Annotated in this window: 54 protein-coding genes and 2 pseudogenes; 42 read left to right on the forward strand and 14 right to left on the reverse strand. The window is 55.1% G+C overall.

Annotated elements, in window-relative coordinates; genetic code table 11:
* Positions 1-262: 262 nt before the first annotated feature.
* From ABIE61_RS14760 to ssuD, 3 genes are all read right to left on the reverse strand, one after another.
* Complete coding sequence (locus ABIE61_RS14760) at positions 263-901, reverse strand: peroxiredoxin (protein WP_354410817.1); 639 nt, start codon at positions 899-901, stop codon at positions 263-265.
* Positions 902-993: 92 nt separating this feature from the next.
* Complete coding sequence (locus ABIE61_RS14765) at positions 994-1854, reverse strand: amidohydrolase family protein (RefSeq protein ID WP_354410819.1); 861 nt, start codon at positions 1852-1854, stop codon at positions 994-996.
* Positions 1851-3020 carry an FMNH2-dependent alkanesulfonate monooxygenase gene (gene ssuD / locus ABIE61_RS14770; RefSeq protein ID WP_354410822.1) on the reverse strand — a complete coding sequence of 390 codons (1170 nt, stop codon included), beginning with the start codon at positions 3018-3020 and terminating at the stop codon, positions 1851-1853. The genes ABIE61_RS14765 and ssuD overlap by 4 nt, the downstream gene beginning before the upstream one ends.
* 205 nt (positions 3021-3225) lie before the next feature.
* On the opposite strand from ssuD, the gene ABIE61_RS14775 reads away from it, so the two are divergent.
* The 12 genes from ABIE61_RS14775 to ABIE61_RS14830 all read left to right on the forward strand — a co-directional run bounded on the left by ABIE61_RS14775 (position 3226) and on the right by ABIE61_RS14830 (position 14374).
* Positions 3226-4587 (forward strand): LLM class flavin-dependent oxidoreductase, encoded by a 1362-nt coding sequence (locus ABIE61_RS14775; RefSeq protein WP_354410824.1) that lies wholly within the window; start codon positions 3226-3228, stop codon positions 4585-4587.
* Between the two features lie 38 nt (positions 4588-4625).
* A complete protein-coding gene (locus tag ABIE61_RS14780) occupies positions 4626-5498 on the forward strand; it encodes a MetQ/NlpA family ABC transporter substrate-binding protein (RefSeq protein ID WP_354410827.1) in 873 nt (290 codons plus the stop codon).
* On the forward strand, positions 5495-6403 hold the full coding sequence (locus ABIE61_RS14785; protein ID WP_354410830.1) for a methionine ABC transporter ATP-binding protein: 909 nt from the start codon (positions 5495-5497) through the stop codon (positions 6401-6403). Before ABIE61_RS14780 ends, ABIE61_RS14785 begins: the two co-directional genes overlap by 4 nt.
* Positions 6384-7037, forward strand: a complete 654-nt coding sequence (locus ABIE61_RS14790; protein WP_354410831.1) for a methionine ABC transporter permease — start codon at positions 6384-6386, stop codon at positions 7035-7037. Before ABIE61_RS14785 ends, ABIE61_RS14790 begins: the two co-directional genes overlap by 20 nt.
* Before the next feature lie 277 nt (positions 7038-7314).
* Entirely contained in the window at positions 7315-8196 is an 882-nt protein-coding gene (locus tag ABIE61_RS14795; RefSeq protein WP_354410833.1) for a hypothetical protein, read from the forward strand.
* Positions 8197-8297: 101 nt separating this feature from the next.
* Positions 8298-9314 carry a sulfate ABC transporter substrate-binding protein gene (locus tag ABIE61_RS14800; RefSeq protein WP_354410835.1) on the forward strand — a complete coding sequence of 339 codons (1017 nt, stop codon included), beginning with the start codon at positions 8298-8300 and terminating at the stop codon, positions 9312-9314.
* Positions 9314-10153, forward strand: a complete 840-nt coding sequence (gene cysT, locus ABIE61_RS14805; RefSeq protein ID WP_354410837.1) for a sulfate ABC transporter permease subunit CysT — start codon at positions 9314-9316, stop codon at positions 10151-10153. Before ABIE61_RS14800 ends, cysT begins: the two co-directional genes overlap by 1 nt.
* The gene (cysW, locus tag ABIE61_RS14810) at positions 10153-11046 is read left to right on the forward strand and encodes a sulfate ABC transporter permease subunit CysW (protein WP_354410839.1); all 894 of its coding nucleotides are present in this window, start codon (positions 10153-10155) and stop codon (positions 11044-11046) included. Before cysT ends, cysW begins: the two co-directional genes overlap by 1 nt.
* A gap of 12 nt (positions 11047-11058) precedes the next feature.
* Positions 11059-12144 carry a sulfate/molybdate ABC transporter ATP-binding protein gene (locus ABIE61_RS14815; RefSeq protein WP_354410842.1) on the forward strand — a complete coding sequence of 362 codons (1086 nt, stop codon included), beginning with the start codon at positions 11059-11061 and terminating at the stop codon, positions 12142-12144.
* Positions 12145-12156: 12 nt separating this feature from the next.
* Positions 12157-13077 (forward strand): CysB family HTH-type transcriptional regulator, encoded by a 921-nt coding sequence (locus ABIE61_RS14820; RefSeq protein WP_354410844.1) that lies wholly within the window; start codon positions 12157-12159, stop codon positions 13075-13077.
* A 144-nt stretch (positions 13078-13221) separates the two neighbouring features.
* Entirely contained in the window at positions 13222-13761 is a 540-nt protein-coding gene (locus tag ABIE61_RS14825) for a carboxymuconolactone decarboxylase family protein (RefSeq protein ID WP_354410847.1), read from the forward strand.
* Positions 13762-13807: 46 nt separating this feature from the next.
* Positions 13808-14374 (forward strand): TetR/AcrR family transcriptional regulator, encoded by a 567-nt coding sequence (locus tag ABIE61_RS14830; RefSeq protein ID WP_354410849.1) that lies wholly within the window; start codon positions 13808-13810, stop codon positions 14372-14374.
* Here ABIE61_RS14830 and ABIE61_RS14835 read toward each other — a convergent pair.
* The 7 genes from ABIE61_RS14835 to ABIE61_RS14865 form a co-directional block, all read right to left on the reverse strand.
* Positions 14366-14581, reverse strand: coding sequence for a zf-HC2 domain-containing protein (locus tag ABIE61_RS14835; RefSeq protein WP_354410852.1), 216 nt, complete (start codon positions 14579-14581; stop codon positions 14366-14368). The two genes, ABIE61_RS14830 and ABIE61_RS14835, sit on opposite strands and share 9 nt — an antisense overlap.
* The gene (locus ABIE61_RS14840) at positions 14581-15186 is read right to left on the reverse strand and encodes an RNA polymerase factor sigma-70 (protein ID WP_354410854.1); all 606 of its coding nucleotides are present in this window, start codon (positions 15184-15186) and stop codon (positions 14581-14583) included. The genes ABIE61_RS14835 and ABIE61_RS14840 overlap by 1 nt, the downstream gene beginning before the upstream one ends.
* Positions 15187-15228: 42 nt before the next feature.
* Complete coding sequence (locus ABIE61_RS14845; RefSeq protein ID WP_354410856.1) at positions 15229-15714, reverse strand: DoxX family protein; 486 nt, start codon at positions 15712-15714, stop codon at positions 15229-15231.
* Positions 15707-16483, reverse strand: a complete 777-nt coding sequence (locus ABIE61_RS14850; RefSeq protein WP_354410859.1) for an HvfC/BufC family peptide modification chaperone — start codon at positions 16481-16483, stop codon at positions 15707-15709. The genes ABIE61_RS14845 and ABIE61_RS14850 overlap by 8 nt, the downstream gene beginning before the upstream one ends.
* Positions 16476-17372, reverse strand: a complete 897-nt coding sequence (gene bufB, locus ABIE61_RS14855; RefSeq protein ID WP_354410862.1) for an MNIO family bufferin maturase — start codon at positions 17370-17372, stop codon at positions 16476-16478. The genes ABIE61_RS14850 and bufB overlap by 8 nt, the downstream gene beginning before the upstream one ends.
* A 26-nt stretch (positions 17373-17398) precedes the next feature.
* Positions 17399-17701 carry a BufA1 family periplasmic bufferin-type metallophore gene (locus tag ABIE61_RS14860; protein ID WP_354410865.1) on the reverse strand — a complete coding sequence of 101 codons (303 nt, stop codon included), beginning with the start codon at positions 17699-17701 and terminating at the stop codon, positions 17399-17401.
* A 129-nt stretch (positions 17702-17830) separates the two neighbouring features.
* The gene (locus ABIE61_RS14865) at positions 17831-18223 is read right to left on the reverse strand and encodes a hypothetical protein (protein WP_354410867.1); all 393 of its coding nucleotides are present in this window, start codon (positions 18221-18223) and stop codon (positions 17831-17833) included.
* A gap of 236 nt (positions 18224-18459) precedes the next feature.
* On the opposite strand from ABIE61_RS14865, the gene ABIE61_RS14870 reads away from it, so the two are divergent.
* The gene (locus tag ABIE61_RS14870) at positions 18460-20067 is read left to right on the forward strand and encodes a methyl-accepting chemotaxis protein (RefSeq protein WP_354410870.1); all 1608 of its coding nucleotides are present in this window, start codon (positions 18460-18462) and stop codon (positions 20065-20067) included.
* Positions 20068-20101: 34 nt separating this feature from the next.
* A complete protein-coding gene (locus tag ABIE61_RS14875; protein WP_354410873.1) occupies positions 20102-22189 on the forward strand; it encodes a putative bifunctional diguanylate cyclase/phosphodiesterase in 2088 nt (695 codons plus the stop codon).
* A gap of 57 nt (positions 22190-22246) precedes the next feature.
* On the opposite strand, the gene ABIE61_RS14880 is transcribed toward ABIE61_RS14875, so the two are convergent.
* Together ABIE61_RS14880 and ABIE61_RS14885 are read right to left on the reverse strand one after the other, a co-directional pair.
* Positions 22247-22918, reverse strand: a complete 672-nt coding sequence (locus ABIE61_RS14880) for a haloacid dehalogenase type II (protein WP_354410876.1) — start codon at positions 22916-22918, stop codon at positions 22247-22249.
* Positions 22919-23002: 84 nt separating this feature from the next.
* Positions 23003-23296 (reverse strand): hypothetical protein, encoded by a 294-nt coding sequence (locus ABIE61_RS14885; RefSeq protein ID WP_354410879.1) that lies wholly within the window; start codon positions 23294-23296, stop codon positions 23003-23005.
* Between the two features lie 602 nt (positions 23297-23898).
* On the opposite strand from ABIE61_RS14885, the gene trkA reads away from it, so the two are divergent.
* From trkA to ABIE61_RS15020, 27 genes and pseudogenes are all read left to right on the forward strand, one after another.
* Positions 23899-25275: a Trk system potassium transporter TrkA gene (gene trkA / locus ABIE61_RS14890; RefSeq protein WP_354410881.1), complete on the forward strand. Its 1377-nt coding sequence runs from the start codon at positions 23899-23901 to the stop codon at positions 25273-25275.
* 12 nt (positions 25276-25287) lie between these two features.
* A complete protein-coding gene (locus ABIE61_RS14895; protein ID WP_354410884.1) occupies positions 25288-26733 on the forward strand; it encodes a TrkH family potassium uptake protein in 1446 nt (481 codons plus the stop codon).
* Positions 26734-26736: 3 nt separating this feature from the next.
* The gene (locus tag ABIE61_RS14900) at positions 26737-28185 is read left to right on the forward strand and encodes a sensor histidine kinase (RefSeq protein WP_354410887.1); all 1449 of its coding nucleotides are present in this window, start codon (positions 26737-26739) and stop codon (positions 28183-28185) included.
* Positions 28182-28898 carry a response regulator gene (locus tag ABIE61_RS14905; protein ID WP_354410890.1) on the forward strand — a complete coding sequence of 239 codons (717 nt, stop codon included), beginning with the start codon at positions 28182-28184 and terminating at the stop codon, positions 28896-28898. The genes ABIE61_RS14900 and ABIE61_RS14905 overlap by 4 nt, the downstream gene beginning before the upstream one ends.
* Entirely contained in the window at positions 28891-29094 is a 204-nt protein-coding gene (locus ABIE61_RS14910) for a hypothetical protein (RefSeq protein WP_354410892.1), read from the forward strand. The genes ABIE61_RS14905 and ABIE61_RS14910 overlap by 8 nt, the downstream gene beginning before the upstream one ends.
* A gap of 118 nt (positions 29095-29212) precedes the next feature.
* Positions 29213-30355: pseudogene (locus ABIE61_RS14915) on the forward strand (IS3 family transposase).
* 286 nt (positions 30356-30641) lie between these two features.
* Complete coding sequence (locus ABIE61_RS14920; protein WP_354410895.1) at positions 30642-30881, forward strand: hypothetical protein; 240 nt, start codon at positions 30642-30644, stop codon at positions 30879-30881.
* 158 nt (positions 30882-31039) lie between these two features.
* Positions 31040-31930 (forward strand): annotated as a pseudogene (locus tag ABIE61_RS14925) (IS5 family transposase).
* 414 nt (positions 31931-32344) lie between these two features.
* Positions 32345-32797, forward strand: a complete 453-nt coding sequence (gene mraZ / locus ABIE61_RS14930; protein ID WP_354410898.1) for a division/cell wall cluster transcriptional repressor MraZ — start codon at positions 32345-32347, stop codon at positions 32795-32797.
* Positions 32798-32821: 24 nt separating this feature from the next.
* Positions 32822-33760 (forward strand): 16S rRNA (cytosine(1402)-N(4))-methyltransferase RsmH, encoded by a 939-nt coding sequence (rsmH, locus tag ABIE61_RS14935; RefSeq protein ID WP_354410901.1) that lies wholly within the window; start codon positions 32822-32824, stop codon positions 33758-33760.
* Positions 33757-34170, forward strand: a complete 414-nt coding sequence (gene ftsL / locus ABIE61_RS14940) for a cell division protein FtsL (protein WP_091827416.1) — start codon at positions 33757-33759, stop codon at positions 34168-34170. The genes rsmH and ftsL overlap by 4 nt, the downstream gene beginning before the upstream one ends.
* Positions 34157-35875 (forward strand): peptidoglycan D,D-transpeptidase FtsI family protein, encoded by a 1719-nt coding sequence (locus ABIE61_RS14945; protein WP_354410904.1) that lies wholly within the window; start codon positions 34157-34159, stop codon positions 35873-35875. Before ftsL ends, ABIE61_RS14945 begins: the two co-directional genes overlap by 14 nt.
* A complete protein-coding gene (locus tag ABIE61_RS14950; protein WP_354410907.1) occupies positions 35872-37386 on the forward strand; it encodes a UDP-N-acetylmuramoyl-L-alanyl-D-glutamate--2,6-diaminopimelate ligase in 1515 nt (504 codons plus the stop codon). Before ABIE61_RS14945 ends, ABIE61_RS14950 begins: the two co-directional genes overlap by 4 nt.
* A complete protein-coding gene (locus ABIE61_RS14955) occupies positions 37386-38756 on the forward strand; it encodes a UDP-N-acetylmuramoyl-tripeptide--D-alanyl-D-alanine ligase (RefSeq protein WP_354410909.1) in 1371 nt (456 codons plus the stop codon). The genes ABIE61_RS14950 and ABIE61_RS14955 overlap by 1 nt, the downstream gene beginning before the upstream one ends.
* Before the next feature lie 4 nt (positions 38757-38760).
* Entirely contained in the window at positions 38761-39843 is a 1083-nt protein-coding gene (gene mraY, locus ABIE61_RS14960; protein WP_354410911.1) for a phospho-N-acetylmuramoyl-pentapeptide-transferase, read from the forward strand.
* A gap of 25 nt (positions 39844-39868) precedes the next feature.
* The gene (gene murD / locus ABIE61_RS14965; protein ID WP_354410914.1) at positions 39869-41218 is read left to right on the forward strand and encodes a UDP-N-acetylmuramoyl-L-alanine--D-glutamate ligase; all 1350 of its coding nucleotides are present in this window, start codon (positions 39869-39871) and stop codon (positions 41216-41218) included.
* Positions 41215-42441 (forward strand): putative lipid II flippase FtsW, encoded by a 1227-nt coding sequence (gene ftsW / locus ABIE61_RS14970; RefSeq protein WP_354410917.1) that lies wholly within the window; start codon positions 41215-41217, stop codon positions 42439-42441. Before murD ends, ftsW begins: the two co-directional genes overlap by 4 nt.
* Entirely contained in the window at positions 42438-43520 is a 1083-nt protein-coding gene (gene murG / locus ABIE61_RS14975; RefSeq protein ID WP_354410920.1) for an undecaprenyldiphospho-muramoylpentapeptide beta-N-acetylglucosaminyltransferase, read from the forward strand. The genes ftsW and murG overlap by 4 nt, the downstream gene beginning before the upstream one ends.
* A gap of 41 nt (positions 43521-43561) precedes the next feature.
* Positions 43562-44971, forward strand: coding sequence for a UDP-N-acetylmuramate--L-alanine ligase (gene murC / locus ABIE61_RS14980; RefSeq protein WP_354410942.1), 1410 nt, complete (start codon positions 43562-43564; stop codon positions 44969-44971).
* A complete protein-coding gene (locus tag ABIE61_RS14985) occupies positions 44968-45921 on the forward strand; it encodes a D-alanine--D-alanine ligase (RefSeq protein WP_354410923.1) in 954 nt (317 codons plus the stop codon). Before murC ends, ABIE61_RS14985 begins: the two co-directional genes overlap by 4 nt.
* A gap of 4 nt (positions 45922-45925) precedes the next feature.
* On the forward strand, positions 45926-46684 hold the full coding sequence (locus tag ABIE61_RS14990; RefSeq protein WP_354410926.1) for a cell division protein FtsQ/DivIB: 759 nt from the start codon (positions 45926-45928) through the stop codon (positions 46682-46684).
* A complete protein-coding gene (ftsA, locus tag ABIE61_RS14995; protein ID WP_242530140.1) occupies positions 46674-47966 on the forward strand; it encodes a cell division protein FtsA in 1293 nt (430 codons plus the stop codon). Before ABIE61_RS14990 ends, ftsA begins: the two co-directional genes overlap by 11 nt.
* 71 nt (positions 47967-48037) lie before the next feature.
* Positions 48038-49219, forward strand: coding sequence for a cell division protein FtsZ (gene ftsZ, locus ABIE61_RS15000; protein WP_206840700.1), 1182 nt, complete (start codon positions 48038-48040; stop codon positions 49217-49219).
* Positions 49220-49314: 95 nt separating this feature from the next.
* Positions 49315-50229 (forward strand): UDP-3-O-acyl-N-acetylglucosamine deacetylase, encoded by a 915-nt coding sequence (lpxC, locus tag ABIE61_RS15005; RefSeq protein ID WP_091827404.1) that lies wholly within the window; start codon positions 49315-49317, stop codon positions 50227-50229.
* Between the two features lie 214 nt (positions 50230-50443).
* Positions 50444-53200, forward strand: a complete 2757-nt coding sequence (gene secA, locus ABIE61_RS15010; protein ID WP_354410930.1) for a preprotein translocase subunit SecA — start codon at positions 50444-50446, stop codon at positions 53198-53200.
* A gap of 20 nt (positions 53201-53220) precedes the next feature.
* The gene (gene argJ / locus ABIE61_RS15015) at positions 53221-54438 is read left to right on the forward strand and encodes a bifunctional glutamate N-acetyltransferase/amino-acid acetyltransferase ArgJ (protein ID WP_354410932.1); all 1218 of its coding nucleotides are present in this window, start codon (positions 53221-53223) and stop codon (positions 54436-54438) included.
* 12 nt (positions 54439-54450) lie between these two features.
* A complete protein-coding gene (locus tag ABIE61_RS15020; RefSeq protein ID WP_354410935.1) occupies positions 54451-55386 on the forward strand; it encodes a Nudix family hydrolase in 936 nt (311 codons plus the stop codon).
* 11 nt (positions 55387-55397) lie between these two features.
* Here ABIE61_RS15020 and ABIE61_RS15025 read toward each other — a convergent pair whose 3' ends face one another.
* The gene (locus ABIE61_RS15025; RefSeq protein WP_354410937.1) at positions 55398-56048 is read right to left on the reverse strand and encodes a 4'-phosphopantetheinyl transferase family protein; all 651 of its coding nucleotides are present in this window, start codon (positions 56046-56048) and stop codon (positions 55398-55400) included.
* A gap of 43 nt (positions 56049-56091) precedes the next feature.
* A complete protein-coding gene (locus tag ABIE61_RS15030) occupies positions 56092-56532 on the reverse strand; it encodes an excinuclease ATPase subunit (RefSeq protein WP_354410939.1) in 441 nt (146 codons plus the stop codon).
* Between the two features lie 196 nt (positions 56533-56728).
* Here ABIE61_RS15030 and ABIE61_RS15035 point away from each other — a divergent pair, with 196 nt between their 5' ends.
* Positions 56729-57277, forward strand: coding sequence for a beta-ketoacyl synthase chain length factor (locus tag ABIE61_RS15035; RefSeq protein WP_354410940.1), 549 nt, complete (start codon positions 56729-56731; stop codon positions 57275-57277).
* Positions 57278-57356: the final 79 nt, after the last annotated feature.

The following is a 57356-nucleotide window of genomic DNA, read 5'->3' on the forward strand; positions in this document are numbered from 1 at the left end:
GCCGGCGGATTCCGGCAGAGTAATGGCCCACAGGCCTGAGTGGGAAAACTGTTGTACTTCGTCTGTCGGTAACCGGCGCTGCAGGTCGCGCTCGGATGCCTGTTTTGAAAATTGTGCAGCAAGCAGTCGTGCGCTTGCCAGGGCCTCATCATGAGAGGTGGGAATCTGTATGGTCATAGTGATCTGTCCAAAAAAAAACGGTGTTGACCCTGAACAAGTCGAACACCGGAAAAGACCCGCAACGAGAGAGCAGACAATCGGATTAGGCGTTGGGTTGGGCCGTCAGGCGCAGGTAGGGGCGTACAGCTTTGTAACCGCCCGGAAAGCGCTGACGAATCTCTTCTTCATCCTGCAGTGAAGGAACGATGACCACGTCATCCCCCTGTTTCCAGTTGCCCGGTGTGGCCACCTTGTGCTGGTCAGTCAGTTGTAGGGAGTCGATCACACGCAGGATTTCATCAAAATTGCGTCCGGTGCTGGCGGGGTAGGTAATGATCAGACGCACCTTTTTCTGCGGATCAATGACGAACAGCGAGCGTACGGTCAGAGTGTCATTGGCGTTGGGGTGGATCAGATCGTATAGATCCGATACCTTGCGATCCGCATCGGCAATGATCGGGAAATTGACCTCGGTATTCTGAGTGTCGTTAATATCCTCGATCCATTTCAGATGAGAGTCGACCGGGTCAACAGACAGGGCGATTGCCTTTACATTGCGCTTGCTGAACTCTTCCTTAAGCTTGGCGGTCAGCCCCAGCTCCGTGGTGCAGACCGGGGTAAAATCCGCCGGGTGGGAAAAGAGTACCGCCCAGGAGTCACCGATCCAGTCATGAAAGCGGATGGTGCCCTGACTGGAGGCCTGTTCAAAATCGGGCGCGATATCGCCCAGTTTGATACTCATAATGTCATCTCCTGAATTCGATGTTGTGACTCTATATTCAATGAAAATATCGCCATGGATAACCAAGAAAAAACGCTAAGCTTTTCAGTATCTTATTGGATATTCAGTACCCGCTTGGCATTTGTGTACAACACCTTCTCATTCACGGCGTCAGGCAAGCCGAAGGAGAGAAAATCCTCAATGCTCTGCCTGATGGGCCTGAAGGTATAGGACGATCCAAACAGCAGTTGATCCGACAAAAAGCTGTTGGCGGCCTCGATATAAAGCTGACTGCCCGGCTGGAACAGGTACATGTCGGGTACCAGATGGACATTCTCATATCGGAAGGCGATGCCGATCGCCTGAGCCACATTGGGCCAATAGCCGTGATAGGCGATCAGTGGCAGGCTCGGGAACGCCTGCGCCACCCGCGCCAGTCTGCTGGGATCATTGAAGCGCGGATCCGGTGTGGTGGGGCCGCTCATCAATGAGACCGGTACACCCAGGGCAGCACAGTGCTCGTAGATCGGGAAGTAGAGTGCATCATCCGGGTGGCGGGACGGTTCTGCAAAGCCCGGCTCCAGGTTGATGGCGCTCAGTCCCAACTCCCTGATTGCCCGATCAATCTCGGCAATGGCGCCATCCACTCCCTGCAGGGCCGGATCCACGGCGCCTATGCCGACCAGCTCCGAGTGCGGCGCAACAATCTGATGAATACGGTCGTTGGGCAGGTGCTGGCTCGGGGTGTGGCGACCGACTACGACCGCCTTGCTCAGTCCTGCCTCGCGCACTTCGGCCAGAAAACCTTCATCGGTCAGCGAACGGGTGAAATGCTGGTCATCGCCCCGGGTACCGACGCGACGGTTCAGCCAGCGTGCCGTTTCAAATGCGTCAGTGCCCGGCGTGGCACCAAAAAAGTCGTGCAGATAGGCCGGGCGACAGCGCATGTCGATCACGTTACCCTGGTGGCTCATGCGGCAGCCTCGTCACGGGCCTTGTCTTCTGCCGAACGCCCCTGAGCACCGTGGGTGGCGCGTACATCAAAGGCTCCGCCGGTAAAGACGCCGTCTGTAGTGGTTTTGGATTTACCTTCCAGCAGCGGGAACACCAGTTCGGCAAAACGGATCGACTCTTCCAGATGCGGATAGCCTGACAGCACGAAGGTATCCACGCCCAGATCCTGATACTCCTTCAGGCGTGCGGCAACGGTTTCAGGGTCGCCGACCAGCGCAGTACCGGCACCGCCTCGCACCAGGCCCACACCCGCCCAAAGATCGGGGCTGATCTCCAGCTTGTCGCGATCGCCGCCATGCAGCTCGGCCATGCGGCGCTGACCAACCGAATCCATGCGGGCAAAGTTTTCCTGTGCCTTCTGGATGGTTTCGTCATCCAGGTTTTCGATCAGTCGATTGGCAGCAGCCCAGGCTTCTTCACGGGTTTCGCGCACGATGACATGCAGACGTACACCAAACTTCACTTCGCGGCCATGTTTGGCTGCCTTTTGTTTAACATCGGCAATCTTTTCAGCTACTGCGGCAGGCGGCTCACCCCAGGTCAGGTAGGCATCAACATGCTTGCCGGCCAGTTCATGGGCGGCGTCTGAAGAACCGCCGAAATAGAGCGGAGGATAGGGCTTTTGTACCGGTGGGAAGAAGTTCTGAGCCCCTTTGATCTTGTGGAACTGGCCATCCAGGTCCACGGTTTCACCCTGCAGGACACGGCGCCAGACCGTGAGGAACTCATCCGCCGAGGCGTAGCGCTCGTCGTGGTCCAGATACACGCCTTCAGCGGCCAGTTCGGCGGCATCGCCACCGGGGACGACGTTCAACAGCAGACGACCGCCCAGGGCCTGATCCAGCGTGGCGGCCTGTCGTGCGGAAGCCGTCGGCCCCGAGATGGAGGTGCGCAGTGCCACCAGCAGTTTGATCTTGTGGGTAACCGGCACCAGTGATGAGGCCACAACCCAGGGGTCCAGGCAGCTGGCGCCGGTAGGAATCAGCAGGCCATCGTATCCCAGGTCTTCTGCGGTGGTGGCGATCTGTCGCAGGTAGGTGTTGGTTGCCGGTCGGCCGGTATTGGTGTTGCCGAGATAGCGGGTGTCGCCGGAAGTAGGTAAAAACCAGAATATTTCGAGGCTCATGATAAACAGGCTCCAGTCAGTGTTCGGATCGTGAGCACAAGCATGAAGCCCAAGGCGCAGTCGGCACAAATAATGGATTAAGCAATGCTTTCCATAAAACAAGATATCTGAAAAACCAATAAGAACCGCGTTTTTTCTTGGTTATCCAGGGCGGTTTAAATTGATAGTTTGCGTTCAAAGTTAACCGAAAGGGATACTGACTTAAATGCCGGTAAAAAAACAGATTTCAGTCAATGCATTTAATATGAACTGCATTGGGCATATTAACCATGGCCTCTGGACTCATCCGCGTGATCGCTCCACCGAGTTCAATACGCTGGGTTATTGGACCGATTTGGCCAGGACACTCGAAAAGGGGCTGTTTGACGCGATTTTTATTGCCGATATTACCGGCGTATATGATGTCTATCAGCAGGGTGTCGATCTTACGCTTAAGGAGAGCGTTCAGTTGCCGGTGAATGATCCGGCGATCATCATCTCGGCCATGGCCGCAGTCACCCAGCATCTGGGCTTTGGTGTAACGGCCAACCTGACCTACGAGCCGCCCTACCTGCTGGCTCGTCGATTCTCGACGCTTGATCATCTTACCGGTGGCCGTGTCGGCTGGAATATCGTCACGGGCTATCTGGAAAGCGCAGCCAAGGCGATCGGGCTGGACAATCAGGTACCCCATGACCGTCGATACGATCAGGCCGAAGAATATCTGCAGCTGATGTACAAGTTGTGGGAGGGCAGCTGGGAGCCGGGCAGTGTCGTCAAGGACAGGGAGCGGCGGATCTATGCCGATCCGAGCAAGGTTCACAAGATCCGGCATGCGGGTGAGTTCTACCGTTCAGAAGGCTACCACCTGTGTGAGCCATCGCCCCAGCGCACGCCGCTGCTGTTTCAGGCGGGGACGTCCGACAAGGGGATCGCATTTGCCGGGCGGCACGCGGAGTGCTCGTTCATCAGTGGTGGCACGCCTGACAAGACCCGCGAGCAGGTGAATCGTTTGCGCCAGGCGGCGGTTGATGCCGGTCGGCAGCCTGATGATATTCGCCTCTATGTCGGGGTGAACGTGGTGGTGGCGGCTACCGAGGCGGAAGCCAAAAGCAAGCACCAGGAGTACCTGCGCTATGCCTCACCGGAAGCGGGGCTGGCGCACTATTCCAGTACCACGGGTATTGATCTGGCGCGTTATGAGCTGGATGAGCCGATTGGTTATGCCGACACTCAGGCGATCGATTCAGTGACCCGCCGCTTCAAGGAGTCCCGCATTACGCGGCGTCAACTGCTGGAGCAGCATGCGCTGGGTGGGCGCTATCCCACGCTGGTGGGCGATCCTGTGCAGATTGCCGACGCGCTGGAGTCGCTGGTGGATGAGACCGGTATTGATGGCTTCAATCTGGCCCGCATCGTGACACCGGAAAGTTATGAAGATTTCGCCACCTATGTGGTGCCCGAGCTGCAAAACCGGGGGCGTTACAAAACACACTACGCCGAGGGCACGATCAGAGAAAAACTGTTTGCTGCAGAGCCCTGGCTGCCGGGCCGCCACCCCGGTGCCCGACTGCGCCACGCTCGCTAGATAACCCTGCCGATAATCCCTTTTGAAGAGAAATGATAATGAATATTGAGAAAAATCGCACCGCTGCTCCCGTATCACGTAGTCGTCTGCATCGTGCCATTCTGGCAGCCGGACTGGCGATCGTGATTGATCCTGTGGTGGCTCAGGCCGCTGATGTCAGTATCGGGGTGGTATCCAACGGTTTGATTGTGGACTCCGTCTATACTGCGGCCGATCTTGCCAAAAAACAGGGGCTGGATGTCAAGGTCGTCGAGTTTACTGACTGGGTATTGCCGAACACGGCGGTGGTCAACGGTGATATCGACATCAACTATTTTCAGCACGAGCCGTTTCTGAACGCCGCCGAAGCAGCGCGTGATTTTGATCTGGTGCCATTGGCCTATGGTGTTGAAGGGCTGATCGGAGTCTATTCGAAAAAAATCACGGCATTTGATCAGATCAAAACCGGTGATCGGATCGGGGTCGCTGATGATCCGGTCAATCAGGGGCGTGGGTTGCAGCTGCTGCAGCAGGCAGGCTTGATCAAGCTTCCCGATGGTATCGGCTTCAAGGCCAACGTGCATGACATACTGGAGAACCCTCACAAGCTTGAGTTCGTCGAATTGGGCGGGCCGCAGCTGCCCCGCGCGATCGATGACCTGACTGCAATCGTCAGTTACCCCCACTACATCAAGGCCTCCGGCGTGATGGATCCAGCGGCTGCGCTGCTGTTCGACCGGGATCAGACCCATGCCTTTGCACTGCGTTTTGTGGTGCATCCCGACAAGGTCGAGAATCCCTATGTGCGCCAGTTCATCCGCCTGTATCAGGATGCGCCTGAAGTCAAACAATCGCTGAAGGATGCCTTTGGCAATCCGACACTCTACAAGCTGGCCTGGGAAGATTTCCCGCCGCTGGAGGTGCCTGAATGAACCAGCGAGTAGGTTTTGAGTCCTTTACCGAAGCGGCTGAGCTGCTGGCTTTGACTGAAGCCCGTCAGCCGCGCGTGCAGACTGCGCCATCCAGGCAAAGTCCGTTACCGAATGTGCATGTTGAGGTTCGGGGAGTTGGCAAGGTCTATACCAGTGGTCGTCAGCGTGTGGAAGCGCTGCGCAATATTGACCTGAACATTCAGCGCGGCGAAATCTTCGGCATCATTGGCCGCAGCGGGGCGGGTAAATCCAGCCTGATTCGCACCCTTAACCGGCTTGAAGATGTAACCGAAGGACAGGTTTTGATTGATGGTACCGATATCGGTGTGCTGTCGCGTGATGCACTGGCTGAACAGCGCCGCCGAATCGGCATGATCTTTCAGCACTTCAATCTGCTCAACTCCAAAACCGTATTGCAAAATCTGGCGCTGCCGATGAAGGCAGCGGGGGAACGGGATGCGGGGGTTATTCTGAGCCGTGCGCGTAACCTGCTGCAACTGGTGGGGCTTGAGGACAAGGAAAATGTCTACCCCTCGCGGTTGTCGGGCGGGCAAAAGCAGCGTGTTGCCATTGCGCGGGCCTTGATGACCAAGCCGGAGATACTGTTGTGTGACGAAGCGACTTCTGCACTGGACCCGGAAACCACCCATGCGATTCTTGAACTGTTGGATGATATTCGCCAGAAACTGGGTATAACCGTGATTCTGATTACCCATGAGATGGCGGTGATCAGCGAAATCTGCGACCGGGTGGCCGTCATGCACGAGGGGGAGGTCGTCGAGCAGGGGGATGTGGCACAGGTGTTTCGGCAGCCACGGCATCAGGCCACCCGTGCCTTGCTGGCGCCTATCAAACGAATGATTCAGCGTGCGGAGGTGTTTGGTCATGAGCCAGCGTATGCTTGAAGCCCTGTGGCAAGCCTTCCTGGATACGGTCTGGATGGTGGGTGCTTCGGCGGTGATTGTCTGGTTTGCCGGCCTGGCGTTGGGGTTGTTTCTGGTCACCAGTGGCAAGGGCGGTATCTTTGCCGCCCCCAGGGCCAATGCCGTGCTGGGGGCATTGGTCAACGGCTTTCGCGCCACGCCGTTTATAATCCTGCTGGTGGCACTGATCCCGCTGACCCGCCTGTTGACCGGCACCACGATTGGCGTTTGGGCGGCCATCGTGCCGATCACCATCAGTGCCACGCCGTTCTTTGCCCGTATTGCAGAGGTGAGTCTGCGTGAAGTGGGGGCGGGCGTGGTCGAGGCGGCCCAGGCCATGGGGTGCAAGCGTCGTCACATCATTTTCAACGTGCTGTTGCCCGAGGCGATGCCCGGCATCATTGGCGGCTTCACCATCACACTGGTTGCCATGATCAACGCATCCGCCATGGCCGGCGCCATCGGTGCCGGTGGACTGGGAGATTTGGCCATTCGTTACGGCTACCAGCGTTACGACACCGCCGTGATGCTGGCCGTGATTGCGGTGTTGATTGTGCTTGTCTGTGTCATCCAGTTTATCGGTGACCGTTACGCACATTATTTGCGCTACCGTTGATCACATATCCGATCAGTTCCACTCCCGAGGCGGCCTGCTGGCCGCCTTTTTCATTCCAGAGTTAGCCGCTGTGGCGACTAATGTTGATGTCACCACACTGTTATTCCTCGTATCGAAAATCTATGCAGATATTCATGGTTTGGCCCGGGTCATGGTGCCGATACTCTGAGCATCTGTATGACAACTATCAGGAGCAAGCCCATGGAAATCTGTCGAATGCGATGTTGCACCCCATTGTCGTCCGGTCCGATTCAGTCTTGCACAAGGAATTACAACGATGCCACTGACCTATCTCGTCGAACACCTCAATCAGCGCCTGCAGGCGCTCCACCCTGACGCCATTCTGGCGGGCAATAGCCGTATTGAATACCGTGATCAGATCGTCACGGCCAACATCAACGGTTTGTCTGTTACACCCGTCCAGTCACTGGTATTCAAAGTTAAAAACCCGGCACTCATTGCCAAAGACAGCCGGTTGTTGATCCGCAACAAGTCCGGTAACACCCTTCCGCAGCAGCTACTCTATCTACAGGCCTGGAACAGTGCCGATATCATCTTTCTGGATCGATTGCTGCGAACGTTGCACTCACTACACCATGTCAATCAGGCAGCCGATGGTTTGCCGCAGGATCAACTGATTCTCGATGTTCACTCCCGCCATCTGACTTCGGTGCCGAGCGGGCACGGATTGGTATTTGAAGGCTTGCTGAAAAGCCTGGGCCTGTCTCCTGAGCAGATCATTCTGCGTCTGACCCCGCCGACAACTGCCGACCAGGATAGCTTTGGCCAAGCGATCGAAAACTTTCGTGCCAGAGGCTATCGGCTTCTGCTTGAGCTTGAGCGGCCTGACAGTGAATGGCTGCTGCATGCAGTGCGCCTTGGGATTGGTTACATCGCCCTGAATGGCACACGGGAACAGCAAAGCGATTTCAGCCATTTCGTGCGCTGGAATGATCAGGCTCGACGCCTGGGACTGCAGACATTGCTGACGGATGTAGCCGATTCGCAAACGTTGAATGCGGCCATTTCACAGGGCTACGAACTGGTTGAGGGACCTGTTCTGATGGCGCTTTCCAAGGGTGATCCGGTAGCGGCTCGCCGCGTGGGGCAGCTGCCTTTGCAGGCCCGTGACACTCCGCTTACGGACTGGATGCTCTGACTGCTTTTCTTATTTGGTAATAAGCAATCCATTTTTTAATATTTATATGGAATATGCTGGCGCTATAGACTCTCCAGCATAGAATTCCTGGGAGTAACACCATGTTTGTAATCTTCAGAAAGAAAGCCCGCATTGCTGCCGCGCTGGCGCTGGCCGCAACAATTCATTCAGCACCTTATGCTCTGGCTGAAAACACCACACTGCTGAACGTGTCCTACGATGTATCGCGTGAGCTGTACAAGGATATCAATCCGGCATTCACCCGTTATGCCAGGGAAAAAGGGTTGGATGTCACCATCAACCAGTCCCACGGCGGTTCCAGCAAGCAGGCGCTGGCGGTGGCCTCCGGTCTGGAGGCGGATGTCATTACCATGAACCAGTCGCCGGATATCGATATGCTGGCAGAGCGGGATATTGTGGCGGATGACTGGCGTGATCACTTTCCTCATCAGGCAACGCCCTATACCACGACCACCGTGTTTCTGGTGCGCAAGGGCAACCCGCACAACATTCAGGACTGGGATGATCTGACCCGTGAAGGGCTGCAGGTGATTGTGCCCAACCCGAAAACCTCGGGCAACGGACGCTATACCTACGTTGCGGCATGGGGCTATGCGCTGGACAAGAGCGGCAGTGAAGAGCAGGCCAAAGATTTTGTCACCAAGCTCTTTGCCAATGTGCCGGTACTGGATGGCGGCGGCCGTGGTGCAACCACGACCTTTACCCAGCGGGATGTGGGCGATGTTCTGGTTACCTTTGAGAACGAAGCCATTCTGATCGCCGGCGAGCTGGGCAAGGACAAGTTCGATATTGTCTACCCGTCCCTGTCGGTGGATGCGGCGGCTCCGGTGGCAGTGATTGAGCGCATCACCCAAAAGCGTGGTACCGATGCGCTGGCGCGTGAGTATCTCAACTTCCTCTACAGCCAGGAAGGGCAAACCATTATTGCCCAGCACTACTTCCGCCCGCGTGATAAGGATGTACTGGCACAGTACGCTGACCAGTACCCGGAGATCCGCACCTTTTCCGTTGAGACCTTTCTGGGTGGCTGGAGCAAGGTAAAGCAGCAGCATTTTGCTGATGGTGCCCTGTTCGATCAGATCATGGTGAACCGCTGATGTTACGCGCCAAATCATTCAGCGTGCTGCCGGGCTTCAATCTGGCGCTGGGCTACACGCTGCTGTACCTCTCGATCATCGTGTTGATTCCGCTGGCGGCGGTGTTTGTCAAAGCCAGTGAGTTCAGTCTGGCCGAGTTCTGGGCAGTGGTAACGGCAGACCGGGTGGTGGCGTCCTACAAGCTCTCATTCGGCGCATCTTTGCTTGCCGCCATCATTAACATGGTGTTTGGCTTGATGTTGGCCTGGGCGCTGGTGCGTTACACCTTTCCCGGCAAGAAAATCGTTGATGCGCTGGTGGATCTGCCGTTTGCACTGCCGACAGCGGTCGCGGGGATCGCGCTGACGGCGCTCTACGCCAAGAACGGCTGGCTGGGGCAGTTCATCGAGGGTGAGCTGGGGATCAAGGTGGCGTTTGCGCCATTGGGTGTCCTGATTGCGCTGGTCTTTATAGGCCTGCCCTTTGTGGTGCGCACGGTTCAACCGATTCTTGAGGATCTGGAAACCGAGCTGGAAGAGGCGGCAGCGAGTCTGGGGGCCAATCGCTGGCAAACCTTTCGCCATGTGGTATTGCCGATCCTGCTGCCTGCGTTGCTGACCGGCTTTGCACTGGCTTTTGCCCGAGCGGTAGGCGAATACGGTTCGGTCATCTTCATTGCGGGCAATATTCCGATGGTATCGGAGATCACGCCGCTGATGATCATCACCAAACTGGAACAGTATGACTACACCGGTGCAACCGCCATTGCTGTGGTGATGCTGATCTTCTCCTTCATCATGCTGCTGGCGATCAATGGCTTGCAGGCATGGACTGCCAGGCGCACCGGGAGGGACCGTTAATGAGCACTATTGCCGTATCGACTGTATCGACTGCCGGAGCGTCTCGGCAGACCAAGTTTGAAAGCAACCGTGCCACTCGTGAGCCTGTCTGGGTGAAGCGGCTGGTATTGGGGCTATCGCTCAGCTTCTTCGCCTGTTTTCTGTTGATGCCTTTGATCGCGGTGTTTGTGGAAGCCCTGCGCAAAGGGGTGGATGTCTACTGGCAGGCACTGATTGACCCGGATGCACTTTCGGCCATCAAGCTGACGTTTATTGCGGCGTTTATTTCCGTGCCACTGAATCTGATTTTTGGTGTATCAGCCGCTTGGGCGATCGCCAAGTTTGAATTCAGGGGCAAACAGTTGCTGATCACCTTTATTGACCTGCCGTTTTCAGTTTCGCCCGTGATCGTGGGCCTGATGTACGTGCTGGTATTTGGTGTCAACGGCTGGTTCGGCGGGCTGCTGCAGGCCTGGGATCTGAAGATCATCTTCGCCATCCCGGGGATTGTGCTGGCGACCGTGTTTGTCACCTTCCCCTTTGTAGCGCGTGAGCTGATTCCGCTGATGCAGGCGCAGGGCAAAGAGGAAGAGGAGGCCGCCATTGTACTCGGTGCCAACGGCTGGCAGACCTTCTGGTATGTGACCCTGCCCAACGTGAAGTGGGGACTGATTTACGGCGTGATTCTGTGTAATGCCCGTGCCATGGGTGAGTTCGGTGCGGTATCGGTGGTCTCCGGTCATATTCGTGGCCTGACCAACACCATGCCGCTGCACGTCGAGATTCTATACAACGAATACAATTTTGCTGCCGCATTTGCTGTGGCCTCCCTGCTGGCACTGCTGGCACTGGTTACGCTGGCGATTAAAACCTGGGTTGAACACCGTGCCCAGGTGGCAACAAGCGGTCATTGAGGATAAAGATCCATGAGCATTCAGGTCAGAGGCATTCATAAACAGTTCGGCGACTTTACCGCGCTGGACAACATCGATCTTGATTTCCCCAGTGGTGAGCTGGTCGCCCTGCTGGGGCCGTCCGGCTGTGGCAAAACAACCCTGTTGCGGATCATCGCCGGTCTGGAACAGTCCGATGCCGGACAGGTTCTGCTGGAGGGTGAAGATGCATCGGACACCCATGTGCGTGAACGCCAGGTTGGTTTTGTGTTTCAGCATTACGCTCTGTTCAAGCATATGACCGTGTTCGATAACGTCGCTTTTGGCATGCGGATGAAACCGCGCAAGCAGCGTCCCTCTGAAGCACAGATCCGCGATAAAGTGCACCAGTTGCTGAATCTGGTTCAGCTGGACTGGCTGGCAGATCGTTTTCCTTCCCAGCTGTCCGGTGGTCAGCGCCAACGTATTGCACTGGCACGAGCGCTGGCCGTGGAGCCACGGGTGCTGTTACTGGATGAGCCCTTCGGTGCGCTGGATGCCAAGGTGCGCAAGGAGTTGCGCCGCTGGCTGCGGCAACTGCACGATGAGCTGCATATCACCTCTATCTTCGTGACTCATGATCAGGAAGAAGCGCTGGAAGTGGCAGATAAAGTCGTACTGATGAACCAGGGACGGGTAGAACAGGTCGGTTCACCGGAAGAAGTCTATCGCCATCCGGCAACGCCTTTTGTGTACGGTTTTCTCGGTTCTGTGAACCTCTTCCATGGACGTGTGGAAGAAGATGGTCTGAGCGTGGGCGGCGAATCGGTGCCCCACAGTACGCCGGATTTTGGTCATGGCTCGGAAGTCTTTGCCTTTGCCCGGCCACATGAACTGGAGATCATCACCGATCCGGCGGTGAAAGAGGGGGTTTCCGCCCGTGTTAACCGCGTACTTTCCTTTGGACTCAGCTCTCGGGTTGAGCTGGATGGCGTTAATGGTGCAACGGGTCAGCACTTTGAAGTGGAAATCAGCAGTGAGCAGGTGTCTGCATTGAATCTGCAGCGCGGCCAACTGGTAAGACTGAAACCCTCTGCTCTCAGGTTATTTGAGCGCAATGATAACGGCCCGCGGGCCTGATGAGGTAAACGGATGAACTTTCAGCAACTGCGCATTGTTCGGGAAACGGTACGCCACAATTTCAATCTGACGGACGTATCCAACGCGCTGTTTACGTCCCAGTCCGGCGTATCCAAGCATATCAAGGATTTGGAAGAGGAGCTGGGCGTTGATCTTTATATCCGCAAGGGTAAGCGGCTTCTGGGTCTGACCGAGCCGGGCAAGGAACTGGTCAAGGCAGTCGAAAGAATCCTGCAGGAAACCGCTAACCTGAAATCCATCGCGGATAACTATACCTCACAAGGGGTAGGTGAACTGGCCATCGCCACGACCCATACTCAGGCTCGCTATTCTCTGCCATCCATCATTTCCGAGTTTCGCAAACTCTACCCGGGTGTACATCTGAAGCTCTATCAGTCCAGCCCGGAAGAAATTGTGCAACTGCTCAGGCGCGGTGAGGTCGATGTGGGGATTGCCACGGAGGGCCTTGAGGGTGTTGCCGAGTTTGCAGCCTTCCCGTTTTACAGCTGGCGCCATGCCGTAGTGGTTCCCAAGGGGCATCCTCTGGGCCAGACTCAATCACCTGGTCTTGCGCAAATCAGCCAGTATCCGATCATCACTTACCATGAGGGATTTACCGGTCGTTCAAAGATCGAAAAAGCCTTCAGTGAGGTTGGTATAGTGCCTGATATTGTCATGTCTGCACTGGATGCGGATGTGATCAAATCCTACGTGGAACTCGGGTTGGGGATTGGCATCATTGCACCGATGGCCTTTGATATGGATCGGGATGAGGCACTGGAAGTCGTCAATGCATCACATCTTTTTGAAGAGAATGTGACTCATCTTGCACTGAAGCGAGGACGGGTTTTGCGGGACTATGTTTTCCAGTTTATCCGGCTTTGCTGCCCTTCTTTGTGTAAAGATGACCTGAAAAGAATAGTAGAGCACTAACGGTTACTGATCTTTAACCTTTGGTAAAGGCATTTCTGACGGCAACAGGTTTGACAGCGCCAGGCAGATCATCTAGTTTGGATAACAAATTTGAGCGATCGCTCAAATATTGAATCCGTCTTAACTGATATGCAGGAGCATGTAATGAGCCAATTCAAAATTCATGATATCGAGTCGGCACCTGCCGACAGTCAGCCGCTGCTTGAAAATTCCATCAAGGGCTTCGGTGTGATTCCCAATCTGCACGGTGTGATGGCTGAATCACCGGCCACGCTTGAGGCGTACCAGTTGCTGCATAAGCTTTTCCAACAGTCTGATTTTGATGCGCAGGAGCTGACGGTTATTTGGCAAACCATTAATGTCGAAAATAACTGTCATTACTGTGTACCCGCGCATGCAGCCATTGCCAGCATGATGAAGGTTGACGATGCGCTGACCGATGCGCTGCGCAATGGCAAGCCGATGCCAACGGAAAAGCTGCAAGTGCTGCATGACACGACACTGGCATTGATGCGCAATCGCGGGGTGTTGTCGGAAGAGGATAAACAGCGTTTCTTCGCGGCAGGGTATGGTACTCGTCAGTTGCTGGAAATCGTGTTGGGGCTGGCGCAAAAGACAATGAGTAACTACATCAACCACTTGGCCGACACGCCCCTGGATGAGCGGTTTGCAGATTTTGCCTGAGGGTTCTGGGGTATAATGGCCTTTTTGACTGTCACGATGGAACTCCATGGCCAATACCATCAAATTCAAGCCGGATGAGGTTGTTCAGCGCGCCATGCTGCTGTTCTGGGAAAAGGGGTTCGCCGGTACATCGACCCGAGACCTGCAGCAGCAGGTACGCCTGAATCCGGGCAGCCTGTACAGTGCGTTTGGCAGTAAGGCCGGGCTTTACAGTCAGGCACTCGACTTCTATGCCGATGCTACAGAGTCCCGGTTGCTGGCTGCCCGTGAGCAGACGGGGTCCGTGACGGCTGCGTTTCGTGACTTTTTCTATCAGGGGCTGTGCGGTTCGAGTGAGCGGCAGGCCCCCATGTGCCTGCTGGTTCGCACACTGGTTGAGCTGGCCGATAGCCAGCCGGAACTTGCTGCGCAGGCCGAGCGTCTGCTGAAGCAGACCGAACGACTGTTCGCTCGCCTGCTGCAGGAGGCGGTGGTGGATCATGAGCTTGGGCCTGACACAGATGTTGATGCCCTGGCGAAAGAGCTGCAGATCAAGATGATGGGGCTGCGCAGCTATCGTGCCTGCGGTGGTGACCCTGCTGCGATCCGTGCGATGATCGACGCGTTATTCTGAACCACGCCCGGTTTCTTCGTCCTTCGTTTTGTCTCTGCCTTTTGCATAAACCCGCGTTATCTGGCGCAGGTCGTGCATCTGGTCATCAAAATTACTGCAGCCGGAACACATCATCGTGTGGAACCTGAGCGACATCCGCTCCCTGAGTGTTAACGGGCGCTCCATCTGCTGTGACATCAGTTCGGTCGCCTGTTTGCAGTTCATCATCATAGGGCCTCCTTCTGGAACCAGCGGTTCTCAAGGCATTCACGCAGCCTGAGACGAGCACGGTAAAGCGTCACATTGAGGCTGTTAACGCTGATCATCTCATTACTGCAAATTTCATCAGTTGTCAGCTCCAGAAATTCGCGCATCATGAACAGGCGTCCATACTTGTCCGGCATGCCGTTCAAGCAGGCATCAAACACCTGCCAGAAGTGGCTGTTTTCCATGTCGGCATCAGGCTGATTCCATTTTGCGGGCCGTTCATGTGGGTGCCAGAAACCTCTCTGGTTGAACAGTGTATCGTACAAAGCATCATCCGATGTCTCCTCACCGTCTTTCAGTTTGTCGGTACTGACATAGCGTTGATTCTTGCGCAGCAGGTCGCTGATCTTGTTCTTGAGAATGGCAAACACCCAGGTTTTCAGAGCTGAGCGGCGGTTGAAGGCGTGTGCGCTTTTCAGCGCCGCCAACAGGGCTTCCTGTACCGCATCCTCGGCAAGGCTCTGATCCTGCAGCTGCAGGGTGGCAAATTTGTTCATCTGCAGTCGCAGTTCGGTCAAAAAGACCGGGTCAGTCAGGCTCTGTTCAGTCGGTTCTGGCTGAGTCATGGGGTCATCCGGACAGGTTTTCGATCAGTGTGTTTACAGGGCTCAAGCTTTCGTCTTCAATTTTACCAAGTGGTCCACAGAGAGATTTCCTGCACCGTATACCATCAAATACAGCAACACCACTGCCCATACACCATGGGTCGCGTACGCGCCCGGATACACCATCAGCTGTATCACGGCGGTCATGATCAACAGTGACAGGGCCGAGAGACGAGTCGCAAAGCCCAGAAGTATCAGTATCGGAAACAGGTGCTCTGCCGTTGCGGCCATGACGGCGGCGATCTCCGGCGCAATCAGCGGGAGCTGATACTCTTCACGAAACAGAAATATCGTTGAACCTGCCAGTCGGGGCCAACCCAGACTGAATTCGCCACTGACGATATTGATAGCCAGGCCTTCTATTTTGGTCTGACCGGACTGCCAGAATACGGCGGCAATGGAAAAGCGGCCCAGCAATGCAATGAAAGAATGCGGAATGCACTCGAACAGTTTCAGCAGCCGGCTGTAAACATCAATCAGGCTATTCATACTCGGATTCCTTGCTGAATGAGAAAGAGACCAGGTCTGTAATTACCTGTTGCTGAATCAACAGCTGCAGTACAGCAACCGGGTCAAAGGGCTGAGCCGTTTCTGCGGCTTGCGCCAGCGGTGTCGCCTGATTCAAGTTACGGATGAACTCGGCCGCTCCGGCATCAATGATATGCAGCTCCACCTCCAATGCAGGCCGTGACAGCATGAGGATTTCGGGTTGATCAAGCCTGATCTGGCTTAAATCGGCGCCTGAACTGCTCTGGTGCGCATGCCAGAGTGAGGCAATGGCAAAATTTGAACTCAACACCTGAACTGCGGGTGCCAATTTGACCCCGGTATGTGTGAGTGCCTCCTCGTCTACAACCAGGCCTGCCAGTCTGTCGGCTGAGATGGGCTCACAGTTGGCGCTGTGACGACTTGTCTGGATGGCGTATTCAAGCTGTGCCATATCCGCCAGGTAGGGGACAGAGGCGGCGGGCGGAAAAGCCTCAATAAAATCGGCAAGGTGCTCACCGTAGAGCGCCATGATAGGAGTTGTCGGTGGGTTCAACGTAACAAACTCACGCCCCATGGCGCGGAAAAAGGCTTCGCCGACCAGTTGCTGCACCACCGGAAAGGTACCAGCCAGCACATCAATGAGCGAGGTCACGACATTATTGCGATACACCGCAAAACGCCGTTCGCAGCCTGTCTGGTTCCAGCTTGTCAGTCCTGAGGGCAACGCCGAGTCTGCATCCAGCAAGGCATCATGAAAGGATTCATGCATGACGGTGCGCTCCCTTTGCCTGATGACGGAGTAGAAGTTGCTCAGCCTGGGCTGCTTCTGCCCATAATGTGTGCAGAGAAGGGATGTTGCCATCGCGTTCCAGTAGCGTGGGGCGCGGGCCGGTAAGAGCCAGTGTATCGGCATACAGTGACCAGACCTGAGGCGCAACGTCTGCATCGTGGCTGTCAATCAACAAGGGGGCGCCATCGCTGTCACTGTCGATGGCAAAGCCAGCCAGATGGATTTCGCCGACTGCCTCAAGCGGCAATGCCCGGATGTAATCGAGAGCATTGCGGTTGTGATTGGTACAGGCAACATGCACGTTGTTCACATCCAAAAGCAGACCACAGCCGGTTTCACGAACCACTTCGGTGATGAATTCCGCTTCCGACATGTCCGACTGTTCGAACTCAAGATAGGTCGCCGGGTTTTCAAGCAGCATGCGCCGCCCGAGCCGGTTCTGAATGTGGTCAATCTGCTCACAGACGTGGCGCAGCGTTTTCTGGGTGTAGGGTACGGGCAACAGGTCATTCAGAAAGTGTCCCTGGTGCGTTGACCATGCAAGGTGTTCTGAAAAAAGTGCGGGCTGGTAACGGTCCAGCAAGTGTCTGAGACGACTCAGGTGCTGCTCATCGACAGGGGCGGCTGCACCAATCGAGAGGCCAACGCCGTGAATCGACAAGGGGTAGTGACTGCAAATGCGCTCAAGGTAGAAATGGAAGGGACCGCCGTCGACCATGTAGTTCTCGGCATGGACTTCGAAAAAGCCGATGTCCGGCAAGGTTTCGAGAATCATGTCGAAATGTTCGGGCTTGAGCCCGATGCCTGCTCGACAGGGCATATGTCTGCCCATTGCCGAGGCAGGGTTTGCATGGTTCAGGTCTGACACGGCGGCCTCCTCAGGTTGGCTGTCGATCAACCACGTTTTTCGGTAAAGGCCTGAAGCTGACCAAAACCGGTAGGAGATGTTTTGGACTCAATCTGCTCGCAGGTACCTTTTGGCACCAGGGACCAGGCGTTGCCTTGATAATCAATTTTAGAGGTGCCTGCACAAGATGTACCGGGGCCGGCCTTGCAGTCGTTCTGACCTTTAAGGGCAACGCCGTAACATTTTTCCTGCTCGGCTTCAGCAGCTTGGGCTGTACCGGGAACAGCCGCGACAGACAGTGCAGCGCCGAGTGCCATTGCCAGGGATGCTTTTGAAAGGGTCTTGTTCATGGTTATATCCTCATGGGTTGTTGTCATTAAAACGCGTATTCACTTATTGGTCGGCTTACATTCGGTTTTCTTACACCAAGCATTTTAAAAATGTGCCACGGTGTTTATTTCCGTGGCACATTGAACGTATCAGCATTGCTGTACGTTACCGGTGCTTGTTGAAGACGGGTATTTCCACCAGTTCCAGCTGATATGGCCGGTTTCTGCATTATTGTTGGCCAGTGCCTGCAGTGCCGCAGCAGATAGTTCAGGCTGCTGATGCGTATGGTCGTGACGCCACCAATCCCAGGCGATGGGGCCGGTTTCGGCATTCTGTGCAACGACACGATTATCATTGCACAGCTCCTCGTTGGGTGTTGGATGACTGTTGACCCACCAGTTCCAGCCGATATGTCCAACCTCGGCTGAGTTTTGCAGGTAAATCGGTGACTGACTGGTTTCAGCCATTGCAATACCTGCACCACTGCTTAGAACAGCGCTGACAACTGATGCAGTGAACATTTTTTTGATTAAGGTATTCATGTCGATCACCTCTTTGTTCGGAACTCCGTCCGCTGGGTTTATTTCCATCGTCCCTTGCGTTCACTGATTAGTCATGCCGAGCCCGCTAATCCTTACAGCTTTTTTGCATCGTTTTGAGCATTCTCTTGATGTAATAAAACCTGCTCTGTGTCAGTCAAATAGCTTGACGCTGGTGTCATGATTATTGAGCATGTGCTCAAATATATCCAGCGCAGACTGTTACTCAGGAGATACAGATGCAGATCAGAAGTCGGTTGGCAATTAGCTACGCAGTGCTGCTGCTGTTTATTGTTGCGACATTAGCAATTGCGGTTGTTCGCTTTGATCAGGTGTCAGGCGAGTTCAGCGAGTTGGTCAATCACGATGCTGCCACGGCACAGCAAGCCAGCGTGATTAATCTGAATGCTGAAAGTGTGGCCAGTCGCCTGTTGCTGCTGTTCATTTTGGAGGACAGAGAGCAGCGAATAGCGCTTTACAGAGAAATGGACAGCCGTAATCAGGAAATGGATCAGGCCGCTGAACGTCTACAGGCGCTGATTCCTGATCAAACAGAGGTGCTTTCCCAATTGGAGCAGCTAAGGACGGTTTACCAAAATCACCTGCAAGCCACCGTCGAAACCCTCGAAATGGGGCAGCGTGCCGAAGCGCGCGCCATGATGGCGCAGGAAACCCGTGCGGCACTCGATCAGCTGCTTGCGTTTACCGAAAGGCTGGCGGCACAACAGCGCGCCAGCATGCAGACGCGCCAGCAGCAAACACTCGTGATGGCGGAACGGTCTGTATACACGATGGTATTGATCGGAATCGGTGCACTGGTTCTGGGTGCCTTGATGTCAGTCCTGATTACACGCAGTATTCTCAGACCTTTGAATGCGGCTGTACTGGCTGCTGACCAGATTGCTGCCGGGGATTTGAATGCTCAGGTGCCGGAGGGCAAATCGGATGAGTTGGGAACTCTGTTACTGAGCATGGCGAAAATGCGTGAGCATCTTATGAGCGTGATTGGCAGGATTCGTCAAAATGCTGCTTCAGTCAGCCATGCGGCGGATCAGATGCGCCATGTTGCGGGAGATGTTCGAGCGGATACCGATGGACAGAGCCAGCAGACTGCTGAAATTGAGCGTTCTGTCGTCCAGTCCTGCAAAGGTGCTGAAGCGATGGTCGATGATTTGCACATCACGCGTGATCAGGCGCTCAAGGCTCGTGACCTGGCACAACAGGGAGTACAAGAGATCGGAGTGGCTGCAGCTGAAATTACGCGTATTGCTGATATTGTGGCGGAATCTGCCAAGTCTGTTACGCGACTGACTCAAAGTGCTGAAGAAGTGACGGGTTCTGTTGGCTTGATCCGTGAAATTGCTGACCAGACTAACCTGTTGGCGCTCAATGCATCAATTGAGGCGGCGCGGGCCGGTGACAGTGGAAGAGGCTTTGCCGTTGTTGCAGACGAAGTGAGGAATCTGGCGCGCAGAACGGCTGAGGTGACTGCTCAGATTGATTCTGTTATCGCAACTATTAGTCATCAGACTGAGGAATCGGCGGTCAGGATCGCTGAAGGTCAAACGGGCATGGAGCGTGGTGCTGAGCTCATACAGCAACTTGTTGCACCACTGGAAACCTTACAGGTCGATGCTCAGCGATCACTGGATAGTCTAGAAAATCTGACATCTCTGGCACAGCAACAGGCTGAAGAAAGTCAGGCGATTAGTGGTAGAGTGAGTCAAATAGCTGAAATGGCCAGCACCAGTCGTGATTCAGCGGAGCAGCTGGCTGAGCTAACAGATCAATTGCTGCAAACAGCCAAAGGTACGGAGTCGGCTGTCGGCTCCTTCAAATTGGACTGAGCCCACAGGACCACGTGCCCATCGGGAGAAGCGTATGAATGCGTTCATGTTTTGGCGGAATACAGGGACCTCTGTCAGAACTCGCCTGTTGCAAGCGTTCTCAGTATTGCTGGCTTTTTTGCTGCTGGTTTCTGTTTTGTCGCTGCAGCGTTTTGATGAGCTGACAACAACCATCGAAGAGCTGGTCGATGATCGTGCGCGACGGGTGATGTTGGCGCAAAAAGCCAACCATCAGGCACAAAATGCCAGTATCTATCTACTGCGACTGTTACAAACGCCCAACCGTGAACAGCGTGTACCGCTTTATCTGAACATGGATGCAGCACTCGCTGCATCGGATGCTGCAATCAGAACCTTAACGCGGGATACGCCCTCAAGCCTGACCGCTGAAGTTATCACATTGCGTCAACAATATGGTGAATTGTTCCAGATAACAGTAGAGCAGATTGAAATCAGTGGGTTGGAGACTGCACGTCAGCATTTTGAACAACATACGGATCAGGTGCTGCAGGATTTGTTGGCTGCAACGTTCAGGCTTGCAGAAAACCAGCAGGACTTCATGCACGCGGAAGCCGAAAGGCTCAAAGTCATGATAAGCGATACCCGACTGATCATTATGTTGATTCTGTTTAGTTCATTACTGGTCAGTGCCGGTTTGGCTGTACTGGTCGCCAAGAGTTTGTCTGATCCACTCCAACGGGCAGTCAAAGTGGCAGCTGCTGTTGCAGCGGGGAATTACAGTAAACAGATACCGACATCAAATCTAATTGAAATCAGACGGCTGTTGAGATCGCTGTCACGCATGCGTGACAGCATTGTGCAGCGTGAGCAACGTATCTGGCGATTGGCCTATACCGATAGCTTGACGGAGTTGCCTAACCGAACGCAGTTTTTGGAACAGTTGTCCAAGGCTGTCAAGGAGGGCTGCGGAGTATTGGCGTTGCTGGATTTGAACCGTTTTGCGCAGATTAACAACGCATTGGGCCATGAGGTCGGGGATGAGCTACTGCAGGCGGTAGCCGGTCGCTTGAATGAGTGCATTCAGGTGCCTCACCTGGTGGCACGGCTCGACAGTGATGAATTTTCCATCCTGTTGCGGGATATCGAGGTTGAGAAAGCCAAGCCGAAAATCATGGCCATCATGCAGCAATTGCGTGATCCGATTGAGTTGCAGGGGCAGCGGCTGGATATGGACGCGAGTCTGGGCGTGGCCTGTTTCCCTGCAGATGGGCAGTCAGCCAGCGTGCTGCTTAAGCGTGCCAATATTGCCCTCAAGGCAGCCAAGCGCAGGCATGAAAGCTGTGCCTTTGCTGCTGAATTCACATTGCCTGAACCACATGAGCACCTGTCGTTGCTGGGAGAGATGCGTCAGGCACTGCAGCGTGATGAATTCGTACTGCATTACCAGCCCAAGTTTGACATCAGAGCGGGGCGGGTGACGGCAGTAGAGGCGCTGGTGCGCTGGCAACATCCCGGCAAAGGCATGGTGCCTCCGGGCGTTTTTATTCCTTTTGCAGAGCAAACCGGCTTTATTCGTAACATTACGCCCTGGGTCATTGATCAGGCACTGTCAGACTTGGCCGAATGGCGTCGCCAGGGCATTGAGCTGATTGTATCGGTAAACATATCCGCCCTCGATCTGATGAATGCTGACCTGATCAGGCAGGTATCGCAACAGCTGGCGGATTATGATCTGCAACCTGCACAGCTGTGTCTTGAAATAACCGAAAGTGCCTTGATGAACGACCCTGAAACGGCACAGCAGCATCTTGAACAGCTTTCGGCCTTGGGAGTCAGGCTATCGATCGATGACTATGGTGCCGGGCATGCATCACTGGCCTATGTGCGAGACTTGCCGGTTCATGAGCTTAAAATTGATCGTGCATTTGTATCGGCGGTTGACCAGTCACCCCGCAATGCGGCCATCGTCTGGTCGACCATACTTCTCTGCCGGGAACTGGGGCTGGTCGTGGTGGCAGAAGGTGTTGAAACCGCTTCCGAGATCGAGTGGTTGACCACCCATAAGTGTCATCTGCTGCAGGGCTACGGTATCGCAAAACCGATGAGCAGCGACAGGCTGCTTAACTGGTTGTCAGCGAGTAAAGCGGTTGAGGCGCCGTAGGTATGGAGGTATTACCAGTAGATGCAGCAACGGCGTCGAGCCGCTAATCTCCTTGAATCAGGCGTTTAGCGTTTGTTCCAGCTCCACCAGGCTGCTTATTGTCAGGTTTGGCTCGATCCCCCATGGATCGAAAATCGCTGTCCCTGAGCGTTTCACCCACGCTGCACGCATGCCAGCGGACATGGCACCCAGTACATCAAATGGGTTGCTTGATACTAACCAGGCCGTTTCCGAGTTTGTCTGAGCACGTCGGAGAAAGTGACAGTAGACAGCTGGATTTGGCTTGAATGACTTGAGTTCATCAACACTGATAATATCTTGGAAATACGCATCAAGCCCCGCAGCTTGCAATAACTCCGTTACTGCTTCGCCTCGACCATTTGAAAAAGCAAAGAGGCGGTGATTCTGTGCCTTAAGCTGCTCAAGCGCTTGCTTGGCATCGCTGAAAGCAGGCAGGGTGCGATATTGCTCCAGCAGATGTTCACGCTCAGCGGAGGTCAGGCCTTGCTGACAGGCAAGGCAGGCATAATCGAGTGCCTGACGCGTCACGACACTGAAGTCCACGTAGTTTTGCATGAGTCCGCGGCGAAACGAATATTCAAGCTGCTTGTCACGCCAGGTCTGGGAGAAGTGCTGGGCTTGCTCACCTACCAGCTTTTCCAGTTCCAGAACGATGCCATGAGTATCAATCAGCGTTCCATAGACATCAAAAGCGATTGTAGTGGGCATGCACAACTCCTTGGACTCGGTTGTTTTCTGTTTGGCTGGATCAGCTCCAATATAAAGTGATGCAGAGATCAGCGATGAAGCCTCTCACACAAGATGTACTTTCTTCAGCCATTTGCGCAGTAGCAGGGTGAAGTATGAGGTTTCACCGGATTCCTGCGTTTGCTGAATGTTATCAGCAGAATGTCTGGTTTTTGATTGAGCGCGCTTTCGCTGCTCACGTTGCTCACGCCGTTCATGTGCTGCATTGGCGACCGCAGCGAACGAGGCCATTTGAGAGCTGGACAGGCTGCTGTTTGCAAACTGGTTTTGTTTCGGTTGTTGGGCCTGCTGTGTTTTGGGTGAACTACACATGATGCACCTCTGGTTCTGGTTGCTCAAGTTGACTTAATGGTTAGTCGCGCGATGTAGGCATTTATTACATTAACTGCAAAGGAACCGGCTCAGCCGACAAAGTGGATTGACCTAACCGCGCGAGATTTTTTTATCTTTACGGCTTCTCGGGGGGGGGGGGGGCAGTTTGCGCACCGGTTTGCCTATTTACACCCCCAGCGCCTTAAGGGGCTCTCTATCCATGCGCCCGGCCAGATATGTTTGCCCGAACAATACCCAGATGTGCCTGATCTGGAAGTACTCAAAGATATCAGAGTGTAGATGGCAGTGGGCTGCGAGGACACCAACATGCTTCCCAGTCATGCATGGAGAATTTCAGGGGACCCGCGCAAAACACTATAGCGGCGACTGCATAAAGCCTGGAAGCAATTGGGAATTTCGGTAGAGCTGGCAGGGGGCCCTGGTGCAGAGCATGACGGTTTTGCACTTATACCCGTAGTACATGAGCAATTCATGCAAAGATGATAACGGGAGCAGCCGAGTCATCTTTACGAAATTTTTACAGCATCTACCGTTTTCCTCTCTCGAACCTTTACGCTCCGCTGCCTGACAATTTGCTTGTTATCCACACAAGAGCCTCAGGCGATACGATGCGAATTGTCATACTGGGTGCCGGTCAGGTCGGTGCCACCCTGGCTGAACAGCTTTCCGGTGAGTCCAACGACATCACAGTGGTAGATGCCAATGCTGGCCGCTTGCGTACGCTGCAGGACCGGCTTGATATTCGCACGGTAGAGGGGCGAGCCTCGTTTCCTTCGGTGCTGGCTCAGGCAGGGTGTGCAGATGCCGATATGCTGGTGGCCGTGACCAACAGTGACGAGGTCAACATGGTGGCCTGTCAGCTGGCACAGTCGCTGTTTAACATTCCCCGAAAAGTGGCGCGCATTCGTGGTAGCAGCTATCTCGGATGTGCTGAGCGGCTGTTCAAATCAGGCGCGATACCCGTCGATGTGCTCATCAGCCCGGAGCAGCTGGTGACCGACCATATTGAGCAGCTGACCCGCTGGCCTGGTGCGCTGCAGGTACATGATTTCATGGATGGGCTGGTCAAGCTCGCAGTATTCCGGATTGGTAACAACTCCGGCCTGCGCGGGCATACCGTTGCCGAACTTGACAGCCTGCTGCCTGGAGTTGAAGTGCGCATTGTGGCCCTTTATCGGGGTGACTCTCACGTGCCTTTGCATGGCGACCTTCAGTTTCTTGCTGAGGATGAGGTCTACATGATCGCGACCCCGGCCCATCTTGAAGCCGTGACTCAGCTGTTTGTCGGCAACCGACAACGCTATCGCCAGATCATGATTGCCGGGGGCGGTAATATCGGTGCATCGCTGGCGGCAAGGCTTGAAGCTCGCTTTCATGTCAAGGTGATCGAAACCCGTCCCGAACGTTGTCGAGAGATTGCGAATATGCTCGACGCCGCGGTGGTGATTAACGGCAGTGTGTCGGAGCTGGATATTCTGACCGGTGAGGGGATCGATGAAGTGGATTTGTTCTGTGCCCTCACCAATGATGATGAAGCCAATGTGATGTCCTCCATGCTGGCCAAACGCGCCGGGGCGCGTCGGGTGCTGACCATCATCAATAACCCCGCCTATGTGGATCTGGTGGATGGAAATATTATCGATCATGCCATTTCACCCGAGCAGATTACCATCGGCAGTCTGCTGGCCTATATCCGCAAGGGCGATGTGATGAGGGTACACGCACTGCGCAAGGGGCAGGCTGAAGCATTGGAAACGGTCGTACACGGTGACCGCAAGACTTCCCGCATTGTAGGTCGTCAGGTGAGTGAATTGAAACTGCCCACCGATGCACGCATTGGTGCCATCGTGCGCGGCAATCGCGTGATCATGAGCCATGCCGACACGCGCATCGAAAGTGAAGATCACCTGATTTTCTTCATGACCAGCAAACAGAGCCTGAAGCAGATTGAAAAGCTGCTTCAGGTCAGCCTTGGCTATTTCTGAAGGGGGGGCAGGATGAAACTCTTTCGCCCGGTATTGTATGTCTGCGGCATACTTGCTTTCCTGATGGCTGCGTTGTTGCTGGTCCCTGCAGTATTTGCACTGTTGACCGATGATGTAGAGTACAGCACTTTTTTTCTGTCGGCTGGGCTTGCGGGGCTGGCAGGGCTGCTGCTGGTGTTGCCGGGCCTTGGCCACCACTTTGCGTTGACGGCACGTCAGCTCTATCTGTTGACTAGTCTGAGCTGGCTGTTGCTGTCCTTTTGTGGTGCCTTGCCGCTAATGTTCAGTCATCACCCCCTGTCGCTGACGGATGCGGTCTTTGAAGCGGTGTCGGGCATTACCACCACCGGCTCAACCGTGATGTCGGAACTTGCGGCCCTGCCACACTCCATCCTGCTATGGCGATCAATGCTGCAGTGGGTCGGGGGGCTGGGTGTGATCGGCATGGCCGTGTCAATTCTGCCATTCCTGCAGGTGGGTGGCATGCGTCTGTTCCAGACTGAATCCTCCGACTGGTCGGAAAAGTCACTGCCACGTTTTCATGAGATGGCTCGTGCTCTTCTGCTGGTCTATCTGGCTATTACATTGGCCTGTGTGTTGGCATATCTGGCGGCTGGCATGACCCTGTTTGATGCCATCAACCATGCCATGACAACCGTTTCCACAGGGGGCTACGCCACTGATGACAGTTCCATGGGGCGTTTCAGTGATACCATTTTGTGGATTGCAGTGCTGTTCATGCTGATTGGCGGCATGCCGTTCATGCTCTATATCCGCTTTTTGAGTCAGCGCAACCTGAATGTGTTCAGAGATCAGCAGGCACGAGGGTTTCTGCTGGTGGTATTTGGCTTGATTAGCCTGTTGGCATTGCAGCAGCTACTTACAACTGATCGAGATCCGTTTGACGTCCTGACTCATGCGGCGTTTAACATCGTGTCGGTGATAACGACCACCGGTTACGCGTCGTCCGATTACACCCAGTGGGGTTATTTCAGTATCGTTTTTTTCTTTATTGTGACCTTTATCGGAGGCTGTTCCGGCTCAACCAGCGGAGGTATGAAAATTTTCCGCTTTCAGCTGTCGTGGCTGTTTTTGCGGGATCAGATGAACAAGCTAGTGCACCCGCGAGGTATATTTTCAATCCGTTACAACGGCAAGGCAGTGTCTGACGACATCATGGTATCAGCCGTGGCCTTTTCATTCCTGTTCTTTCTGGTGTTGGCGCTGACGACTCTCGCGTTAGCGGCAACAGGGTTGGATTTTGTAACGGCTCTAACGGGGGCAGCAACAGCATTGACCAACGTAGGCCCTGGCCTCGGTGATATGATCGGACCGGCTGGCAACTTTGCAGCGGTGCCGGACAGTGGCAAGTGGATTCTGGGATTTGCCATGATACTGGGCCGGCTTGAGTTGCTGACCGTGATGGTATTGCTGACACCCGTTTTCTGGAGGGGTTAAATCGTGCTCGAACACAAGGCAGGCAGACCGCAGAAGTATTGGCTGTTGGCATCGGCGGCACCGTTTCTGACCACGCTGCTCTGCTGGCCGCTTGCGGGCCTGCTGCCCAGCGCCAGCCTGTCGCTGCTGTATCTGGCCAGTGTGTTAATCGTGGCCATCGGTACCTCAACCCGTCCTGCACTCTGGTCAGCACTGTTGTCTTTCCTGACCTATAACTTCTTTTTTACCGAACCCCGCTTTACCCTGTTTATTCTGCACCGTGAAGACATTATTACCGCGTTGGTACTGGTGCTGGTGGCACTTCTGACCGGACAGTTGGCGGCACGGTTGCGCGAAAAGGTGGATGCACTCGAGACCAGTATTCGCTGGAACCGGGATCAGATGGTGTTGGCACAGGCATTGTCAGATTGCATGGACCCGTCTGCACTGGTGTCAGAATTTACCAAGCGCTTGAATGGCTGGTTCAGCTCTCGTACTTGTCACATCAAGGCGTTGGCCGAGACGGAGGTTCGGCAGGCGTTTGACGGACAGGCTGAGTCACTGCTGCTGACAGAGCGGGAAGATGGGTACCGTCTTTATCTTCGCGATCAGGATACGCACATGCAGGGGCTGGTGTTTCTGTTTGATGCTGTTTCTGCGCCGGAACTGCAGCTTCAGCTCAACTCGGCGCTTGAACTGTTCAAACTGGCGTGGAGTCGTATTCATTTGGCTCAGAGGCTGCAGCGCGAAACGCTGGAGAAGGAGCGCGAGCAGCTCAGGTCGGCCCTGCTGTCGTCGATATCGCATGATCTGCGCACACCCTTGGCCACCATGATAGGCTCGGTCAGCACGCTGATTGACTTGCCTGGAAGCCTGTCCCGCGAGCAGAAGGAGGAACTGCTAAGCAACACCCTGACAGAAGCGAGACGGCTTGATCGCTATATCCAGAAGCTGCTCGACATGACCAAGATCGGACAGGGCGAGTTGAAACTGGAACGGGATTGGGTCGGGGTGGATGAAATACTGAGCGTGGCGCTGAGGCGTTTGCAGCCGCTCATAAGCGGGCAGCACGTTGAAATCTGCTGCCCACCCGACCTGCCGCTTTTCAACCTGCATGGGGCTTTGATTGAGCAGGCCATTTTCAATGTACTGGAAAATGCCGTTCGTTTTACGCCGTCTGGCGAGCCGATCCGCATCGAGGTTTCCGTGGACGGAGACGACCTGAATATTGATATCACTGATTCGGGTCCCGGTATTCCGGCTGAACACTGGCCGCGCATTTTTGACATGTTTTTTACCCTTTCCCGAGGTGATCAACAAACCGGTGGAACCGGGCTTGGCTTGGCGATCTGTCAGAGTGTACTGGGTGCGCATGGCGGGGAGGCCTATGTTCTGTCCAGCGCACCGGACCGTGGCAGTTGTATTCGGTTGCGTCTACCGCTTGAGCTGACGCACAAGGAGCTATCCGCATGACACGTATCCTGATCATTGATGACGAGCCACAAATTCGGCGCCTTTTGACCATCAGTTTGGAGTCGCAGGGGTATCAGATTATCGAGGCGGAGTCCGGTCGCAGAGGGCTTGAACAACTGGCGCTGGAGCAACCGGAACTGGTGATACTGGATCTGGGATTGCCGGATGTGGACGGGCAGCAGGTGCTGAAGGATCTGCGCAGGTTCAGTGACGTGCCGGTTATTGTTCTATCGGTCCGTAACAGCGAAAAGGAAAAGGTACAGGCGCTGGACAGCGGGGCCAACGATTATGTTGAGAAGCCCTTTGGCGTCAAGGAACTGCTGGCCCGGATCAGGGCTGTGCTGCGCTCAGCCTCTGGCAAGGATGTGCTGCCCAAAACCTATGATGATGGCCGCCTGCGGATCGATTACCACTTGCGGACGGTGGTGCTGGCCGGTGAGCGGGTGCACTTCTCGCCACGGGAATATGACCTGCTGTTGGAGCTGGTACAGCATCCGGGTCAGATATTGACGCAACAGTACCTGCTGAAAAAATTCTGGGGGCCATCCCATCTGGAAGACAGTCACTATCTGCGCATTTTTATTCGCCAGATCCGCAGCAAACTGGGGGACGACCCGGCCCGGCCTACCTATATTGAGACAGAGCCGGGTATTGGTTATCGCTTCATCGAGCCGTTATACCTTAAGCCTCATGGAGGGGGCTCAAATGGATGATAGCCTAAGACGAGAGCTAGAGAAGTTCTCAGCTGAACACTGCACTCGAGTTTCCGATTTGACTAATAATTTAAAAGCCTTGCAGCTGGAAGGGCTGATTGAGATAAAAGCTCAGGTTGATGTATTAACACTCCGTACCTTCTATAGCATTGTGCTCACCACCAAAGGGTGTTCTTTTCTTAAATCTGAGAAGTAATCCGTCACCTTTGTTTCCAGTTCAATAGCTGCATGTGCGTATAAGGCAGTACTTTCGGGTTCTACCCCGTTACTGCGGACACTTCTGCAAAGAAGCACAATGTGCCAAAGGAGTGTTTATGACCCAACGCAGAAAATATACACCGAGTTCAAGCGTGAGGCGATTGCCTTAACGCGCCAGCCTGGTATTAGTTGTCGCCAAGTCGCTTTGGAAATCAGTATCAGCCCTAATTTACTGAGCCGCTGGCAGTGTAAAGATGATGCATCAACAGGCAGTGCCTTCAAAGGTTCGGGTTCACCAGGGGATGAGGAAGTTACTCGTCTGAAACGTGAGCCCGCACGTGTTAAGAAGGAACGTGATTTTTTGCGCGAAGAGGATTTTTATTCGCCAAGGAGTCGTCCTGAGATATCAGGTGATCCGACATTGTCGCAGTGATTTCCCAGTTCGATTGATGTGCCGCTGCCTCAAGGTTTCATCCAGCGGATATTACGCGTGGCTATCGCGTCCGCGCTCTGCTCGAGACACATCAAACCAGCGCTTGCTGAAGCGTATTCGTCAGATACATATTGATAACGGCGGGATAATTGGTACTCCGCGTACGCATGAAGATCTGGTTGCTGAGGGGCAACATGTCAGCCTGAACCGTGTTAATTGCTTAATGGCGACCGAGGGCATTCAAGGCTGGCCATGGAAAAATCGTTGTGGTGCACGAGCATCATCGATACGTCCAGTGGGTATTCGGAACCGTCTGAACGGGATTTTTCGGCAGCAGAGCCAAACATCAAGTGGGTGACCGACATTACAGAAATCGTTACACAAGAAGGCAAGCTTTATCTGTGCATGGTACTGGACCTGCTCAGCAAGCTGGTTGTTGGATGGTCAAGGCATCACCGCCAGGATCGCCATATGGTGAGAAGGGCTGTCGAGATGGCTGTGTGATAACGCCGAGGCTCATCATCGGTGATATTGCACTCCAATCGCGGTGCTCAGTTTACTTGTGGTGACTTTCAGCGCTGTTTGGTCAAAAACAAGTTGGTGAGCAGCATGAGTGCGGTTGGTCACTATGGTGATAATGCGGCTTGTGAAGGCTTCTTCGGGGTGCTCAAACTTGAGCGCGATTTATCATCGCTAATACCGAACATTGGACGAGGCCCGCAGTGATATTTTCGATTACGTCGAGTGGTTCCATAATCCGCGAATGCGGCGTAGAGTCGCCACTAAAGATTTAAATTTTTCCTCCGTTTTAAAAACGCCCGTGTAAACTGGGTAAACCCATTTTGATTTTTCATTGTTTTCTCTTTGGATAATTAACCTACGTGATAAGCGATTAATTTTTTATAATAGTGCGTTTTACAATAGATTTTTGATAAGAAAGGATCTTGAAATTAAAATTGTTGTTTATGTCGAAAAGTTATTCTGTGTGCTGTTCTACTTAATGGAAAATTTATTTATTCATTAATTATAAAAACAATATTGACATGTTGGGTTATATTTGGTTTTATATTTTTACCTGTTAGGTTTTATTATTGTTTTAAATGGGGAGAAATATGAAAATAAAATTTGAAACGGCATATCGCAAGCTGGATTTGGAAAAGGATGAGTTTGAGCTTTTGGGCGATTTTATCAGGATATTTCGTGAAGAATTCGCTGATGATCATGAACTAGATCAGTACGAGATGGCATGGCGTTGGAACTTGAAGCAGGACGTGCATTTGAACCGATCATCAACTTTCAAGGGGTTGATGCGGCAGGTTTATTGCTCAATAAATCAAGTTAATAGTGTTTAGTATGCGCTTACTATGATCGCAAAAAATCGAAAGTGGTGCTAAGAAAGGTGTGATCAAGTCCGTCAAATGGGATAGTGCGTCCTTCACATGATCGAGGATGTGTAAGATGGATCAGCGACAAGCGCCGCCAGGCGCGCAAGGAAAAATTCCTCGGCCGGATGGACAAGCTGATCCCGTGGGCACGGCTGGAAACGCTGATTGAGCCGCATTATCCAAAAGCAGGTAATGGAAGCTGGCCATATCCGCTGACGACCATGCTGCGGATTCATTGCATGCAACAGTGGTACAACCTCAATGATCCGGTTATGGAAGATGCACTGTATGAAATTGCCTCCATGCGCCTGTTTGCCGGCCTGTCAGTGGACAAGGCCATCCCTGATCATTCCACGATTCTCAAGTTCCGACACCTGCTTGAGCGCCACGGTTTGGCCCGTCAGATATTTGAAGAGGTGAATCAGTGGTTGTCCGAGGCGGGTGTGCTGTTCAATGAAGGTTCTCTGATCGATGCCACCATTATCGAGGCTCTCCGTTCAACCAAGAACCGTAGCGGCGAGCGCGATCCTGAGATGCACCAGACCAAGAAGGGCAACCAATGGCACTTTGGCCTGAAAGCACACATCGGTGTGGATGCGTGTACCGGTATCACGCATAGCTTCACCACTACGGCAGCCAACGAGCACGACCCGAACCAGGCAGAGCTCCTGCTTCACGGCGATGACGCGTTTATTTTTTTGCCGATGCAGGTTACCGGGGCGCCGAAAAGCGGGACGAATTGAAAGGTGTGGATGCGGACTGGCACATCGCCGAACAACCAGGGAAGCTGAAGAGCCTGAAAAAGCATCTTCGGATCAATAAGAACAGGATCCGCACCAAGTATCTGAAGGCCAGTCTCCGCGCCAAGGTCGAGCATCCGTTCCGGATCATCAAGTGCCAGTTCGGCTTCGTGAAAGCCCGTTGTCGTGGTCTGAAGAAAAATGATGGAAAACTGGCGATGCTGTTTGCCCTGTCAAACCTTGTGTGTGGACCAGATGTTGCGAGCACAGGGTTAATCCGTCTGAGTTGCCCGAAATGGCAGCTAACCGACGGAATAAGGCACGAGAGTCACACCTAAATTGAGCTCCAGTCGCGGCGATTGCGAATCGCTACGGCAATACGGACTTGATCACAACTTCCCTAATTGATTTCTTTGCATACACCCCTAAATCGTCAGTCTTACCTAAAAGTCCACGCCAACTGATAAACCACCAAGTTGCAATTCACTCCTTTCTACTCTGCGATGCCTGTAGGCTCTGGCTTTGAGCGCTTTTCACCTTAGGTGGACTCAAGTCCAAGTCCAACTGCAAACCACACACACCCTTTTCACCTGTTTTCGACCTTGCATCTACTGTGCTTACTACCTATAGTGTCGCGTAGTGGGAAAAAGTGGTTAAAAGTGGGCTATTTGGGGAAAGACAGTGGGCGTCATGTTCCGCGGAGTCAATCCGATCAATCTCGATGCCAAGGGCCGAATGGCGCTTCCGGCACGCTATCGCGAGTCGGTACACAGCCATTGTGACGGCCGTATGGTGGTGACGATTGATACCGAAGACAAATGCCTGCTGCTTTATCCTCAGCCCGAGTGGGACGAAATTCAGGCCCGCATTGATGCGCTGCCGAGTTTTAACAAGGCGGTGCGTCGCATTCAGCGTCTGTTGACCGGTCATGCGACCGATCTGGAGTTGGATGCTAATGGGCGCATGTTGCTGCCGGCACCGCTGCGAGAGTATGCGCAGCTGGACAAGAAGATTGTGCTGTTGGGGCAGGGCAACAAGTTTGAGATCTGGAGTGAAGAGCTCTGGAACAGTACGCGTGACGAATATTTGCAGGCTGATGAGGATGAAGATATCCCCCAGGAACTGCAGTCACTGTCACTTTAACGCACTCCCAGGTAACGGGGCAGCATGAGTCAGACATTCAGCCATACCACAGTTCTGTTGGAAGAGGCGGTCAAGGAGCTGGTAACAGATCCGGAAGGCTTCTACATCGACGGCACCTTCGGCCGTGGCGGTCACAGTGCGCGTATCCTTGCAGAGCTTTCTGCAGGCGGTCGTCTCATGGCCATCGACAAGGACCCCGAAGCAATCAGCTTTGCCGCTGAGCGCTTTGCCGGTGAGCCTCGATTCAGTATCGAACATGGTTCTTTTGCACAGCTCCAGTCCTTTGTTGAGCAGCGTGGCTTGATGGGGCAGGTCACTGGCGTGCTGCTGGATTTGGGGGTCAGTTCGCCTCAGCTGGATGATCCTGAGCGAGGTTTTAGCTTCGTCAACGACGGTCCGCTTGATATGCGCATGGATACCAGTAGCGGTGAGAGTGCCGCAGACTGGATCAATCGTGCTGATGAGCAGGAAATCGCGGATGTGATGTATCGCTACGGCGAAGAGCGTTTTTCAAGGCGTATGGCGCGCGCAATCGTGGCTGAACGAGAGCAGGCTCCCATTACCACAACGGCACGGCTGTCAAAAATCATTGCAGAAGCCAACCCTCGCTGGGAAAAAGGCAAAAATCCTGCGACGCGTGCCTTTCAGGGCATTCGCATCCACATTAACCGTGAACTGGATGATGTGGAACAGTGCCTGGATCAGGCGCTTGAGGTGTTGGCTCCAGGGGGCAAGCTGGTCGTGATCAGCTTTCACTCTCTGGAAGACCGGATTGTGAAGCGCTTCATTCGTCGTCACGTTAAAGGGGATGAGCACTTGCCGCCAGGTGTGCCGGTGACCGATGCGATGATGAAACGACGCCTTAAATCGGCAGGGAAGGCTGTAAAGGCAGGTAAGGATGAGTTGAACCAGAACCCCAGGGCACGCAGTGCTGTAATGCGTGCCGCCATCAAACTGGCATGAAGCTTGGTTTTGGCACACCCGTCTGGTTGACGGCCGAGTTCTGGCAGGAGTGGCTTGGGTCTGCGCGGCGCAGGCTGTTGCCGCAGCGCGCAAAAGGGGAACCTGAGCAGCGAATGGTAAGCGGAGGTGAGTTGCTGGTGCCGGCGTTGCTGGTGACGGGGCTGACCCTGGCAGTGATGATCAGTGCGATGGCGGTCATTTTTTCGGCCTATGAATACCGCCGTCTGTTTAACCAGCACCAGATTCTGGTGCAGCAATGGGACGAGTTACAGGTGGAGTGGGGGCAGTACCTGCTGGAGCAGAGTGTATGGTCCTCGCACCATCGGATAGAGTCGCTGGCGGCCAGTGAAATGGATATGGTCGTGCCGGAAACAGAAGCAATCGAGATCATACGTCATGAGCAAAAGTGAAGACCCGATCATACAGACCCATGCAGCCAGAAGCTGGCGGATCTGGCTGGTTGTGTTTTTGCTGGCGCTGATCGTGGCGGGTATTACTTCAAAACTGTTGTCACTCTACGGTGATGATCAAGCCTTTCTGCGCAGTCAGGGCGATGCTCGAACGCTGCGAACCATGTTGATTCCGGCTCACCGTGGGCTGATTACGGATCGCAACGGTGAACCGTTGGCGGTGAGTGCACCGGTTGCAACCATCTGGGCAGACCCGTTGCGAACCGACCTGCAGCACGGCGGACTGACCCGTTTGGCCCAGTTGCTTGATATGAAGCCGCACGAACTCAAGTCGGTGCTGACAGCAAACCCCGAGCGCCGCTTTCTCTATCTGAAACGACAGGTAACGCCCGAACTGGCAGAGGCCGTTGAGGCACTGGGTATTCCGGGTGTGCATGCAGACCGTGAATACAAGCGCTACTACCCGGCAGGAGAGGTGGCAACCCACCTGATCGGTTTTACCAACGTGGATGGTGAAGGTCAGGAGGGGCTTGAGCTGGCTTATAACCACAGCCTGAGGGGCGAGCCTGGGCGCAAGCTGGTGCTCAAAGACCGTGTGGGGCGTACCATCAAGCATATCCGCTCACTGCAGGATGCCGATGCTGGAAGCGATCTGCAGTTGAGTATTGATCTGCGCCTGCAGTACATGGCCTATCGCGAGCTTAAGGCAGCGGTGGAGTCGCATCGTGCTGATGCCGGCTCTGCCGTGGTACTGGATGTTAAGACCGGAGAAGTTCTGGCGCTTGTGAATCAGCCATCCTACAACCCCAATGACCGTTCGGAACTCAAGACGGATGCGTTGCGTAACCGGGCACTGACGGACCTGTTTGAACCGGGCTCCACCATGAAGCCCTTGACTGTGGCAGCAGCCATGATGAGTGGCCAGTATACGCGTGATTCCATCATCGATACTTCACCCGGATATATTCGAGTGGGTGGCGCCAGCATCAAGGATCATCGCAACTACGGCAAGCTGGATCTTACCGGGATCATCACCAAATCGAGCAACGTGGGAGTGACCAGACTCGCACTCGAAATGCCGCATGATACCGTTCGCAACCTGCTGCACAATGTGGGCCTTGGCCGAGATACCGGCACAGGCTTTCCCGGTGAACGTACCGGAGTGTTGCCGTTCCTGGCGGAGCGTCAGCGTGTTGAACGTGCAACCATGTCCTATGGCTATGGTCTTTCCACCACGCTTTTGCAGCTGGCACAGGCGTATGTTCCATTGGCGGCCGACGGCATCATGCGACCGGCAACGCTGCTGAAACAGACTCAGACACTCGCTGGCACCCGGGTTTTGCCGCCGGGTGTGGGGCCTCAGGTGCTGGATATGCTTGAAACCGTCATAAGTGCAAAAGGTACGGGCCGACGGGCAGCGGTTGAAGGCTATCGTGTCGGTGGCAAGACCGGAACGGTTCACAAGGCGAGCGGAGGCGGTTATGCCGAAGACAAGTATGTGTCGGTGTTTGCAGGGGTTGCACCTCTGACCAATCCGCGTCTGGTTATCGCAGTGATGGTCGACAACCCAAAAGGGCAGGAATATTACGGCGGGTTAGTAGCGGCACCAATATTCTCGCGTATCGCAGCCGGCTCTCTGCGGCTTTTGAATGTGCCGCCGGATAAATGGCCTGAACCTCCATCAACTCATGTGGCGATGCAATGAATCAGTATTCTCAATCATTGCTCACATTACTGCCGCAGGCGTGTGCAACGCTTGCGGCTTTGCCGTCTGATCGCAGTGTGAATGTCAGTGGTCTGGCGCTGGACAGTCGTCGGGTTAAACCTGGCGACCTGTTTTTTGCGCGTGCAGGTATCAATCATCGCGGTGCTGACTTTATCTCGGATGCGATCAAGCAGGGTGCTGTTGCGGTGATGGTACAGCATGGCGTACTGGACAGCGCCGAACGAGCCGAGGTTTCCGTTCCGTTGCTGGAGGTTGATAACCTGGACCAGGTGGTGGGTCATGTGGCGAGCCGCTTTCATGACCGGCCCAGCCGGCATCTGAAGGTGGTCGGCATAACCGGTACCAACGGCAAGACTTCCTGCAGCAGCTATCTGGCACAGGCACTCGAGTCGTTGGGGCATCGCTGTGCCGTAATCGGCACCCTTGGCAACGGTTTTGTCGATGATTTGCAGCCGGCAACCCATACCACGCCCGATCCCATCGCGCTGCAGGCATTGCTGGCCCAATTTCGGCTTCAGGGTGCCGAGTACGTGGTGATGGAGGTGTCCAGCCATGCACTGGACCAGAAGCGTGTGTCTGGGGTGCATTTTACGGCGGCAGCGTTTACCAACCTAACCCGGGACCATCTTGATTATCATGGTGACATGGCGCGCTATGGCGATGCCAAGGCTCGTCTGTTTGCAGACTATGCGCCGCCGCTGCAGGCAATCAATCTGGATGATGTATTTGGTCGCACCTTGTTTGATCGTGAAGCCAGCGAATCGTCTTGTGTTCTCGGTTTCGGCAGTGTCGAGCCTGGAGTTGATGTGGCTGCCGGTCAGCTGGAGTTTGATGCCAGCGGCTGCCGGTTTGAGCTTACAACCCCTCAGGGTCATCAGCGAGTGCATTCGGCCCTGCTGGGCAGCTTTAACGTCAGTAATCTGCTGCTGAGTGCAACCCTTCTGCAGCTGCTGGGTTTCAATCTTGAGCAGATCGCGTCAGCCCTTGGTGCAGTCAGGCCGGTGGCCGGACGTATGGAGTGTTTACCTCAGGCCGAAGGGCAACCGCTGGTCGTTGTTGATTATGCCCATACCCCGGATGCGCTCGCGCAGGCATTGCAGGCGTTGCGCCTGCACCAGCCTGGCAGTGGGCATCTCTGGTGTGTATTTGGCTGTGGCGGTGATCGTGACCGGGGCAAGCGGCCTGAAATGGGCGCTGTTGCAGCAAAGCTTGCCGATCGGCTGGTGCTGACCAGTGATAATCCACGCAGTGAACCACCCGAGCAGATCATTCGTGAGGTTATGGCAGGGGTGCCTGCGACTGCGCGCCTGCATGTGGAGCAGGATCGTGCAACTGCCATTCGCTGGGCTGTGAGTCATGCCGGTCCCGGCGATCTCGTACTGATTGCCGGAAAAGGGCATGAAAACTATCAGGAAATAGATGGAACACGCCACCCATTCAGTGATCATGAGCACGCCTTGCGTGTATTGAAACAGGGAGCTGATGTATGATGCGCGCCTTCGAACTGGATGAGCTCAAGCAGGTGCTCGGAGCGCATCTTCAAGGAGAGAACAGGACCGTCGCAAGGGTTGTCACGGATAGCCGGCAGTTGCAGTCGGGTGATCTGTTTGTGGCATTGAAGGGCCCTAATTTTGATGGTCACGATTTTGTCGGTGCTGCCGAGTTGAAGGGGGCTGAGGCCGTGGTTGTGAGTCAGTTGATGAACACAACCCTGCCTCAGTTGGTTGTCACCGACACCCTAAAGGCATTGGGGCAGCTGGGCGGATACAACCGCTCGCTGTTCCGTGCACCCGTGTTTGCCGTCACAGGAAGTGGCGGCAAAACCACGGTGAAAGAGATGCTGGCACGGCTATTGGCCACCAGCGGCAAGGTATTGGCAACCCGGGGTAACCTGAATAACGAAATTGGCGCCCCGCTGACGCTGCTGGAGCTGTCACCCGAGCATGAGGCCGCCGTGATCGAACTGGGCGCCAGTGCACAGGGCGAAATTGCTCGCACCACAGCCATGACCCGCCCTGATGTGGCGATACTCAATAATGCGATGGGTGCCCATCTGGAAGGCTTCGGCGGCCTTGAGGGTGTGGTGCGTGCCAAGGGCGAAATTTTTGAAGGGCTGCCCGAAGGTGGCGTGGGGGTTGTCAATCTGGACTCGCCCCATGCCTCGGCCTGGATTGAGCGCCTGCAGCGGCTAAAACGTCGCATGATCAGCTTTGGCGTCGAAAATGGCGCTGCCGATGTCAGTGCCTCAAAGCTGGAGATGAATGCGGATGGCAGCTGGCGTTTTGTGCTGGATGACGGTACAGAACAGCTGCCGGTATCGTTGAAGTTGCTTGGGCGCCACAACGTGGCCAATGCAACGGCGGCGGCGGCGGCGTGGGTGGCGGCAGGGCGATCGTTGTCAAAAATTGCCGGTGTACTGGATCAGTGCCGGTCGGTGGCGGGGCGTCTCAGTCCACATCGCCTTGACAGCGGCGCGTTGGTGATTGATGACAGCTACAACGCCAATGCCGATGCGGTAAAGGCAGCCATCGATCTGCTGGCCCAGCTGCCAGGGCATCGTGTGCTGGTACTGGGTGACATGGCAGAGCTGGGCGAGCAATCGAAACAGCTGCATGCCGAAGTGGGTCGCTATGCGGCCGAGCGTGATATTGATCAGCTGCTGGTAACCGGCTCTGCCATGCGTGCAGCGGCCGATGCCTATGCGGCGATCCGGCAGGGAGCCGAGCATTTTGCGACACAAACACAACTGATAACACATATTCAGGCACTGCCGCAGGAACAGCTGACCCTTCTGGTCAAGGGCTCGCGCAGTGCCGCAATGGACAGGGTAGTTGCGGCCTTGTTGAAAGGGGATAACTGAAACCATGCTTTTGTTGCTCGCTGAATACCTGTCACAGTTTTATACCGGCTTCGGGGTGTTCCGCTACATCACCCTGCGCGGCATCATGGGAATCCTGACCGCTCTGGGCCTGTCGCTCTTTCTGGGTCCCTGGTTGATTACGCGCCTTAAGGAAAAACAGATCGGTCAGGCGATCCGTTCTGACGGCCCCCAATCACATCTGAGCAAAGCGGGAACGCCTACCATGGGGGGGGCTCTGATTCTGCTCTCCATCGCCATCAGTACGTTGCTGTGGAGCGATCTGACCAGCCGCTATGTCTGGGTGACGTTGATTGTAACGCTGATCTTCGGTGCCGTCGGCTGGGTGGATGACTGGCGCAAGGTGATCGAGAAGAACCCTCGCGGTTTGCCTGCACGCTGGAAGTATTTTTGGCAGTCGATTGGCGGGCTGGGTGCCGCCGTAGTGCTGTACATGACGGCGCAGTCACCAGTGGAAACTCAGCTGATTTTGCCGTTTTTCAAGGATATCGCCATCGATATGGGGATTTTCTTCATTGTCTTCACCTACTTCGTCATTGTGGGCAGCTCCAATGCGGTCAACCTGACCGATGGCCTTGATGGCCTGGCGATCATGCCGACGGTGATGGTGGCGGCGGCGCTGGCCGTATTTGCCTATCTGAGTGGTCACGTTCAGTTTGCCAACTATCTGCACATTCCATACGTGGCTGGCTCCGGTGAGTTGATCATCTTTTGTGGTGCCATTGTTGGGGCCGGTCTGGGATTTCTTTGGTTCAACACCTACCCGGCTCAGGTGTTCATGGGTGACGTAGGTGCCCTGTCACTGGGTGCAGCTCTGGGAGTGATTGCCGTCATCGTGCGGCAGGAGCTGGTACTGGTGATCATGGGCGGGGTGTTCGTGATGGAAACCATCTCCGTGATCCTGCAGGTGGCCTCATTCAAGCTAACAGGGCGGCGTATTTTTCGCATGGCGCCGATCCATCACCATTTTGAATTAAAGGGCTGGCCGGAACCGCGGGTCATCGTGCGTTTCTGGATCATCACTGTGGTGCTGGTGTTGATTGGTCTGGCGACATTGAAGATTCGTTAACGATAGTTTCGAGCAGGAGAGCAGGGTGAGTCTGATTACGACTGACAAGCAGCGCATCATCATCGGTCTGGGCCAGACCGGGTTGTCCTGTGCGCGCTACCTGCATCGGCGAGGGCTGCATTTTGCGGTCTGCGACACACGCGAGGCTCCGGCCGGGGCTGATGCCTTTCGCGCTGAATTTCCATCTGTAGAGCTTCGATTGGGTGAGCTTGATGCCGACTGGCTTGGTCGTGCCGGTGAGCTGATCATCAGCCCGGGAGTGGACAAAAGGCATCCGGTTATCGCTTCTGTCGTGGCGGCAGGTGTGCCGTTGTTGGGTGATATCGACCTGTTCTGCCGTGAAGCCAAGGCTCCCATCGTGGCCATTACCGGCTCCAATGCCAAAAGTACCGTGACCACACTGGTAGGTGAGATGGCTGCAGCAGCCGGTATCAAGGTGGGTGTGGGGGGGAATATCGGTACTCCGGCACTGGATTTGCTGCAGGACCCCGCTGAGCTGTTTGTGCTTGAGCTGTCCAGTTTTCAGCTGGAAACCACGCATGAACTGCGCGCAGCCGCAGCGACCGTTCTGAATGTCAGCCCTGATCATCTCGATCGTTACAACGGCATGCAAGACTATACCCTGACCAAGCAGCGCATTTACCGTGGCGCTGCTGTCGTGGTTGCCAATCGTGAGGACCCACTGACTCAGCCCCTGCTGGCTCAGGGGGTGCAGTTGCGCAGCTTTGGTCTTAATCGACCGGATCTCAAGGATTATGGCTTGCTGGATCATGAGGGTGAAGCCTGGCTCGCCTGTGGGCTTGAACCACTGTTGCCGGCTTCGGCATTGAAAATTCGCGGCAGCCACAATCTGGCCAATGGTCTGGCGGCGTTGGCCTTGGCGGATGCGGTTGATATTCCACGTGACGCGTCCCTCAGAGCGCTGCAGAAGTTTGCGGGCCTGGCGCATCGCTGCCAGTGGGTCGCGGACGTTGCGGGTGTGAGCTATTACAACGACTCCAAGGGCACGAATGTCGGCGCTACGCTGGCGGCACTGGAGGGGTTGGGGGCTACGCTGGAAGGTGATGCTCGTCTGATTCTGATTGCAGGTGGTGTTGGCAAGGACCAGTCTTTTGTGTCACTGGCCGCACCGCTGCGTTGCTACAGTCGTGATCTGGTACTGATCGGTCGCGATGCCAATCTGATCGCGGCAGAGGTTGCAGGGCCTCGGCATCATTTTGCTGGCAGCATGGCGGAAGCGGTGCAGTGTGCAGCGGAGCTTGCCCGTCCGGGTGATGTAGTACTGCTGTCGCCAGCCTGTGCCAGCTTCGACATGTTTTCGGGTTACAGCGAGCGTGGGCAGATGTTCATTCAGGCGGTGGAGGGGCTGTCATGAGACTGGCGCTGCCATCCATTCAGATCCCCGCCAGGCTGCAAGTGCCAGCAGGAGTGGCGCCGTTGGACCCCTTGCTGTTGGTAAGCACACTTGCCTTGATGCTGACCGGGCTGGTGATGATTACGTCCGCGTCCATGGATGTGGCGGCGCGCGATTTTGGTTCACCGGGTCATTTCATCCTGCGCCATGGCGGGTTTCTGCTGGTTGCATTGGTGAGTGGCACCCTGGCGCTGATGGTGCCGGTCAGAGCCTGGGAAAAATACAGTGGTGTGCTGCTGCTGATCGGTCTCGCGTTTCTAATACTGGTGTTGATTCCCGGTATTGGTCGTGAAGTGAATGGTTCGCGGCGCTGGATCGGCGTGGGGCCTATCAATATTCAGGCCTCCGAAATCGCCAAGGCGTGCATGGTGATTTTCATCAGCGGTTACCTTGTCAGGCGTTTGGCGGAAGTCCGCAGCGGCTGGTGGGGCGTGGTCAAGCCGGCCATTCCGATGGGTTTTTACGGTGTGGCCCTGCTTATGGAGCCAGACTACGGTGCACTGGTTGTACTCGTCGGCACCGTAGCCGGCATGGTGTTTCTGGGCGGCATGCGGTTCATGCAGCTGCTGGTGGTTGTAGTGTCAGCCGGCCTGCTGGTTGGATTGCTGGCCTTTGCTCAGCCCTACCGGCTTGAGCGCCTGAAAAGTTTTACCGACCCCTGGGCTGACCCTTATGGCAGCGGCTATCAGCTGTCGCAGGCGCAGATCGCCTTTGGACGGGGCGACTGGTTTGGTACCGGGTTGGGCAACAGTGTGCAGAAGCTGTTTTACCTGCCCGAGGCGCATACTGACTTTGTCTACTCGGTACTGGCGGAAGAGTTGGGGTTGCTGGGGGCACTGATAGTAGTGGCGCTTTATGTGTTGCTGGTGGCCAGGATTTTTATCATTGGTCGTCGTGCTGAAAAAATGCAGCAGTTCTTCAGGGCTTATATGGTGTATGGCTTCGGTTTCATCATTGCCGGTCAGGCGCTGATCAATATCGGCGTTAACGTGGGAGCCCTGCCCACCAAGGGGCTGACGCTTCCATTGCTCAGTTACGGTGGGTCCAGTTTGCTGGTTTGTGCCGGGATGATCGCGATCGTGCTGCGCGTTGATTACGAACTCAAGTGTCAGCAGCTGAAGCAGGTACCACGCGAATTGCCACTGGTACGGCGAATACTGAAACTGGAGGAGCGACCAGCATGAGTGACACCTCACGCAAGGTATTGATCATGGCAGGTGGTACCGGAGGTCACGTATTTCCGGCGCTGGCAACGGCCGATATTCTGCGTCAGCGAGGTGTTGTGGTCGAATGGCTGGGCAGTCAGGTTGGTATCGAGAACGAAATTGTGCCCAAATCCGGCATCCCGCTGTACAGAATTTCAGTAACGGGGCTGCGTGGCAAGGGGCGGTTAAGCCTGCTTCTGGCACCCTTCCGTCTTGCTCGTGCGCTTGGGCAGGCGCTGGGCGTGTTACACCGCGCCAAGCCGGATGTCGTGCTGGGTATGGGCGGTTTTGCTTCAGGCCCGGGTGGTCTGGCGGCATGGCTGTTACGCGTTCCGGTTGTGGTGCATGAGCAGAATGCGATTCCGGGCATGACCAACCGCACACTGGCACGTTTGGCGAGCAAAGTATTGCAGGCCTTTCCGCAGGCTTTTGCCGGGCGCGGGGATGTTATCACCACCGGCAATCCGGTACGCGGACCAATTCTTGAGCTGGCGCCGCCGGTCGAACGCTTTGCCGGCCGTGAAGGTCCGTTGCGTCTGCTGGTAGTGGGAGGCAGTCTGGGCGCGCTGGCGATCAATGAGATGTTGCCCAGGGCATTGGCGCTGCTGCCACAGGAACAGCGCCCGGAAGTCTGGCATCAAACCGGCAAGCGTCACCTGGACTCAACCACGGCGGCTTATGCCGAAGCGGGCGTCACGGCCAGTGTGGTGCCGTTTATCGATCGGATGGACAAAGCCTATGGCTGGGCCGATCTGGTGCTGTGTCGCTCAGGCGCCCTGACCGTGAGCGAAATCGAGATTGCAGGGCTGGGTGCCATTTTTGTGCCCTTCCCCCATGCAGTGGATGACCACCAGACCGCTAATGCGCGGCATCTGGAACAGACCGGTGCTGCGCGAGTGGTGCAGCAGTCTGAGTTGAACCCGGAGCGGTTGGCCGCTCTGCTGAGCGAACTTGGCAGTCGAGAACAATTATTGCAGATGGCCGAGCGGGCGCGTGAGCAGGCCCGTCCCGAGGCAAGCACGACAGTGGCAGAAATCTGTCTGGAGGTTATGAAGTGACAGCGGTGAACCGCAGCGTAAAAGTCTACGAGGTGCCCGAGATGCGCCGTATTCGCCGCATCCATTTTGTCGGTATCGGTGGCGTTGGCATGTGTGGCATCGCCGAAGTCCTGCTGAACCAGGGTTACGAGATATCCGGCTCTGATATCCGCCCGTCCGCCACCACGGATCGGCTGAAATCGCTCGGTGCTCAGGTCTTTATCGGTCACGCCGAAGGTAATGTAGTCGGATCTCATGTCATCGTGACCTCAACTGCGGTGAACGAAACCAACCCGGAAGTGGCCGCTGCGCGCGAGCTGCGCATTCCGGTGGTGCGTCGAGCCGAAATGCTGGCCGAGCTGATGCGCTACCGCCACGGCATTGCGGTGGCAGGCACTCACGGCAAAACCACCACCACCAGCCTGATGGCATCCATCATGGCGGAAGGTGGGCTCGATCCCACTTTTGTGATTGGTGGTCGACTCACCAGTGCCGGTACCAATGCGCAGCTTGGCGGCAGCCGATATCTGGTCGCCGAAGCGGATGAAAGTGATGCTTCCTTTCTTCACCTGCAGCCAATGGTCGCCATCGTAACCAACATTGATGCTGACCATATGGACACCTATGGCGGCGACTTCGGCAAGCTGAAGCAGACCTTTGTCAGCTTTTTGCACAACCTGCCGTTCTACGGTCTGGCCGTACTCTGTACCGACGATCCAGTGGTGCGTGAGATTCTGCCCGAGGTCAGCCGACCAACCCTGACCTATGGCTTCCATGAAGGCGCTGACTACCGTGCGCTGAATCTGCGACAGAACGGCATGCAAACCCGTTTCAGGGTTGAGCGTCCGGCGGGACAGAAGCCCCTTGAGGTGTGCCTGAACATGCCTGGGCGGCACAACGTACTGAATGCGCTGGCGTGCATTGCAGTTGCTTCTGACGAGCAGATCGATGATGCCGCCATCGTGCGGGCACTGGAAAAATTCGAAGGTGTTGGGCGCCGCTTTCAGGTATTGGGCGAGCTGCCACTGGCTAACGGCAGTGCCACGCTGGTGGACGACTATGGTCATCACCCACGTGAAGTGCAGGCGGTTATTCGTGCGGTACGCGAAGGCTGGCCCGATCGGCGTCTGGTAATGATCTATCAGCCACACCGCTTTACCCGTACACGAGATCTGTACGAAGACTTTGTACAGGTGCTGTCGGAAGTGGACCTGCTGTTGCTGATGGAGGTCTACCCGGCCGGTGAAGAACCGATACCCGGTGCGGACTCGCGTAGTCTGTGCCGCAGTATTCGCCAGCGGGGCGTTGAACCGGTGTTTGTTGAGGGGCCCGATGATGTGGCAGAAGTGTTGCGCAATGTGCTGCAGCCCGGTGATCTGGTGTTGACGCAGGGGGCCGGTAACATCGCCAGTCTGGCGCATCAGTTGAAACAGGAAAGTCTTACAGCGGTCGATGCGGAGAATAAAGCATGAATGAGTGGCGACTGGATGCATCGGAAGCGGCTGCCTTTGGCCGTGTGGCCGTCATCATGGGAGGGCGCTCCGCTGAGCGTGAAATCTCGCTGCGCAGCGGTGCCGAAGTACTGCGCGGGTTGCAGGCTGCAGGTGTGGATGCCTTTGCTGTCGACCTTGCGGCAGATGGGCGTGACCCCGTTGCACAGCTGCTGCAGGCCGATTTTGACCGTGCCTTCCTGATTCTGCATGGCCGTGGTGGCGAGGACGGCACCATTCAGGGACTGCTGGAAATGATGCACAAGCCCTACACCGGCAGCGGTGTCTGCGCATCGGCGTTGGGTATGGACAAATTGCGCTGCAAGCTGCTGTGGCAGGGCGCAGGGTTGCCGACACCGGCATTTGCCGTGCTGGACGAAGGTGCCGACCTTGGGGCTGTTGAAGCCCGTCTGGGGTATCCGATCATGGTCAAGCCTGCACATGAAGGCTCCAGTATCGGCATGAGCAAGGTGCGCACCCGTGCCGAACTGGAGGCCGCCTTTGCTCAGGCAACCGCCTATGACAGCAGTGTGATTGCCGAGCAGTGGGTGGATGGGCCGGAATTTACAGTGGCGGTGCTGGGGCATGAAACCTTGCCGGTGATTCGGCTGGAAACACCGCATGATTTCTATGACTTCACGGCCAAGTATGAAGCGGCAGATACCGCTTACCACTTCAGAACCGCACTTTCGCCGGAGCAGACCGAGTCTTTGCAGCAGTTGGTGCAGCAGGCATTCAAGATTGCCGGTTGCCATGGTTGGGGCCGTGTGGATGTGATGATGGATGCCAATGGGCAGTTCCAGTTGCTGGAGGTGAATACAGCGCCTGGCATGACAGACCACAGTCTGGTGCCCATGGCCGCCCGTGAGGCGGGTATCAGCTTCAGTCAGCTGGTGGTTGAAATCCTGCGTACGGCAGGGGAGCGGGAGTAAGCTCATGAGCAGGAGCAGTGTCGAACAACACACACAACAGGGGCTGGATCGCTACTGGCGCAGTGTTGTGTTGCTGACGCTGCTGGTGGTGTTTGTCGGCATTGGCAGCTCGGCGCTGCGTGAGCTCTGGGGCTGGCTGAATCAGCCGGTGGCTGAGATCCGTATGGCGGGGGCGACACGCCATCTGGACAAAACCGCGCTTGCACAGACACTGGCCGGAGGCCTCACCAGTCCGCTGCTGCAGCTGGATCTGAAGCAGATTCAGGAGCAGTTGGTCGGTGATCCCTGGGTGCACAGCGCCAGTGTCAGACGGCAGTGGCCGCCTTCGCTGGAGGTACAACTGGAAGAGGAGGTGCCGGTTGCCCGCTGGGGTGACAAGGGGCTTCTGAACCACCAGGGCGATATTTTCTGGCCCGAGCTGAAACCGGAATACCGTGCGCTGCCACGTTTGAGTGGGCCAGCCCATGAAACGGTCAGGATCATGCAGCAATTTCATGACCTGAACCGGATGTTTTCCAGTGAAGGGCTGCGACTTACGGGCCTGACACTGGAAACGCGTGGTGCCTGGACACTGGAGCTGGATAACGGTATTCGCGTTATTGCCGGCCGTGAGCAACTGGTACCGCGGCTGAAACGTTTTTTAAGCATCTATCGCCAGAATCTGGCCGAAAAGGCGGGGCAGATAGAGCAGATCGATATTCGATATACCAATGGCGTGGCCGTTAGCTGGCGCGCAGGAGCAGGACAGGATAATGCAGGTTAAGGGCGATATGGCAGGTAACATGATCGTCGCACTCGATATCGGCACCTCGAAGGTGGTGTGTCTGGTGGGCGAAATGACCCCACAGGGCACAATCGAGATCGTTGGCGTCGGTTCCCAGCCTTCACGCGGGTTGAAGCGTGGTGTGGTGGTCAATATTGAATCAACTGTCAGCTCGATCCAGCGTGCCGTGGAAGAGGCTGAACTGATGGCCGGCTGCAAGGTCCACGGGGTCACGGTGGGAATCGCCGGAAGCCACATCAGCAGCCTGAACTCCCATGGCATCGTGGCCGTGCGTGATCGCGAAGTGTCAGACTATGATCTTGAACGCGTGATTGATGCAGCGCGTGCCGTGGCCATCCCAGCGGATCAGAAAATCATCCATATCCTGCCGCAGGAGTATCTGATCGATAATCAGGAAGGGATCAAAGAGCCACTGGGAATGTCGGGCGTGCGGCTGGAGGCCAAGGTGCACCTCGTTACGGGGGCGATCAACGCGATTCAGAATATTGAAAAATGCATCCGCCGTTGCGGCCTTGAGGTGGATGCCGTAGTGCTGGAGCAGCTGGCGTCCAGCTATGCGGTCTTGACCGATGACGAGAAGGACCTGGGCGTTTGTATCGTCGATATCGGCGGTGGCACTACCGACATTGCTGTCTTTACTGGCGGCTCGATTCGCCATACGGCGGTTATTCCGATTGCCGGTGATCAGGTAACCAACGATATCGCCATGGCGCTGCGCACGCCGACGCAGCATGCGGAACAGATCAAGATCAAATACGCCTGTGCACTGGCTCAGCTCGCCCATGCGGACGAAATGATCAAGGTGCCAAGTGTGGGTGACCGCCCCGCACGGGATCTGTCCCGCCAGGCGCTGGCTGAAGTGGTTGAGCCGCGGTACGAAGAGTTGTTCACATTGATTCAGGCCGAACTGCGTCGCAGTGGCTTTGAGGATCTGGTAGCAGCCGGCATCGTGCTGACCGGTGGCACCGCCAAGATGGAAGGTGCCGTGGAGCTGGCGGAAGAAATTTTCCACATGCCGGTACGGTTGGCCAGACCGCAGGGCATTCGGGGGCTGGAGGCTCAGCTTAGCAACCCGATCTATGCCACCAGCATTGGCTTGCTGCACTATGCCAAACAGGATCATGAGGTGCCGATGGCACCCATCGCCGCAGAGACTGGCACTGAGCTGGTTGCGGTACCGCAGGAACGTCCGCGCATGCCCAGACCTAATCCGGGTGTGTATCTGAAACGGTTCAAGGAATGGTTGCAGGGCAACTTCTAAGAGCGAAATTCATTAATGCAGTTGCCGGTAGTGCCGGAAGGTAGTGGCAGGCGCCCGGTAAGGAGGAAAACATGTTTGAACTGGTTGAAAGTGTTACGCAGAGTGCGCTGATTAAGGTTATCGGTGTCGGTGGCGGTGGTGGCAACGCCGTACAGTATATGGTCAACAAAGAGGTTGAAGGTGTCGAATTCATCTGTGCCAATACCGATGCTCAGGCACTGAGCCGTAATGCTGCCCGTACGGCGCTGCATATCGGCGGTGAGCTGACCAAAGGGCTGGGTGCAGGTGCCAACCCGGATATTGGTCGCCAGGCGGCGATCGAGGATCGCGAGAGGATCGCTGAAACACTGGCCGGGGCTGATATGGTATTCATTACTGCCGGCATGGGCGGTGGGACCGGAACCGGTGCCGCACCCATTGTGGCCGAGGTCGCCCGCGAACTGGGTATTCTGACCGTGGCAGTGGTCACCCGTCCGTTCCCGTTCGAGGGCCGCAAGCGGATGAAAATTGCGGAAGAGGGCATCAGTGAGCTGCGTGATGCGGTCGACTCCCTGATTATTATTCCGAATGAGAAACTGATGCAGGTGCTGGGTAAAAACTGCAGTCTGGTCAATGCGTTCAGTGCAGCCAACGATGTGCTTAAGGGCGCCGTACAGGGGATTGCCGACCTGATTACCCGTCCGGGCATGATTAACGTCGACTTTGCCGACGTGCGAACCGTTATGTCTGAAATGGGCATGGCGATGATGGGCAGTGCGGTTGCGCGTGGTGACAATCGTGCCGAAGAGGCAGCCGAAGCCGCCATTCGCAGCCCGCTGCTGGAAGATATCGACCTGCGTGGTGCCAGTGGTATTCTGGTCAACATCGCGGCAGGTGAAGATCTGAGTCTGGGTGAATTTACCGAGGTGGGTAACATCGTCGAGCAGTACGCCGATGAAGATGCCACCATTGTGGTCGGTACCGTTATTGATCCGTCTCTGGGTGATGAAATCAAGGTAACTGTCGTTGCCACAGGACTTGATCGTGCGCGCAATCAGTCGATGAAAGTGGTTCAGGGCAATGCGCCGACCAGTCGCAAACAGGATGGATCGCTCAACCTGGATGAAATCGAGCTGCCGACCATTCTGCGTCGTCAGCGTGAGGAAGCGCTGCTGGACAAGCCTCAGCAGGATTCAGGCGTTGACCAGAACGGGCGTCGGGATGACTACGGAAGTCTGGATATCCCGACATTTCTGCGGCGTCAGGCTGACTAGAAAACAGGCAGATGAGAACCTTTAGATTGATGAAGGTGTCACTTGTTTGTTAGAATTTCCTGATATTTTTGTAACATTTTAGGTTGGCGAAGCGGATGATCAAACAGCGCACTCTCAAGAACAGCATCAAGGCCACCGGCATCGGTCTGCATACCGGCCAGAAGGTGTACCTGACGCTGAAGCCGGCGCCGGTCAATACTGGCATCGTGTTTCGACGAGTTGACCTGGATCCTGTTTTCGAGATCGAGGCTCGTGCTGATAACGTAGCCGATACGACGCTGTCGACCAACCTGGCGCGCGATGGCATCCGTGTTGCGACGGTCGAGCATCTGTTGTCGGCATTGGCAGGGCTGGGTATAGACAACGCGCTGGTGGAACTGAGTGCTGAAGAAGTTCCCATCATGGATGGCAGTGCTGCTCCCTTCGTATTCCTGGTTCAGTCTGCCGGCATCGAAGAGCAAAATGCCCCGAAGCAGTTCATTCGCATCAAGAAGGAAGTAACCGTCAGCAACGAAGGCAAAACCGCTACCTTCCGTCCTTTTGATGGTTTCAAAGTGGGTTTCTGTATCGAATTTGATCACCCGGCTTTTGCCAACCGGAACATGGAAGCAGTACTGGACTTCTCCAGCACCTCCTTCGTGAAGGAAGTCAGCCGGGCGCGCACCTTTGGCTTTATGCGCGATATCGAATACTTGCGCTCGCAGAACCTGGTACTCGGTGGCAGCTTCGAGAACGCCATCGTGGTTGATGACTTCAAGATCCTGAATGAAGACGGTCTGCGCTACGAAGACGAGTTCGTCAAACACAAGGTGCTGGATGCAATCGGTGATCTCTACCTGTTGGGCAAAAGCCTGATTGGCGAATTCTACGGGTACAAGTCCGGTCATTACCTGAACAACATGTTGCTGCGCGAACTGCTGGCAACCGAAGATGCCTGGGAGCTGGTTACTTTTGAAGGCCAGGAACAGGCTGCCCCTATTTCCTACCATCGTCCGGTTGCGGCGGGTTGATCACTCGCTACCGCTGACCAACAAAGCCGGCCCCGTGCCGGTTTTGTCGTTTTCAGGGCCGGTTTTTGCTGTTCCGGCACCAAGTCAAATTTGTATCGCATTGACATTCAACTATCTGCCCCAATACAGGTAGAATGTCGTATCCATTTTTTCAGGCAAAGGATCTCCGGGCTTACTCCCGCCTCTTTGCATTCAACCGGTTAAAAGTCGAATTATGCTGACCTCACTGTTCAAGAAGATTCTGGGAAGTAAAAACGAGCGCGAACTGAAGCGCCTTGGCAAGATCGTCAAGCAGATCAACACGCTGGAGGAGGCCTTTGAAGCGCTCTCCGATGACGAGTTGAAAGGCAAGACAGTTGAGTTCAGGAAGCGTCTGGAACAGGCGGAGCCGCTGGACAAGGTCCTGCCCGAAGCCTTTGCCGCTGTGCGGGAAGCCTCCAAGCGTGTGATGGGCATGCGGCACTTTGATGTCCAGCTGATCGGTGGTCTGGCACTGCATGAAGGCAAAGTGGCCGAGATGAAGACCGGTGAGGGCAAGACGCTGGTCGCCACCCTGGCCGTTTACCTTAACGCCTTGCCTCAGCGTGGCGTGCATGTTGTCACCGTGAACGACTACCTGGCCCAGCGTGATGCCGACTGGATGCGCCCGCTGTACGAATCCCTTGGTCTGAGCGTTGGTGTCGTGCGCTCCGGGCAGGACCCGGAATCCAAGCGTGCAGCCTATGCCTGTGACATCACTTACGGTACCAACAACGAATTCGGCTTTGACTACCTGCGCGACAATATGGCGTTCAGTCTTGCTGACAAGGTGCAGCGTGACTTCTGCTTCGCGGTTGTCGATGAAGTTGACTCCATCCTGATCGATGAGGCGCGTACCCCTCTGATCATTTCAGGGCCGGCGGAAGACAGCTCAGCCACCTATCAGAAGATCAATCAGCTGATCCCCAATCTGCAGCAGTTCCATGGTGAGCTGGATCCGAAAGATACTGAACAGGTTGTCGATGAGCATTTTGCGGTTGATGAGAAAAACCGCACGGTCGAGCTGACCGAAGCCGGCCATCAGCTGGTGGAAGATCTTCTGATCGAACACGGCATGCTTAACGAAGGTGAAAGCCTGTATGCGCCGCAAAACCTGAACCTGTTGCACCATGTGCTGGCCGCACTGCGAGCCCACTATCTGTTTCAGCGTGACAAAGACTACATTATTCAGAACGGCCAGATCGTCATCGTTGACGAGCATACCGGCCGTATCATGCCTGGGCGTCGCTGGTCTGAAGGGTTGCATCAGGCTGTTGAAGCGAAAGAAGGCGTTCAGATCCAGATGGAAAGCCAGACACTGGCTTCAACCACCTTCCAGAACTACTTCCGTCTGTATGAAAAGCTGTCTGGCATGACCGGTACGGCCGATACTGAAGCGTTCGAACTGCGTCAGATCTACGGCCTTGATGTGGTGGTTATTCCCACCAACCGTCCGGTGCAGCGTAAGGACTACAATGACATCGTGTTCCTCACCATCGAGGAAAAATATCAGGCGATCGTCAAGGAAATTCGCCATTGCCGTGAACATAACCGGCCTGTATTGGTGGGCACGGCTTCGGTTGAGTCATCGGAACTGCTGTCGGCACTGCTGAAGAAAGAAGACATTCCGCATAACGTTCTCAACGCCAAGAATCATGGGCGTGAGGCTGAAATCATTGCTGAAGCAGGCCGTCCTGGCGCAATTACCATCGCTACCAACATGGCGGGTCGTGGTACGGACATCAAGCTTGGCGGCAAGCTGGAAGCTGAGCTGGAAGCAATGTCGGCTGACAGTAGTCAGGCTGAAGTTGATGAAGCCATGCGCGAATGGCGTGAACGCCACGATATTGTGATCGAAGCGGGGGGGTTGCACATTATCGGTACCGAACGCCATGAATCCCGTCGTATCGACAACCAGTTGCGCGGTCGTGCCGGCCGTCAGGGCGACCCTGGGTCATCCCGCTTCTTCCTGTCGATGGAAGATGACCTGATGCGTATCTTCGCCTCCGAGCGTGTGCGCCAGTTCATGCAGGCACTGGGCATGGAAAAGGGTGAAGCGATTGAGCACAAGATGGTGACCAACGCCATCGAAAAGGCACAGCGCAAGGTAGAAGGTCGCAACTTTGATATCCGCAAGTCGCTGCTTGAATATGACGATGTCGCCAACGATCAGCGCAGCGTGATTTATGACCAGCGTAACGAAGTGATGGCATCGGATGATATTTCCGAAACCATCGCCTCAGTGCGTGATGAAGTGATTGAAAACACCATCAGCGAACATGTCCCGCCGCAGAGTCTTGAAGAGATGTGGGATGTACCGGCGCTGGAAAAAGCGCTGGAAACTGAATTTGCTCTTCAGATGCCGATACAGCAGTGGCTGGATGAAGATGATTCGCTGCATGAGGAAACCCTGCGCGAGAAAATCAATCACGAAATCGTATCGGCCTATAAGGCGAAGGAAGAGGTTGTTGGCGCCCCAACACTGCGCATGTTCGAGAAACAGGTGATGCTGCAGGTCCTCGACACGCTTTGGAAAGAGCATTTGCAGACTATGGACCTGTTGCGTCAGGGTATCCATCTGCGTGGTTATGCGCAGAAAAACCCCAAGCAGGAATACAAGCGCGAAGCCTTTGCTCTGTTCCAGGACCTGCTTGATAACATCAAACGCGATGTGATCCGCATTCTGAGTCATGTGAAGGTGCGTGAGCAGGAAGAAGTGGAACGTATGGAAGCCGAGCGCCGCGCCCAGGCCGAACGTCAGCAGATGAACTTTGAACACGCTCAGGGCAGTGCCATGGCCGGCTCTGAAGCCGAGCAGGCTCAGGCGGCGAGTGACGAATCTGCCGAGAATGCCGAGCCTTATGTGCGTAACGCCCCGAAAGTTGGTCGCAATGACCCCTGTCCCTGTGGGTCAGGCAAAAAATATAAACAGTGTCACGGTAAAATCAGTTAATTACTAAGGAAAACAGCATCATGGCAGTTGGTCCGGCTACTTTGCCACCGTTACATCCGGTTAAGGGATTTCGTCTGGGTATCGCATCCGCAGGGATCAAGAAACCGGGCCGACGCGATATTGTGCTGATGGAGCTGGCCGAAGGCAGCTCGCTGGCGGGTGTGTTTACACTGAATGCCTTTTGCGCTGCGCCGGTGCGCATCTGCAAGCAGCACCTGGGCCAGGCCGGTTCACGCTATATGCTGATTAATACCGGTAACGCTAACGCGGGCACTGGGGAGCAGGGCATGCGTGATGCGATGAGCTGTTGTGAAGCCGTTGCAGACTTGTGTGATGTGCCGGTAGGAGCAGTGCTGCCGTTTTCCACCGGTGTGATCGGTGAACCACTGCCGGTAGCGAAGATTCTGTCGGCACTGGACGCGGCCAAAGCCGATCTGTCGGAAAACAACTGGGAGCAGGCTGCTTCGGGCATTATGACCACCGATACCCGCCCCAAGGCGGCCAGCGAACAGTTTGAATACAAGGGCAAGACGGTAACCCTGACTGGCATCTCCAAAGGCGCCGGCATGATCATGCCCAATATGGCCACAATGCTGGGTTATGTCGCTACCGATGCCGAGGTTCCGCAGCCGCTGCTGCAGCAGTGGTTGAGCAGTGTGGCGGACCGCTCTTTCAACCGCATCACTATTGATGGTGACACTTCAACCAATGACTCTTGCATGCTGGCGGCTACAGGTGCCAGCGGCGTGCTGATTGACGGCTCGGACTACGAGCTGGCCAGTCTGTTTACCGAAGCACTCGAGCGCGTCATGTTGTCACTGTCACACGCCATTGTGCGAGATGGTGAGGGTGCGACCAAGTTTGTTGAGGTACGTGTTGAGTCAGCGGGTACCAGCAAGGAAGCGCTGGATGTTGCCTATACCATTGCTCACTCACCTTTGGTCAAGACGGCGCTCTTTGCCAGTGACCCGAACTGGGGCCGTATTTTGGCCTGTGTGGGCCGTGCCGGGATCGACAATCTGGATCTGGACGCTTTGCAGATCTACCTCAACGATGTCTGCATTGTTGAGAAGGGCGGCCGTGCGGCCAGCTACACCGAAGAAGCCGGTCAGGCGGTCATGAACGGAGAAGAAATTTTGATCCATGTGGTCCTCAACCGCGGCCAGGTCACCGAACGGGTCTGGACCACAGACCTGTCCCATGACTACGTCAGCATCAACGCGGATTACCGCAGTTGATCTGTATCCGATATGCCTAAACTGATCCACGTTGCTGCGGCGGTCATTCGTGACCGCCGCGGTCACATCCTCATCGCCCGTCGACCCGATGACAAGCATCAGGGCGGTCTGTGGGAGTTTCCCGGTGGCAAGGTAGAGCCTGGCGAACCCGTTGCTCAGGCGCTCTCTCGTGAGCTGCTTGAAGAGTTGGGGATTCAGGTTTTACAGGCACACCCTCTGATTCGTATTCCGCATCATTATCCTGACAAGTCGGTGCTGCTGGATGTATGGGAGGTGACTGTGTTTGAGGGTGAAGCGCATGGGGCCGAAGGTCAGCCGGTTTGTTGGGTTGCGCCCGAAGCACTGGATGACTATGCCTTTCCCGCGGCCAACACGCCCATCATTACAGCCGCACGTCTGTCGCCACGGCTGCTGATCACCGGTGACGTTGATGACATCGATGCCTGTACAGGAAAACTGCAACAGGCGCTGGAGCAGGGCATTACTCAGGTCATGCTGCGTACCAAGTCGCTCAGCGAAACCGCTTTTGCTGACCGGTATCAACAGCTTCAACCGTTGTGTGCCGAATTCAATGCTCTGATGGGGGTGAATACCTCCGTTGAGCAGGCCAATGCATTGTGTGCTGAGCACCTGCATCTGACGTCGGCGCGTTTGCAGGCGCTGGACAGCCGGGCTCAGTTCAAGGGGCGCTGGCTCAGTGCCTCCTGCCACAACGTGGAGCAGATCTGCATGGCACAAGAGAAGGGCGTCGACTTCATCACCCTGTCACCGGTCAAACCCACCCGCTCACACCCGGGTTCACCGGTGTTGGGTTGGGAAGGTTTTGCCGAACTGGTCGCCGAATGCAGGCTGCCGGTCTATGCGCTGGGCGGGCTTGGTGAAGATGACTTGGCTCAGGCTCGAGAGCAGGGGGCTCAGGGTATCGCGGCGATCTCGGCCTGGTGGTGAAGCCGAATCGTTTAATGTGTTACTGAGCGTTCTTGAGACGAATCCAGATCAATAAAATGCTTAATTTCCACTGCGGTGTGCGGATGTTTGCTGTGCACAATCGCGGCTTGGTAGCCCTCCAGTTCAAACTCAGACAGCTGCCATTCCAACTGTCCGCTTTTTAATTGTAAATACGAAAGCTTTTTTAAGATTGCTTCTGATTGCTCAAATTTCGGCAGGGCCTTGTATAAAGCTTCTTTGGCACACCAAACGCGATAGAAATATAACTGTCGTTGGTGCTCAGAGTTGGGCAATCGCTTTAGTTCACTGCTGTTCATGAACATATCTGCCATCGCTTGCAAGTTTTGCCTTGGTTGTACTTTTTCTATATCAACCCCAACTTTAAGTGGGCTTAGAGTAAAACAAACCAGGTCATGGCTGTGGCTCAGGCTAATATGAGCAGGGGATGGCAAGTTGTGAATAATGGGAGCGGCGTTGGTAGCTTCTTCAATTATCCAGCTCTTGGCTGGACGTTGGTAATGTCGAGATAAAGCAAGGCATATCAAGAGCCTGCTGTGGAGGTATTCCCGCTGTCGTTTATTCGAGCTAATGCGCAGGTAATGCTGTTGTTGCATCGGCGGGAGTAGATGTAACATCTCTTCAGATGTCAGTCGAGAGTGCATCCGGACTTTGGTGTACCAAAGCCGGATGCATGGGGATGGCTGCTCAGCGGGCAAGCTTGACCACTTCGCCGGTCAGTGCAACACCGGCCATGATCGCCCCTGCATGACACTCGTACTCTTTATTACTGCTGACCTTGTTTTTCTTGTAGTAGCTGGCAATGTTTATGACAGCATTACCGCCTTCTTTTATTGCGCGTTCCTGCAGGGTAAGGAGAGCAGACAGCATTACCCAGCGACAGGCTTCTTCATCGCTTTTGTTGAAAGCGTTGGTTTTTTTGTTGGTCGAGAAATTCCCAAAAGATTGTGATACTTTAGGGTGACTCTGGTTACCAAAATAGAAACGGATGTTCGGATCCAGCTTCTCTTTGAAATCCGGTGACTGAAATGCTTCCTCAATGGACAGCATATGCTTGGTGTCACGACTAAAGGCTTGAGGTGATGCCAGAATAAGAAAGACCGAGAGGCACGCAGCAATTTTTTTCACGCTTAACTCCTTGTGTTATCAGAATCCCGAATGCCGCGGATTATAGGCATAGTAACCTCATTGTTCAAACGACTTGCTCTTTGCATCGACCTGTAGTGCAGGTAGAATCCGCTTGTCCCTCAACAGGGACAATGTTTCAAGACTGGGATGGCTGGCCTGCTTGGTTTTGAGTGTACTGCAGGCAGGAGTAAGGACATTGCTGAGTTTCAAGTTGCAAGCATGGAATGCATTGGCACCTGGACTGGAAGATTCCTCTGACTGGAGTCGCTGGCTGGAGCAGCCAGTTTCTCTCCCTGCCGAGCTGCATAAGGTAGCCCTGAAACAGATTCCTCCCATGTTGAGGAGACGCTTTACCGAGCTGGGTCGTTGTGCTGCTGGTGCGGCCTTGCCCCTGCTCGAAGATGTTGATGGTGTTCCTGGCGTCTTTGCATCAAGACATGGTGATACACCGCTGACTTTATCCCTGCTGGAAGGCATTGCTGGTGATGAACCAATGTCGCCAACAGGGTTTAGCTTGGCGGTTCACAATGCCGTGAGTGGGCTGCTCTCAATCGCCCGCAAGGACGTCAGTGAAGTGACGGCGATAGCATCGGTCGAAAATTTGATCCCTCATGCATTGTTGGAGGCTGTGACTCAGCTGCAGAATAGTGAGAGCGTACTGTGCCTCATTTATGATGTTCCCCCGGGAGTTCAGATAATAAGTGCGACACTCATGGTTGAACGGCGAGCGGTGGCCAACTGCTGATTAGTGGTACGCTTTCGCTCGCCAAAGTAAAAGATGTATCACCATGAGTTATCAGCAGTTGACCGAGGGGAAACGATAC

It is taken from the genome of Marinobacterium sp. MBR-111 (assembly GCF_040547585.1).
In the GTDB taxonomy this organism is placed as follows: domain Bacteria; phylum Pseudomonadota; class Gammaproteobacteria; order Pseudomonadales; family Balneatricaceae; genus Marinobacterium; species Marinobacterium iners.

Excerpts from the sequence above, each read along its gene's own strand:
- ssuD (WP_354410822.1), bottom strand. The coding sequence starts at position 3,020 with ATGAGCCTCGAAATATTCTGGTTTTTACCTACTTCCGGCGACACCCGC.
- ABIE61_RS14870 (WP_354410870.1), top strand. The coding sequence starts at position 18,460 with ATGCAGATCAGAAGTCGGTTGGCAATTAGCTACGCAGTGCTGCTGCTG.
- mraY (WP_354410911.1), top strand. The coding sequence starts at position 38,761 with ATGCTTTTGTTGCTCGCTGAATACCTGTCACAGTTTTATACCGGCTTC.
- ABIE61_RS14775 (WP_354410824.1), top strand. The coding sequence starts at position 3,226 with ATGCCGGTAAAAAAACAGATTTCAGTCAATGCATTTAATATGAACTGC.
- ftsA (WP_242530140.1), top strand. The coding sequence starts at position 46,674 with ATGCAGGTTAAGGGCGATATGGCAGGTAACATGATCGTCGCACTCGAT.
- ftsL (WP_091827416.1), top strand. The coding sequence starts at position 33,757 with ATGAAGCTTGGTTTTGGCACACCCGTCTGGTTGACGGCCGAGTTCTGG.
- argJ (WP_354410932.1), top strand. The coding sequence starts at position 53,221 with ATGGCAGTTGGTCCGGCTACTTTGCCACCGTTACATCCGGTTAAGGGA.
- lpxC (WP_091827404.1), top strand. The coding sequence starts at position 49,315 with ATGATCAAACAGCGCACTCTCAAGAACAGCATCAAGGCCACCGGCATC.
- ABIE61_RS14990 (WP_354410926.1), top strand. The coding sequence starts at position 45,926 with ATGAGCAGGAGCAGTGTCGAACAACACACACAACAGGGGCTGGATCGC.
- secA (WP_354410930.1), top strand. The coding sequence starts at position 50,444 with ATGCTGACCTCACTGTTCAAGAAGATTCTGGGAAGTAAAAACGAGCGC.
- cysT (WP_354410837.1), top strand. The coding sequence starts at position 9,314 with ATGTTACGCGCCAAATCATTCAGCGTGCTGCCGGGCTTCAATCTGGCG.
- mraZ (WP_354410898.1), top strand. The coding sequence starts at position 32,345 with ATGTTCCGCGGAGTCAATCCGATCAATCTCGATGCCAAGGGCCGAATG.
- ABIE61_RS14845 (WP_354410856.1), bottom strand. The coding sequence starts at position 15,714 with ATGAATAGCCTGATTGATGTTTACAGCCGGCTGCTGAAACTGTTCGAG.
- ABIE61_RS14825 (WP_354410847.1), top strand. The coding sequence starts at position 13,222 with ATGAGCCAATTCAAAATTCATGATATCGAGTCGGCACCTGCCGACAGT.
- murG (WP_354410920.1), top strand. The coding sequence starts at position 42,438 with ATGAGTGACACCTCACGCAAGGTATTGATCATGGCAGGTGGTACCGGA.
- trkA (WP_354410881.1), top strand. The coding sequence starts at position 23,899 with ATGCGAATTGTCATACTGGGTGCCGGTCAGGTCGGTGCCACCCTGGCT.
- rsmH (WP_354410901.1), top strand. The coding sequence starts at position 32,822 with ATGAGTCAGACATTCAGCCATACCACAGTTCTGTTGGAAGAGGCGGTC.
- ftsW (WP_354410917.1), top strand. The coding sequence starts at position 41,215 with ATGAGACTGGCGCTGCCATCCATTCAGATCCCCGCCAGGCTGCAAGTG.
- ABIE61_RS14945 (WP_354410904.1), top strand. The coding sequence starts at position 34,157 with ATGAGCAAAAGTGAAGACCCGATCATACAGACCCATGCAGCCAGAAGC.
- ABIE61_RS14850 (WP_354410859.1), bottom strand. The coding sequence starts at position 16,483 with ATGCATGAATCCTTTCATGATGCCTTGCTGGATGCAGACTCGGCGTTG.
- ABIE61_RS14820 (WP_354410844.1), top strand. The coding sequence starts at position 12,157 with ATGAACTTTCAGCAACTGCGCATTGTTCGGGAAACGGTACGCCACAAT.
- ABIE61_RS14840 (WP_354410854.1), bottom strand. The coding sequence starts at position 15,186 with ATGACTCAGCCAGAACCGACTGAACAGAGCCTGACTGACCCGGTCTTT.
- ABIE61_RS14920 (WP_354410895.1), top strand. The coding sequence starts at position 30,642 with ATGAAAATAAAATTTGAAACGGCATATCGCAAGCTGGATTTGGAAAAG.
- ABIE61_RS14760 (WP_354410817.1), bottom strand. The coding sequence starts at position 901 with ATGAGTATCAAACTGGGCGATATCGCGCCCGATTTTGAACAGGCCTCC.
- ABIE61_RS14780 (WP_354410827.1), top strand. The coding sequence starts at position 4,626 with ATGAATATTGAGAAAAATCGCACCGCTGCTCCCGTATCACGTAGTCGT.
- ABIE61_RS14785 (WP_354410830.1), top strand. The coding sequence starts at position 5,495 with ATGAACCAGCGAGTAGGTTTTGAGTCCTTTACCGAAGCGGCTGAGCTG.
- ABIE61_RS14835 (WP_354410852.1), bottom strand. The coding sequence starts at position 14,581 with ATGATGAACTGCAAACAGGCGACCGAACTGATGTCACAGCAGATGGAG.
- ABIE61_RS14865 (WP_354410867.1), bottom strand. The coding sequence starts at position 18,223 with ATGAATACCTTAATCAAAAAAATGTTCACTGCATCAGTTGTCAGCGCT.
- ABIE61_RS14790 (WP_354410831.1), top strand. The coding sequence starts at position 6,384 with ATGAGCCAGCGTATGCTTGAAGCCCTGTGGCAAGCCTTCCTGGATACG.
- murC (WP_354410942.1), top strand. The coding sequence starts at position 43,562 with ATGCGCCGTATTCGCCGCATCCATTTTGTCGGTATCGGTGGCGTTGGC.
- ABIE61_RS14985 (WP_354410923.1), top strand. The coding sequence starts at position 44,968 with ATGAATGAGTGGCGACTGGATGCATCGGAAGCGGCTGCCTTTGGCCGT.
- ABIE61_RS14860 (WP_354410865.1), bottom strand. The coding sequence starts at position 17,701 with ATGAACAAGACCCTTTCAAAAGCATCCCTGGCAATGGCACTCGGCGCT.
- ABIE61_RS14765 (WP_354410819.1), bottom strand. The coding sequence starts at position 1,854 with ATGAGCCACCAGGGTAACGTGATCGACATGCGCTGTCGCCCGGCCTAT.
- ABIE61_RS14800 (WP_354410835.1), top strand. The coding sequence starts at position 8,298 with ATGTTTGTAATCTTCAGAAAGAAAGCCCGCATTGCTGCCGCGCTGGCG.
- ABIE61_RS14880 (WP_354410876.1), bottom strand. The coding sequence starts at position 22,918 with ATGCCCACTACAATCGCTTTTGATGTCTATGGAACGCTGATTGATACT.
- cysW (WP_354410839.1), top strand. The coding sequence starts at position 10,153 with ATGAGCACTATTGCCGTATCGACTGTATCGACTGCCGGAGCGTCTCGG.
- ABIE61_RS14795 (WP_354410833.1), top strand. The coding sequence starts at position 7,315 with ATGCCACTGACCTATCTCGTCGAACACCTCAATCAGCGCCTGCAGGCG.
- ABIE61_RS14830 (WP_354410849.1), top strand. The coding sequence starts at position 13,808 with ATGGCCAATACCATCAAATTCAAGCCGGATGAGGTTGTTCAGCGCGCC.
- ABIE61_RS15025 (WP_354410937.1), bottom strand. The coding sequence starts at position 56,048 with ATGCACTCTCGACTGACATCTGAAGAGATGTTACATCTACTCCCGCCG.
- ABIE61_RS15020 (WP_354410935.1), top strand. The coding sequence starts at position 54,451 with ATGCCTAAACTGATCCACGTTGCTGCGGCGGTCATTCGTGACCGCCGC.
- ABIE61_RS14910 (WP_354410892.1), top strand. The coding sequence starts at position 28,891 with ATGGATGATAGCCTAAGACGAGAGCTAGAGAAGTTCTCAGCTGAACAC.
- ABIE61_RS14950 (WP_354410907.1), top strand. The coding sequence starts at position 35,872 with ATGAATCAGTATTCTCAATCATTGCTCACATTACTGCCGCAGGCGTGT.
- ftsZ (WP_206840700.1), top strand. The coding sequence starts at position 48,038 with ATGTTTGAACTGGTTGAAAGTGTTACGCAGAGTGCGCTGATTAAGGTT.
- ABIE61_RS14955 (WP_354410909.1), top strand. The coding sequence starts at position 37,386 with ATGCGCGCCTTCGAACTGGATGAGCTCAAGCAGGTGCTCGGAGCGCAT.
- ABIE61_RS14905 (WP_354410890.1), top strand. The coding sequence starts at position 28,182 with ATGACACGTATCCTGATCATTGATGACGAGCCACAAATTCGGCGCCTT.
- ABIE61_RS14875 (WP_354410873.1), top strand. The coding sequence starts at position 20,102 with ATGAATGCGTTCATGTTTTGGCGGAATACAGGGACCTCTGTCAGAACT.
- ABIE61_RS14815 (WP_354410842.1), top strand. The coding sequence starts at position 11,059 with ATGAGCATTCAGGTCAGAGGCATTCATAAACAGTTCGGCGACTTTACC.
- ABIE61_RS14895 (WP_354410884.1), top strand. The coding sequence starts at position 25,288 with ATGAAACTCTTTCGCCCGGTATTGTATGTCTGCGGCATACTTGCTTTC.